This is a genomic window from Sphingomonas sp. PP-F2F-A104-K0414 (assembly GCF_004340945.1).
GTDB lineage: Bacteria > Pseudomonadota > Alphaproteobacteria > Sphingomonadales > Sphingomonadaceae > Sphingomonas.
The window spans coordinates 454,346-512,016 of the sequence record NZ_SLYD01000004.1; the positions used below are offsets into that span (position 1 = coordinate 454,346).

41 protein-coding genes, 1 tRNA gene and 1 pseudogene (1 of these 43 cut by a window edge) are annotated in these 57,671 nt (G+C 66.3%); 17 read left to right on the plus strand and 26 right to left on the minus strand.

Annotation, left to right across the window (positions count from 1 at the left end):
• From C8J46_RS12070 to C8J46_RS12100, 7 genes are all read right to left on the minus strand, one after another.
• On the minus strand, positions 1 to 706 hold the 5' portion of the coding sequence (locus tag C8J46_RS12070) for a DPP IV N-terminal domain-containing protein (protein WP_132739284.1). The gene continues 1,586 nt to the left of window position 1, outside the view; 706 of the gene's 2,292 nt are visible here — the first part of the coding sequence; it begins with the start codon at positions 704 to 706; its stop codon lies beyond the left edge, outside the window.
• Positions 703 to 3,168 carry a beta-galactosidase GalA gene (gene galA / locus C8J46_RS12075; protein WP_132739286.1) on the minus strand — a complete coding sequence of 822 codons (2,466 nt, stop codon included), beginning with the start codon at positions 3,166 to 3,168 and terminating at the stop codon, positions 703 to 705. Before galA ends, C8J46_RS12070 begins: the two co-directional genes overlap by 4 nt.
• A gap of 15 nt (positions 3,169 to 3,183) precedes the next feature.
• Positions 3,184 to 6,123 (minus strand): TonB-dependent receptor, encoded by a 2,940-nt coding sequence (locus tag C8J46_RS12080; protein WP_243643347.1) that lies wholly within the window; start codon positions 6,121 to 6,123, stop codon positions 3,184 to 3,186.
• Between the two features lie 243 nt (positions 6,124 to 6,366).
• Positions 6,367 to 7,479: an RcnB family protein gene (locus C8J46_RS12085; RefSeq protein ID WP_132739289.1), complete on the minus strand. Its 1,113-nt coding sequence runs from the start codon at positions 7,477 to 7,479 to the stop codon at positions 6,367 to 6,369.
• A gap of 111 nt (positions 7,480 to 7,590) precedes the next feature.
• The gene (locus C8J46_RS12090; RefSeq protein WP_132739292.1) at positions 7,591 to 8,076 is read right to left on the minus strand and encodes a GAF domain-containing protein; all 486 of its coding nucleotides are present in this window, start codon (positions 8,074 to 8,076) and stop codon (positions 7,591 to 7,593) included.
• Positions 8,077 to 8,272: 196 nt separating this feature from the next.
• Positions 8,273 to 8,698 (minus strand): alternative ribosome rescue aminoacyl-tRNA hydrolase ArfB, encoded by a 426-nt coding sequence (gene arfB / locus C8J46_RS12095; protein WP_093399511.1) that lies wholly within the window; start codon positions 8,696 to 8,698, stop codon positions 8,273 to 8,275.
• Positions 8,699 to 8,713: 15 nt separating this feature from the next.
• On the minus strand, positions 8,714 to 9,433 hold the full coding sequence (locus tag C8J46_RS12100) for an RNA pseudouridine synthase (RefSeq protein ID WP_132739294.1): 720 nt from the start codon (positions 9,431 to 9,433) through the stop codon (positions 8,714 to 8,716).
• A 48-nt stretch (positions 9,434 to 9,481) separates the two neighbouring features.
• Here C8J46_RS12100 and C8J46_RS12105 point away from each other — a divergent pair, with 48 nt between their 5' ends.
• A complete protein-coding gene (locus C8J46_RS12105) occupies positions 9,482 to 10,228 on the plus strand; it encodes a M15 family metallopeptidase (protein WP_165886533.1) in 747 nt (248 codons plus the stop codon).
• Between the two features lie 218 nt (positions 10,229 to 10,446).
• On the opposite strand, the gene C8J46_RS12110 is transcribed toward C8J46_RS12105, so the two are convergent.
• Positions 10,447 to 10,944 (minus strand): hemerythrin domain-containing protein, encoded by a 498-nt coding sequence (locus C8J46_RS12110; protein WP_132739299.1) that lies wholly within the window; start codon positions 10,942 to 10,944, stop codon positions 10,447 to 10,449.
• 405 nt (positions 10,945 to 11,349) lie between these two features.
• Between C8J46_RS12110 and rpoB the strand changes: the two genes are divergently transcribed.
• The 4 genes from rpoB (at position 11,350) to C8J46_RS12130 (ending at position 22,683) form a co-directional block, all read left to right on the plus strand.
• Positions 11,350 to 15,504: a DNA-directed RNA polymerase subunit beta gene (gene rpoB, locus C8J46_RS12115; protein WP_060526672.1), complete on the plus strand. Its 4,155-nt coding sequence runs from the start codon at positions 11,350 to 11,352 to the stop codon at positions 15,502 to 15,504.
• Positions 15,505 to 15,673: 169 nt separating this feature from the next.
• Positions 15,674 to 19,960, plus strand: coding sequence for a DNA-directed RNA polymerase subunit beta' (gene rpoC / locus C8J46_RS12120; RefSeq protein ID WP_056060318.1), 4,287 nt, complete (start codon positions 15,674 to 15,676; stop codon positions 19,958 to 19,960).
• Positions 19,961 to 20,518: 558 nt separating this feature from the next.
• A complete protein-coding gene (locus C8J46_RS12125) occupies positions 20,519 to 21,802 on the plus strand; it encodes a glycosyltransferase (RefSeq protein WP_132739302.1) in 1,284 nt (427 codons plus the stop codon).
• A gap of 68 nt (positions 21,803 to 21,870) precedes the next feature.
• A complete protein-coding gene (locus C8J46_RS12130) occupies positions 21,871 to 22,683 on the plus strand; it encodes a hypothetical protein (RefSeq protein WP_243643348.1) in 813 nt (270 codons plus the stop codon).
• A 47-nt stretch (positions 22,684 to 22,730) separates the two neighbouring features.
• On the opposite strand, the gene C8J46_RS12135 is transcribed toward C8J46_RS12130, so the two are convergent.
• Both C8J46_RS12135 and C8J46_RS12140 read right to left on the minus strand, forming a co-directional pair.
• Positions 22,731 to 23,525, minus strand: a complete 795-nt coding sequence (locus tag C8J46_RS12135; protein WP_243643349.1) for a metallophosphoesterase — start codon at positions 23,523 to 23,525, stop codon at positions 22,731 to 22,733.
• A complete protein-coding gene (locus C8J46_RS12140; protein ID WP_207894162.1) occupies positions 23,518 to 24,612 on the minus strand; it encodes a catalase family protein in 1,095 nt (364 codons plus the stop codon). The genes C8J46_RS12135 and C8J46_RS12140 overlap by 8 nt, the downstream gene beginning before the upstream one ends.
• Positions 24,613 to 24,738: 126 nt before the next feature.
• Between C8J46_RS12140 and C8J46_RS12145 the strand changes: the two genes are divergently transcribed.
• The 5 genes from C8J46_RS12145 to C8J46_RS12165 all read left to right on the plus strand — a co-directional run bounded on the left by C8J46_RS12145 (position 24,739) and on the right by C8J46_RS12165 (position 29,639).
• Positions 24,739 to 25,413, plus strand: a complete 675-nt coding sequence (locus C8J46_RS12145) for a fumarylacetoacetate hydrolase family protein (RefSeq protein ID WP_207894163.1) — start codon at positions 24,739 to 24,741, stop codon at positions 25,411 to 25,413.
• 42 nt (positions 25,414 to 25,455) lie between these two features.
• A complete protein-coding gene (locus tag C8J46_RS12150; protein WP_132739307.1) occupies positions 25,456 to 27,090 on the plus strand; it encodes an OFA family MFS transporter in 1,635 nt (544 codons plus the stop codon).
• Between the two features lie 59 nt (positions 27,091 to 27,149).
• Positions 27,150 to 28,043 carry an SDR family oxidoreductase gene (locus tag C8J46_RS12155; RefSeq protein ID WP_132739309.1) on the plus strand — a complete coding sequence of 298 codons (894 nt, stop codon included), beginning with the start codon at positions 27,150 to 27,152 and terminating at the stop codon, positions 28,041 to 28,043.
• Positions 28,044 to 28,284: 241 nt separating this feature from the next.
• Positions 28,285 to 29,418, plus strand: a complete 1,134-nt coding sequence (locus C8J46_RS12160; protein WP_132739312.1) for a PepSY-associated TM helix domain-containing protein — start codon at positions 28,285 to 28,287, stop codon at positions 29,416 to 29,418.
• On the plus strand, positions 29,415 to 29,639 hold the full coding sequence (locus C8J46_RS12165) for a hypothetical protein (RefSeq protein ID WP_132739315.1): 225 nt from the start codon (positions 29,415 to 29,417) through the stop codon (positions 29,637 to 29,639). The genes C8J46_RS12160 and C8J46_RS12165 overlap by 4 nt, the downstream gene beginning before the upstream one ends.
• Positions 29,640 to 29,724: 85 nt before the next feature.
• Here the strand turns inward: C8J46_RS12165 and C8J46_RS21090 are convergent, their stop codons facing one another.
• The gene (locus tag C8J46_RS21090) at positions 29,725 to 30,417 is read right to left on the minus strand and encodes a hypothetical protein (RefSeq protein WP_207894164.1); all 693 of its coding nucleotides are present in this window, start codon (positions 30,415 to 30,417) and stop codon (positions 29,725 to 29,727) included.
• Between the two features lie 111 nt (positions 30,418 to 30,528).
• On the opposite strand from C8J46_RS21090, the gene C8J46_RS12175 reads away from it, so the two are divergent.
• The 3 genes from C8J46_RS12175 (at position 30,529) to C8J46_RS12185 (ending at position 33,703) form a co-directional block, all read left to right on the plus strand.
• The gene (locus C8J46_RS12175) at positions 30,529 to 31,194 is read left to right on the plus strand and encodes a response regulator transcription factor (protein ID WP_132739318.1); all 666 of its coding nucleotides are present in this window, start codon (positions 30,529 to 30,531) and stop codon (positions 31,192 to 31,194) included.
• A gap of 157 nt (positions 31,195 to 31,351) precedes the next feature.
• On the plus strand, positions 31,352 to 32,764 hold the full coding sequence (locus C8J46_RS12180; RefSeq protein WP_132739320.1) for a HAMP domain-containing sensor histidine kinase: 1,413 nt from the start codon (positions 31,352 to 31,354) through the stop codon (positions 32,762 to 32,764).
• Between the two features lie 81 nt (positions 32,765 to 32,845).
• Positions 32,846 to 33,703, plus strand: coding sequence for an NAD(P)-dependent oxidoreductase (locus tag C8J46_RS12185; RefSeq protein ID WP_132739350.1), 858 nt, complete (start codon positions 32,846 to 32,848; stop codon positions 33,701 to 33,703).
• A 3-nt stretch (positions 33,704 to 33,706) separates the two neighbouring features.
• Here C8J46_RS12185 and C8J46_RS12190 read toward each other — a convergent pair whose 3' ends face one another.
• Genes C8J46_RS12190 through C8J46_RS12200 form a run of 3 tightly spaced genes read right to left on the minus strand, consistent with a single transcriptional unit; the run spans position 33,707 to position 35,135 of the window.
• Entirely contained in the window at positions 33,707 to 34,201 is a 495-nt protein-coding gene (locus C8J46_RS12190) for a DUF427 domain-containing protein (protein WP_132739353.1), read from the minus strand.
• Positions 34,198 to 34,563: a DUF393 domain-containing protein gene (locus C8J46_RS12195; protein ID WP_132739356.1), complete on the minus strand. Its 366-nt coding sequence runs from the start codon at positions 34,561 to 34,563 to the stop codon at positions 34,198 to 34,200. The genes C8J46_RS12190 and C8J46_RS12195 overlap by 4 nt, the downstream gene beginning before the upstream one ends.
• Positions 34,560 to 35,135 carry a TspO/MBR family protein gene (locus C8J46_RS12200; protein ID WP_132739359.1) on the minus strand — a complete coding sequence of 192 codons (576 nt, stop codon included), beginning with the start codon at positions 35,133 to 35,135 and terminating at the stop codon, positions 34,560 to 34,562. The genes C8J46_RS12195 and C8J46_RS12200 overlap by 4 nt, the downstream gene beginning before the upstream one ends.
• A gap of 137 nt (positions 35,136 to 35,272) precedes the next feature.
• Here C8J46_RS12200 and C8J46_RS12205 point away from each other — a divergent pair.
• Positions 35,273 to 35,346: transfer RNA gene (locus tag C8J46_RS12205), tRNA-Gly, on the plus strand.
• Between the two features lie 190 nt (positions 35,347 to 35,536).
• Here the strand turns inward: C8J46_RS12205 and C8J46_RS12210 are convergent.
• The gene (locus tag C8J46_RS12210) at positions 35,537 to 36,559 is read right to left on the minus strand and encodes a phytase (RefSeq protein ID WP_132739362.1); all 1,023 of its coding nucleotides are present in this window, start codon (positions 36,557 to 36,559) and stop codon (positions 35,537 to 35,539) included.
• Positions 36,559 to 39,675 (minus strand): TonB-dependent receptor, encoded by a 3,117-nt coding sequence (locus tag C8J46_RS12215; protein WP_165886534.1) that lies wholly within the window; start codon positions 39,673 to 39,675, stop codon positions 36,559 to 36,561. The genes C8J46_RS12210 and C8J46_RS12215 overlap by 1 nt, the downstream gene beginning before the upstream one ends.
• 250 nt (positions 39,676 to 39,925) lie before the next feature.
• Here C8J46_RS12215 and C8J46_RS12220 point away from each other — a divergent pair, with 250 nt between their 5' ends.
• Positions 39,926 to 42,445 carry a TonB-dependent receptor gene (locus C8J46_RS12220; RefSeq protein WP_132739367.1) on the plus strand — a complete coding sequence of 840 codons (2,520 nt, stop codon included), beginning with the start codon at positions 39,926 to 39,928 and terminating at the stop codon, positions 42,443 to 42,445.
• A 141-nt stretch (positions 42,446 to 42,586) separates the two neighbouring features.
• On the opposite strand, the gene C8J46_RS12225 is transcribed toward C8J46_RS12220, so the two are convergent.
• The 5 genes from C8J46_RS12225 to C8J46_RS12245 form a co-directional block, all read right to left on the minus strand.
• On the minus strand, positions 42,587 to 43,924 hold the full coding sequence (locus C8J46_RS12225) for an ATP-binding protein (RefSeq protein ID WP_132739370.1): 1,338 nt from the start codon (positions 43,922 to 43,924) through the stop codon (positions 42,587 to 42,589).
• Positions 43,924 to 44,604, minus strand: a complete 681-nt coding sequence (locus C8J46_RS12230; protein ID WP_207894165.1) for a response regulator transcription factor — start codon at positions 44,602 to 44,604, stop codon at positions 43,924 to 43,926. Before C8J46_RS12230 ends, C8J46_RS12225 begins: the two co-directional genes overlap by 1 nt.
• Before the next feature lie 75 nt (positions 44,605 to 44,679).
• Positions 44,680 to 46,209 (minus strand): methyl-accepting chemotaxis protein, encoded by a 1,530-nt coding sequence (locus tag C8J46_RS12235; protein ID WP_132739372.1) that lies wholly within the window; start codon positions 46,207 to 46,209, stop codon positions 44,680 to 44,682.
• Complete coding sequence (locus C8J46_RS12240) at positions 46,206 to 46,526, minus strand: hypothetical protein (protein WP_132739375.1); 321 nt, start codon at positions 46,524 to 46,526, stop codon at positions 46,206 to 46,208. Before C8J46_RS12240 ends, C8J46_RS12235 begins: the two co-directional genes overlap by 4 nt.
• 87 nt (positions 46,527 to 46,613) lie before the next feature.
• Positions 46,614 to 47,588, minus strand: a complete 975-nt coding sequence (locus C8J46_RS12245; RefSeq protein ID WP_132739377.1) for a quinone oxidoreductase — start codon at positions 47,586 to 47,588, stop codon at positions 46,614 to 46,616.
• Positions 47,589 to 47,694: 106 nt separating this feature from the next.
• On the opposite strand from C8J46_RS12245, the gene C8J46_RS12250 reads away from it, so the two are divergent.
• The gene (locus tag C8J46_RS12250) at positions 47,695 to 49,155 is read left to right on the plus strand and encodes an aldehyde dehydrogenase family protein (protein WP_132739380.1); all 1,461 of its coding nucleotides are present in this window, start codon (positions 47,695 to 47,697) and stop codon (positions 49,153 to 49,155) included.
• Between the two features lie 100 nt (positions 49,156 to 49,255).
• Here the strand turns inward: C8J46_RS12250 and C8J46_RS12255 are convergent, their stop codons facing one another.
• The 5 genes and pseudogenes from C8J46_RS12255 to C8J46_RS12275 all read right to left on the minus strand — a co-directional run bounded on the left by C8J46_RS12255 (position 49,256) and on the right by C8J46_RS12275 (position 57,003).
• Positions 49,256 to 51,031 (minus strand): SLC13 family permease, encoded by a 1,776-nt coding sequence (locus C8J46_RS12255; protein WP_132739383.1) that lies wholly within the window; start codon positions 51,029 to 51,031, stop codon positions 49,256 to 49,258.
• Between the two features lie 69 nt (positions 51,032 to 51,100).
• A pseudogene (gene metH / locus C8J46_RS12260) lies at positions 51,101 to 53,812 on the minus strand (methionine synthase); the annotation flags it as partial.
• Between the two features lie 122 nt (positions 53,813 to 53,934).
• Positions 53,935 to 54,993: a homocysteine S-methyltransferase family protein gene (locus C8J46_RS12265; RefSeq protein WP_132739389.1), complete on the minus strand. Its 1,059-nt coding sequence runs from the start codon at positions 54,991 to 54,993 to the stop codon at positions 53,935 to 53,937.
• 115 nt (positions 54,994 to 55,108) lie between these two features.
• The gene (gene metF / locus C8J46_RS12270) at positions 55,109 to 56,053 is read right to left on the minus strand and encodes a methylenetetrahydrofolate reductase (protein ID WP_132739392.1); all 945 of its coding nucleotides are present in this window, start codon (positions 56,051 to 56,053) and stop codon (positions 55,109 to 55,111) included.
• Positions 56,050 to 57,003, minus strand: a complete 954-nt coding sequence (locus C8J46_RS12275) for a metalloregulator ArsR/SmtB family transcription factor (protein ID WP_132739395.1) — start codon at positions 57,001 to 57,003, stop codon at positions 56,050 to 56,052. The genes metF and C8J46_RS12275 overlap by 4 nt, the downstream gene beginning before the upstream one ends.
• Positions 57,004 to 57,196: 193 nt before the next feature.
• Here C8J46_RS12275 and C8J46_RS12280 point away from each other — a divergent pair, with 193 nt between their 5' ends.
• Positions 57,197 to 57,568 carry a hypothetical protein gene (locus C8J46_RS12280; protein WP_132739398.1) on the plus strand — a complete coding sequence of 124 codons (372 nt, stop codon included), beginning with the start codon at positions 57,197 to 57,199 and terminating at the stop codon, positions 57,566 to 57,568.
• The last annotated feature ends 103 nt before the right edge of the window (positions 57,569 to 57,671 follow it).

Below are 57,671 nucleotides of genomic sequence, written 5' to 3' on the forward strand. Positions count from 1 at the left end.
CCCGCAATACCCGCCGCTGATAGCCCGGCTTGACCCGATAGATCATGATGTGGCGGCTGTCGGGCGACCAGCGCAGCGTCTCGGGATCGTAGAAATCGCCCGCGCTTCCATCGACGCTGAGCGGCACGATCGTGGTGGCGCCGGTCTTGCGCACGACAAGGTTGTCGCCCTGTACGAACGCGGTCCAATTCCCATCGGGCGAAACCTTCGGACTATTGTCCGCCGGCACCGACATATCGCGCACCACGCCAAATCCGCGCGGTCGGCTCCGATCGACCGCCGCCTCGCACCGATAGACGACGATGCCGCACTGCCAGCGCGTCTCGTCCAGCGAGAACGCAATCGCCTTGCCGTCCTCCGCATAATCGAACTCGGCGAACGGCAGGTGCATCGGATCAACCGCCTCGTGACGCGCATCGCCCAGCGCCGCCGCAAGCTTGGCCGTATCGAACGCGGCCGACTTGGCGAGCGTCTTCGCATCCACCGTCTCGAACGCGAACCCGCCCGCCACCGTCTTGCGATAGGAAAAGCGCCGCCCGTCCGGCGTCCAATGCGCGGGCCACGCAATGTCGCGCGTGAGATCCTGCCAAGCGCGACGCAAGCCGATCGAGCGCCGAAACGCAGCTTTGTCGGGGGCCGCTTCCGCCGCCACCGAAGCGCACAGCAATACCAGCGCAAGCGCCCGCGACGAACGACGTGCAGTCATCGGATATCCTTGGTCAGACCGATGAGCGGCAGCATCGCCGGCGCGAGGCCGTCGCCACGCGCCTCCAGCCGGATCGGCCCGCCCTTCGCACCCGCCTGCACCAGCGCCATGCACAAGCCGTTGAACGCAGAGCGCGACGTCGCATGATCGGGCTCCAGACTCCGCGGATCGCCATTGCCGACGCCGAGCAGCTTGGCATCACCTGTCAGCGCGAACGTCACGCGATCCGACGCCGTCGGCATCTCGCGGCGTTTCGCATCGAGGATCGCCACGCGCACCACCGCGACTTCGCCCGGCGCCAGTTGCCGCCGATCGCTCGACAGCCCGATCCGCGCTGCCGCCCCGGTCGTCTCGCGCACCGCGTGCATCACGCGCTTGCCGCCGCGATACCCGTGCGCCGCGATCCGCCCCGCCGCATAGGGCACCTGCCATTCGAGATGTTTGTTCTTCACCACCGCCTGCCGCCCGAGGCTCCGCCCGTTCAGGACCAGTTCGACCGCCTCGCAGTTGCTGTGCACCCACACCGATACCGGCTGGCCCTCGCGCCCCGCCCAGTTCCAGTGCGGGAACAGGTGCAGCACCGGCTCGCCGCTCCACCACGCGCGGTAGTAAAAGTAATTGTCCTTGGGGAAGCCGCACAGGTCCATCTGGCCGAAGTTCGAGACGTTCTCGGGCCAGCGTTCGAACGGGGTCGGTTCGCCACGATAGTCGAACCCGGTCCATACGAACCCACCGCTCAGGAACGGCCGCGCGTCGTAGAAACTCCACCATTTTTCCGCAGTCGTCGCCCATTTGGGAAATTCGCGGTCGTAGGCGGGCACGAAGCCCGCCTTGTCATCCCGCGCATATTCGCCGCGGGTCATCACCGTGCTGCCCGTCTCCGTACCGATCATCGGCATGTCGGGGTGCGCGGCGTGGTACGGATCGATCGCGTCGAGGTAGTAATTGCATCCCATCACGTCGAGCACGCGCGACGCCCCCTCGGCGAACTTGCCGTTGAACGCCTCCGTCACCGGCCGCGTCCCGTCGAGTTCGTACACCTTGCGCTTCATCGTCTCGGCGATCCGCGCGCCGGTTTCGGTGCCGCGGTGGATCTCCTCGTTGCCGATGCTCCACAGGACGATGCTCGGATGATTGCGCCCCTGCCGGACCATCCGTTCGAGCTGCCCCAGGCCCTCGGCATTGCTCGACATCTGCCGCGTCTCGTCGATCATCAGGATGCCCATCCGGTCGCACGCGTCGAGGATCGCGGGCGACGGCGAATGATGCGTCGAGCGATAGGCGTTGCTGCCCATCGCCTTCAGCCGTTCGAGTCGCCAGACGTGCAGGCTGTCGGGCACCCCGAAGCCGACCCCGGCATGATCCTGGTGGTTGCAGGTGCCCTTGATCTTGACCGGCTTGCCGTTGAGGAAGAACCCGTGGTTCGCGTCGAACCGGATCGTGCGGATGCCGAAGGTGGACGTGTCGCGATCGACCAGCGTGCCGTCGACAAGGATCTCGCTGATCAGCGTGTAGAGATGCGGCATTTCCAGCGACCAGAGCGCAGGCGCGACGATGCGGGTCTCCTGCGTCGCGGTCGTCGCGCCCCAAGCCGGCAGCGCGAGCGGGTCCGCGAACAGCACTAGGCTCTTCCCGTCTGGACCGATCACCGTCGATCGAACCCGCGCCTCACACGCAGGGCCATCATTCGCGATCTCGGTTGCAACCCGGACCGTGGCGCCGCCGGTCTCGACGGAACAGCGCACCGTGGCACCCCAGCGCCGGACATGCACCGGCGCGGTCTTCACCAACCGCACGTCGCGGTAGAGCCCCGCCCCCTCGTACGACCACGCCTCGCCGAGGCTCACGTCGCAGCGGATGACGAGCACATTGGCCTCGCCGGGCTTGGCGAAATCCGTGACGTCGATCTCGAACGGCGCATACCCGCTCTCGGTCGAGCCGACGACGAAGCCGTTGAGTATCACGAGACAATCGCGCGCGACCCCATCGAACTGGAGCAGCAACCGCCGCCCCGCGTCCGCCTTGGCCAACGCAATCACCCGGCGATACCAGCCGACGCTGGTCGCCGGCCACATCCGCCCGACCGGCTTGAACCCCTGGAACGATCCGGTCCGGTCCGCCTCGCTCCCCGCCGGCCCGAACTCTTCGAACGGCAGGTCGACCGCCCAGTCGTGCGGCAGCGTTACTGCCGTCCATGCGCTGTCGTCGAACTTGGGCTCGGCAACCGGCGTGCCGACATCGCCCGACTTGGCGTAGGTGTCATGCGAGCGCCCGAACCCGAAATCCTTCGCCGGATCGCTCGCGTGGCCGAGATGGAACCGCCACCCCGTCGCCAGCGACACGATCTCGCGTAGGCTGGCCGAGCCCGTCCCCGCCGCACCGATCGGCACGGCGGGGAGGATCGTCGCGAGCGCGGTCACGCCACCCGTCTTCAGAACGTCGCGGCGGACCAGGTTCGTCATAGCGTTATCCAAGCGTCAGAAGTTCACCGTCGCGCCGACGAACAGCGTGCGGCCCAGCACGTCATACACGCCGGGATAGGTGTTGCCGTTGCCGAACGACGACAGGATGCCCGAGGCGATCGCCGGCGGATCCTTGTCGAACAGGTTGTTGACGCCGGCGCGAAGCTGGAGCCCCTCGCCGACCGCGACCGTGCCCGCGAGATCGATGTAGTTGTACGCCGAGATCTTCCGATTGATCACGCTCGGCGTCCCCGCGAGGAAGGTGTTGTCCGACAGCGACGACAATTTGACCTGGTCGATATGCCGCCACGACACCGACACGCTCGCGCCCTGCGGCATCTGCCATGTGGTGCGCATCACGTGCCGCCACTTCGGGTTGGGCTGGCCACAGGTGTACCCGAACAACCCCTTGCAGTCATAGCTGCCCAGCCCCTTCAGCGGCTCGGATACCTGCGAGATCAGCCGCGTGCCGACCATGTTGAGGTTAAGCTTGCCGAGCGCGCCGATCCCCAGCGTGTAATCGGCGGTGAGATCGATCCCCGACGTCTTGAGCGACCCGGTGTTGTACGTGGTCGACACGATATAGCCGTTGCTGCCGAACAGCGCGCCCGAACGCGGGTCGCGCGTGAACAGCCCGCAATAGAACGGATCGCTCGCCGCGACGCACTGGCTGATCGCGAGCGACGGATCGACCGAGCTGATATAGTCCTTCACCTTGATGTGGTAATAATCGACCGACAGCGTGAAGTTGCGCACCATCCGCGGCGTCAGCACCATGCCGAGCGTATAGGTGTCGGCCTTTTCAGGCTTCAGCGCAGAATTGCCGCCATATTGCGCCGAGCACGTATCCGACGGGCACTCGACGATGTTGCCATATTGCGCCTGCGTCACGCCGGTCAGGCGGCAGATATCGAGCGAGGCGGTGGGCGACGTCCCCGAACACGGATCCTGTGCGGAGACGTTGCCGATCGAGCGCGAGCCGAACAGCTCGCCGATGTTCGGCGCACGGATCGCCCGGTTATAGCTGAAGCGGAAGCGCGCATCCTTGACCGGCGCCCAGCTTGCCTCGCCCTTGTAGGTCCAGACGTTGTATTGCGACTTCAACCCGGTCGACTGCTGGCTGTTGCGATACGCGGAATAGCGCAGGCCGCCGTTGAGCGTCAGTTCGTGCGCGAACGGCAGGTCCTGCAGGATCGGGATCTCGATCTCGCCATAGCCTTCATTGACGGTGATGCGGCCATCCGAATTGGTCGTGCCGCCCTGCTGCGCGATCGCGTCCGCGGTGAAGTTGAGCGTCTCGCGACGATGCTCGCCGCCCAGCGCGATGTTGACGCCGCGCTTCGCCCAGGGGCTGGAGATGCCGAACGTCCCGAGGTCGCCATTCACGTTCGCGGACATCACGTCCAGCACGTTGCGCGACGCGGTGTTGCTCTCCGAAAACAGGTACGCGCCCTGCGCATCGGTGATCGCGTTCGCCTGGAACACGTTGATCGGCACGCACGCCGGGTCGCTGCCATCGATGACCGAGCGACAGGTCGGAACCCCGCCGACGTTGACCACGTCGAGCGCACGCTGCGCCTTCACATTGTCGACGTTGTTCAGATACGTCTCGTTGTAGCGCACCAGGGAATGCAGATAGTTGACGTCGTAGCGGAAGCCGTGACCGAGATCGCCACGGACACCTGCGGAATAGCGATAGTCCTGATGGCGCAGATCGTCGCGACGCGACTGGCCCGAGCCGAGGCGATAACCGATCAGCGTGTCCTGCGTCGCGTTCGTCCCCGCCGCCGCGCCGCACAGCGACTGCTGCTGCGACGCGCTCATCAGCGGGTTGTTGCAGGGGACGGTGAAGGTGGTGCCGAGGAACAATGCGGACGGTGCGACCTGCGAGAAGGTGTGATCCTTCATATACATGAAGCTGCCATAGACTTCGGCGATCGGTGCGATCTCGAACTTGGCAAACGCGCCGCCGGTGATGCGCTCGTCGGAGCGCTGGAAGTAGTTGGTCGGCGCGTAGTTGTACGCATAGGCCGAGGTGTAGGGCACCCAGGTCGGCGTGCCGTTGGCGTTGTTGGTCAGCGTCCTGCCCGAATTGGGCCCGCCGAGCGGCACGAACGTTCCGATCGGCGTGTTGCTCGATCCGCCGCAGATGAAACCATTGCCCGCGGCATCCGACGGGTTGAGCGCGCAGGCGGAGACATCGCGGTTCGCCTGGAGCACCGGATCGGTGTGACGATAGCCGCCATAGACGGTGATGTTGCCGCGCCCGTTCGCGAAATTCTTGCCGTACGCCGCGTTCAGATCCTGCTTGCCGCCATCGGCGACGCGGCCCGGCGCGTTTGCATAGCCACGCGTGGTCAGGACGTTGCGCACCCCGCTGTTGTCGTTGGTGTGCAACCCAAGCCCGGACTGGACGTCGATCCGCAGCCCGTCGAGATGATCCTTCAGCACGAAGTTGACGACGCCCGCGACCGCGTCCGAGCCGTAGACCGCGGACGCGCCGCCGGTCACCACGTCGACCCGGTCGATCAGCGCCGACGGCACGAAGTTCAGATCGATCGCCTGCTGCGGCATCAAGCGCTGGCCGTTGAGCAGGATCAGCGTGCGGTTCGAGCCCAGGTTGCGCAGGTTAATGTTGGCGGTGCCGTCCGACCCGTTCGAGACGTTCTCGTTCGCGTCGGCGGTGAACTGCGGCAGGCGGTTCAGCACGTTCTCGACGTTGACCGCGCCCTGATACTTGATCTCCTGGTCCGTCACCGAGGTGATAGGACTGTTGCTGGCCAGATCGGGGCGGCGGATGCGCGTGCCGGTGACCACGATGGCGTCGTCTGCGCCCGTTTCGGCGGTTGGCTGCGGCACGGGCACGACCTGCGCATAGGCACTCGACGAGAGCAGCATCGCGACCATCGCGCCCAAGCTCGACCGATTACGAAGTTTTCCGACCAAAAATGTCATGAGTGCCCGCGCCCCTGTTTGGATGTTGCGCGCAATCCATCACGTCGCCGAGTTTATGTCAAATATAATATACGATATCCTATATTCATATTGCGTAGATTGGGTGGTGATGGTCTCGGGAGCGCCCGGGCTCCAACCGGAACCGAGCACGCGACTTGGTGACAGGCCAAAAAAAACGCACGCCCCTAAGGACGTGCGCTGATTTTCCGGCTGATCCGCTGGCTTAGCGGCAGCAAATCGCGGTCAACGGCAGTTGCAGGTCGGACGCGCCCGTACGCGCTTTCGCCACGCCTTTCGCGGCGTGTACGACACCGTGTCGTAATATTCGGTCGTGGTCGTCGTCACCATCGGGGCGGACTGGACCACGACCGTAGTTCCGCCGGCGGGATAGACGCTGCCGCTGGTCGTCGTCACCGTCGTCAGGCCGTCGGGCGAAACCCAGCTTCCACCGGGCGCCGAGGGGTAGCCACGCGGTTGCGCATAGCCAGCGCCATAGGAGACGGGGGGTGCGTAGACGGGCGCGTAAGTAGCCGGTGGCGGCGCATAGCCCGCACCGTAATCGGCCCGTGGCCGCGGTGCGCGCCGGCCGCGATCTTCGCCCTTGTCGATCGCGTAGCCCGCCGCTGCCCCGACGCCGGCACCGATCAGCGTGCCGCCAAGACGGTTGCCACGTCCTGCGATCACATTGCCTGCAACGCCGCCCGCGACCGCACCGATCGCCGCGCCGCCGAGACCCGTGTCGCGCCGCGGTGCGCGGTCGTCATAGGGTGCGGGATAACCGCGGTCTGCTGGGCCTGCATAGACCGAGTCGTTCTGCGCATAATCCCGTGGCGCGACCGCGGTGTAACCACCGGAATCATAGCGGTCCCAGTCGGTGTCGCTGACCGTATCGTACACCGAACCGCGCTGATCGATCAGGACGGCATCATCGTAATAGCGCGCCCAGTTATACCCCTGTGGCGGCTGCGGCAGGCCATAGCGCGACCAGTCGTTGACGTAGAAGCGCGGTGCGTTCCAATAGCCCGGCACCGCCCAGCCTCGATGCGGACGGCGGTACGCGGCCCAGCCGCCTGGCGCGTTCGCCCCGCCCCACCAGCGCCCGCCGATCTTGCTACCCCAGCGCGGCGCGCGGTGACCGGCAGGCTGTGGACCGACAGCCTGCGGGCCGCCGACCTGTGACGACGTGTGGACGACGGGCGGGCGGGCGGCGATCGGTCCTGGCCGGTGCGGCGTCTGCATCGGCGCCTGCATCGCCGTGCCGGGGACGTCGTAGTCGGCGCCGGGGCGGTGCTGCGCGTCCGCTGCGCCGCCACTCGCCAGTGCCATCCCCGCGCTTGCGATCAAAAGCCTCCGCATGTCCGTCTCCCTGGTTTCGCCACCCTATCCCGCGCAAACGCCGAATATCTTAACGCGTTGCTTACCAAAGCCGGGAGGGACTCACCAGCGAGCGTGCCGTCCCGAAACGGATCAGATCGCGAGACGTTCGGCGAGCAATGCCGCCAGCGCTTCGCACCCTGCCGCGTCGTCGGCGTCGAACCGCGCAGGTTCCGGGCTATCGAGGTCGAGCACCGCGATCAGCGTGCCGTCCTTGGTCACCGGCACGACCAGTTCTGAACGGCTTGCCGCATCGCAGGCGATATGGCCTGGGAAGGCGTGGACGTCCTCGACCAATTGCGTGGTCAGCGTCGCGGCGGCGGCCCCGCAGACGCCCTTGCCGACCGGGATGCGGATGCAGGCGACCTTGCCCTGGAACGGGCCGAGAACGAGCTCGCCTTCCACCAGCCGGTAGAAGCCTGCCCAGTTCAGGTCGGGGAGGTATTCCCACACGAGGGCGGCGGCGTTGGCCATGTTGGCGATCGGATCGGTCTCGTCTGCGGTCAGCGCGCCGAGCGCGGCGAGAAGGTCGCGGTAGAGATCGGCCTTGGTGCCGGCGGCGATATCGAACTGGTACATCTGTCTTCCTTGGTCGGCGACTTGACGGAACTGGCACGCTCCAAAATTCGTCATCCCAGCGAAAGCTGGGATCTCCATGTTGGCGCCGGCGGTCCGTTCCTCAAGGATACCCCAGCTTTCGCTGGGGTGACGGGCTTTGAGGGGCGGGTGAGCGGCAACGGGCTGTGAGGGGCGGGGGAGCGGCAAAGAGTGTCGCTCAATCGTCGCGGACCTTGCCGCGGCCCGCCTTGACCCCGCTTCGTACTTTCTTCGTATCGACCCGCCGCGCCTTTGCCGCCTTGGACGGCTTGGTCGCGCGGCGGGCTTTTGGAACGATCGTCGCTTCCTTGATCAGCGCCACCAGCCGCTCGCGAACCTCCTGGCGGTTGAGCAGTTGCGACCGCGAGCCTTCGCTGCGCAGCACCAGCACGCCGTCGCGCGTGAGGCGCGATCCGGCCAGCACCGCGATGCGGTTCTTCACCGCCAGCGGCAGGCCGGGCGAGAGGCCGACATCGAAGCGCAGGATCACCGCGCTGTCGGTGGTGTTGACGTGCTGACCGCCGGGGCCGCCCGAGCGCGTGGTGCTTTCGATCAGCTCGCTGTCGTCGATCGAGATCGATCGGGTGATCGGGATCGCGACCATCAGCCCCTCGCCCGCTCAGTCGTCGGCGGAGTCGGGCGCCGTTATCGCATCGGCAGCCGGAGCGACGTCGGCGACCGGAGCCGCCTCGTCGGCGAACCCGGCTTTCGCGAACCGCTCTGGGAGCGGCGCTTCGGCGAGCACATCGGGCTTGCCCGGACGCGGCACGATCAGGCGCTGCGCGTGGAGCATCATGCCGAGGCCGTCCGCCTTGCCGTACACGCCGTCGCCGACCACCGGCGCGCCGAGGCCGCTCGCCGCGTGGACGCGGATCTGGTGCGTACGGCCGGTCTCGGGCAGGAACTCGACCAGCGAACGCCCGTCCCTGATCTCGAGCACGCGCCACTTGGTGCGCGACTTCTTGCCGTCAGGGTCCTCGACCATCCGCCAGCCGGTCTCGGCGGTGCTGACCTTGCCCAGCGCCATCTCGATCAGGCCGGACGTGCCCTCGATGACGCCGTCGAGCAGCGCGACGTAGCGCTTCGAGACGAGGCCCTGCTCGAACGCCTGCTGCAACCGGGCATGCGCCTTGGGGTTGCGCGACAAGAGCAGGCAGCCGCTCGTGTCGCGGTCGAGCCGGTGGACCGCCTTCGGCCAGCGCTGGAAGCCGAACTTCAGGCTTTCGAGATGATTTTCGAGGCTCAGCGAGCCATCGCGGGGCGGATCGACCGGCAGCCCTGCGGGCTTGTCGATCACCAGGGCCTCGCCGTCGAGGAAGAGTACGCGTTCACCATGCATGGCGCCGCCCTTGCCATCATTAGCGCCTGCGTGCCAGAGCCCGCGTCGATGTTGCACCGCACGCTGGCCCTCGCGCTCCTGTTCGCCCCGACCGTGGCGGAGGCCCAATTGTGCGAAGGGCAGAGCGCGGCAATCGCCCCCGACGGTCGCGCGTTCGGGCATCTGCCGTACGGCGACGCGCCCGAAACCGAGCTGGTCACGCTGCCGTCCGAATATTCCGTGGGCAATCCGTGCGTGGTGCGTGCCGACATCCTTCCCGACCTGTTGCGACTGTTCGCGGCGGCGCAGGGCGATCCTTCGGTGATGGGTCAGCTCCGCGCGCTGTCGTGCCAGCGGTCGATCGCCCGCCAGCGCAGCGTCTTCTGTCGCGGCGAGACCAGCAGTCCGGCCGACCGCGCGATCTCGGTCGCACCGCCGGGGTATAGCGAGCATTCGACCGGCTATGCGCTCGATTTCGCGGTGCGTCCGGCGAACGGGTGTCCCGATGCGGAGGCGTGCATGGCCGCGACGCCCGCCGCGCGCTGGCTGCGGGCGAACGCGCCGCGGTTCGGGTTCGAGCAGAGCTTTCCCGGTGGCAACAAGCAGCATGTGAAGTGGGAGCCGTGGCATTGGCGCTGGGTCGGGGCCACCGAGGCCGCCCCGGGCGCGGCGAAGGCGCGGTTCGTGTTCGCGCGGGCGCGGCGGTTGTATCCGGCCGATCCCGGGGTGTTGCCGCTGGTGGTGAAGGTTACGGTGCAACCGCCGGTGCCGGTGGCGCCTGTGGCTGTTGTGCCGTCGAAGAAGAAGCGGCGGTAGACGAACGGCTGGTTTGATCCGGGATACGGATCCCCAAGAATCATGCCACCCCGGCGGAGGCCGGGGCCCAGTTGGGGAACGTCGCCAACGACGAGCAGCGCTTCGTTACTGCTACCTTTCCAACTGGGCCCCGGCCTCCGCCGGGGTGGTGCAGTTGGATAGTGTATCTATCTAAATGCTTCATGCGTCCCGATCGGGTGACCTGGACTCGCCGTCCCTCAGTGCAGCACCAGCCCACCCGGACGCACGACACCGTCGCGCAGCGCGTGATCGTACAGAATCTCGGTCTCGAGCATCACCTGGCTCGACAGCCGATCGAGCATCGACTCCGCCTGGACGCCGAACTTTTCCCATTCGCCGGGCGCGATGACCGGCAGCCAGCGACCGATGAACGCCTTCCAGTCGGACCGCAGGATGTCGAGATTCTCCTCCATCGTCGCGATCGTGTCGGGCGAATACTTCGCCTCCATCGCCACGACCGTGCGATCGATCACTTCGTCCTCGAGGTCGAGATGCTTGGCGACGGTGATCGCGAGTTCGATCAGCTTGCGCGACGCGATGCCGCTCTGCTCGCGCGACCCTTGCGCCAGATCGGCGAGTACGACGCACTGCTCGGCGATCCGCTTGTGATCATCGAGTAGTTGCGCCCAGTTCGCGCGATCCTCGTCGGAGGCCGCGTGGACCATCACCCTGTCGGTTGTCACCTTGTCGTTCATCCTGCCGTATCCCCCATACGTATACGATCGACGCCCTACTGCGGATGCGCCTAGCGTTGCAGGCGATCCACAATCTATAGTATTTTCGACACTCTCGGCGTTTCAAAACGACCCGCCCTCAATCTCGGCCCTCAATCTCGATAGCTAGAGCATTGCGTCACACATCGACATCCGCCCTTTGACATGACGCCGTGCTACGCCTATATCCGCATCTCACCACAGCATCCGGGAAATGACATGCCGTCGCGCAGCGTGTCGATCGTATTGGATACCGAGGTTTCATACGCTGAGAGCCGCCGCACCTGATGCGCGCGGCCTTTTTGCGTGAACGTGCGTCCCGCTTGGGGGTTCCCAAGCACGAAATTACGACTGATCCGTCAGTTTTTATAGGGCGAAACAAAACCTATGGCTTCCAAGGCGATCGAACACGGCACTGCAAAGCGCCGTATCCGCAAGGTTTTCGGCAACATCCACGAAGTCGTGCAGATGCCGAACCTGATCGAAGTCCAGCGCGAGAGCTACGAGCAGTTCCTGCGCTCCGACAAGTCGATCGGTCACGTCTCGGGTCTCGAGAAGACGCTGCGCAGCGTGTTCCCGATCCAGGATTTCGCCGGCACCGCCTATCTCGATTTCGACGACTACGTCCTTGAGCCACCGAAGTTCGACGTCGAGGAATGCCGCCAGCGCGGGATCACCTACGCCGCGCCGATGCGCGTCACGCTGCGCCTGACCGCGTTCGAGGTCGATCCCGATACCGAGGCCAAGTCGGTCATCGATATCAAGGAGCAGGACGTGTACATGGGCGACATGCCGCTCATGACCGAGAACGGCACGTTCTTCATCAACGGCACCGAGCGCGTCATCGTCAGCCAGATGCACCGTTCGCCGGGCGTCCTGTTCGATCACGATCGCGGCAAGACGCACGCATCGGGCAAGTACCTGTTCGCAGCGCGCGTGATTCCGTATCGCGGCTCGTGGCTCGATTTCGAGTTCGACGCGAAGGACATCGTCAACGTCCGCATCGATCGCAAGCGCAAGCTGCCCGTGACGGCGCTGCTCTACGCGCTCGGCATGACGTCGGAAGAGATCCTCAACTATTTCTACAACCGCGTGACGTTCGTCCGCGGCCAGGGTGGCTGGATCGTTCCGTTCCAGGTCGAGAACTGGCGTGGCCAGAAGCCGATGTTCGACATCGTCGATGCGAAGACCGGCGAAGTCGTGTTCCCGAACGGCCAGAAGATCAGCCCCCGCGCTGCGAACAAGGCGTTCAAGGACGGCCTCACCGACCTGCTGATCCCGACCGAGGAAATCTTCGGCCGCTATTCGGCCTACGATCTGATCGACGAGTCGACCGGCCGTATCTACATCGAAGCCGGTGACGAAGTTACGTCCGAGAACCTCGAACTGCTCGACCAGGCAGGCATCGAGCGTCTCGACCTGCTCGACATCGATCACGTTGCAACGGGTCCGTGGATCCGCAACACGCTCAAGGTCGACAAGGCCGAAGAGCGCGAGCAGGCGCTGTCCGACATCTACCGCGTGATGCGCCCCGGCGAGCCGCCGACGCTGGAGACGGCCGAGGCACTGTTCTCGGGTCTGTTCTTCGATCCGGATCGCTACGACCTGTCGGCCGTCGGCCGCGTGAAGCTCAACATGCGTCTCGACCTCGACGTCGAGGACACCGTGACGACGCTGCGCACCGAGGACATTCTCGAGGTCATCAAGACGCTCGTGAACCTCAAGGACGGCAAGGGCGAAATCGACGATATCGACAACCTCGGTAACCGCCGTGTCCGTTCGGTCGGCGAGCTGCTCGAGAACCAGTACCGCGTCGGCCTGCTCCGCATGGAGCGCGCCGTGAAGGAGCGCATGTCGTCGGTCGACGTCTCGACCGTCATGCCGAACGACCTGATCAACGCGAAGCCTGCGGTTGCCGCGGTCCGCGAATTCTTCGGCTCGTCGCAGCTGTCGCAGTTCATGGATCAGACCAACCCGCTGTCGGAAGTCACTCACAAGCGTCGCGTGTCGGCACTTGGACCAGGTGGTCTGACGCGTGAGCGCGCCGGCTTCGAAGTCCGCGACGTTCATCCGACGCATTACGGCCGCATCTGCCCGATCGAGACGCCGGAAGGCCCGAACATCGGTCTGATCAACAGCCTCGCGTCGTTCTCGCGCGTCAACAAGTACGGCTTTATCGAGACGCCATACCGCAAGGTCGTCGACCACAAGGTCACCGACGACGTCGTCTATCTGTCGGCGATGGAAGAGGCCAAGCACACGATCGCGCAGGCCAACGCCGAGCTCGATTCGTCGAATGGCTTCGTCGAGGAACTGGTGTCGTCGCGTCAGGCTGGCGAATTCCTGATGGCGCTGCCCGATAACATCACGTTGATGGACGTCAGCCCCAAGCAGCTCGTCTCGGTCGCCGCATCGCTCATTCCGTTCCTGGAAAACGATGACGCCAACCGTGCACTGATGGGCTCGAACATGCAGCGTCAGGCCGTGCCGCTCGTCCAGGCCGAGGCGCCGTTCGTCGGCACCGGCATGGAAGAGACGGTTGCGCGTGACTCGGGTGCAGCGATCTCGGCAAAGCGTGCGGGCATCGTCGACCAGGTCGACGCGGCACGTATCGTGATCCGGGCAACCGGCGAGATCGATGCCGGCAAGTCGGGCGTCGACATCTACACGCTGATGAAGTTCCAGCGTTCGAACCAGTCAACCTGCATCAACCAGCGTCCGCTGGTGAAGGTGGGCGATGCGGTCCGTGCCGGCGACGTGCTCGCCGACGGCCCGTCGACCGAGTTCGGCGAGCTGGCGCTGGGTCGCAACAGCCTCGTCGCGTTCATGCCGTGGAACGGCTACAACTACGAGGATTCGATCCTGATCTCCGAGCGGATCGTGAAGGACGACGTGTTCACGTCGATCCATATCGACGAGTTCGAGGTGATGGCTCGCGATACGAAGCTTGGGCCTGAGGACATCACGCGCGACATCCCGAACGTCGGCGAGGAAGCCCTTCGCAACCTCGACGAGGCGGGCATCGTCTACATCGGTGCAGAGGTCGAGCCGGGCGATATTCTCGCCGGCAAGATCACGCCGAAGGGTGAATCGCCGATGACGCCGGAGGAGAAGCTTCTCCGTGCGATCTTCGGCGAGAAGGCCAGCGACGTGCGCGATACGTCGCTTCGCCTGCCGCCGGGCGTGTCGGGTACGGTCGTCGACGTTCGCGTCTTCAACCGTCACGGCATCGACAAGGACGAGCGCGCCATGGCGATCGAGCGCGAGGAGATCGAGCGCCTGAAGAAGGATTCGGACGACGAGCGTTCGATCCTGAACCGTGCGACCTGGTCGCGTCTTCGCGAGATGCTGCTCGATCAGACCGCCACCTCGGCGCCGAAGGGCGTCAAGAAGGGCGTCGTGATCGACATGGATCTGCTCGACAGCGTCGACCGCCACGAGTGGTGGAAGTTCGCGGTCGCCGACGACAAGGTCCAGAGCGATCTGGAAGCGGTCAAGATCCAGTATGACGACGCAGCCAAGCTGATCACGGACAAGTTCCACGATCGTCGCGAGAAGCTGGAGCGTGGTGACGAGCTGTCGCCGGGCGTACTGAAGATGGTCAAGGTGTTCGTCGCGGTGAAGCGCAAGCTGCAGCCGGGCGACAAGATGGCCGGCCGTCACGGCAACAAGGGCGTCATCAGCCGCATTCTGCCGGCGGAGGACATGCCGTTCCTCGCCGACGGTACGCCGGTCGATATCGTGCTGAACCCGCTGGGCGTGCCATCGCGCATGAACGTCGGTCAGATCTTCGAGACGCATCTGGGCTGGGCCGCACGTGGCCTGGGTCAGTCGATCACCGCGGCTCTCGAGACGTGGCGTGAAGAGAATCCGGATGCCAAGCCGGGTGCGATGCCCGAGGCGGTCCGCGATCGCCTCAAGACGGTGTACGGCGAGCAGTATCACGCCGAGATCGACGCCCGCACGGGTGACGAGATCGTCGAGCTTGCCAAGAACCTGAAGGGCGGCGTGCCGATGGCGACGCCGGTGTTCGATGGTGCCCGCGAAGCCGACGTCTCGGCGATGCTGGCGCTGGCGGGCCTCGACACGTCGGGTCAGTCGGACCTGTTCGACGGCCGCACCGGCGATCAGTTCGATCGCAAGGTGACGGTGGGCTACATCTACATGCTGAAGCTCCACCATCTGGTCGACGACAAGATCCACGCGCGGTCGATCGGGCCGTACTCGCTGGTCACGCAGCAGCCGCTGGGTGGTAAGGCGCAGTTCGGTGGGCAGCGCTTCGGCGAGATGGAGGTCTGGGCACTCCAGGCCTACGGCGCGGCGTACACCTTGCAGGAAATGCTGACGGTGAAGTCGGACGACGTGGTCGGCCGCACCAAGGTCTACGAGGCGATCGTCAAGGGCGACGACACGTTCGAGGCCGGCATCCCGGAGAGTTTCAACGTGCTCGTCAAGGAAATGCGCTCGCTCGGCCTGAATGTGGACCTGAAGCAGTCGGAGCCCGGCTTCGACAGCGACGGCATCCAGATCGCGGCGGAGTAGTTCCTTTGCCCTCCCCTCCCGCTCGCGGGAGGGGACCGAGGGGTGGGCTCCCGGCCGGCAGCGAAGCGCGACGTCGATGCCGGGCGCCCACCCCCTCCCAGCCTGAAGAGGCTGGGCCCCTCCCCCTCCCGCAAGCGGTAGGGGGGAAGATTTTTCCTAAGGACAGCTCATGAACGAGATGACCCCCTTCGCCAATCCGGTCGCCAAGACCGAGACGTTCGACCAGATCCAGATTGGCATCGCGTCCCCGGACAAGATCCGTTCGTGGTCGTTCGGCGAGATCAAGAAGCCCGAGACCATCAACTATCGCACGTTCAAGCCCGAGCGTGACGGCCTGTTCTGCGCGCGCATCTTCGGTCCGATCAAGGATTACGAGTGCCTGTGCGGCAAGTACAAGCGCATGAAGTACAAGGGCATCGTCTGCGAGAAGTGCGGCGTCGAGGTTACCGTCTCGAAGGTTCGCCGCGAGCGGATGGGCCATATCGAGCTCGCCGCCCCGGTCGCGCACATCTGGTTCCTGAAGTCGCTGCCGTCGCGCATCGGCCTGCTGCTCGACATGCAGCTGAAGCAGCTCGAGCGCGTGCTGTACTTCGAGGCGTACATCGTGATCGAGCCGGGCCTGACCCCGCTCGAGAAGTACCAGCTGATGACCGAGGACGAGCTCCTCGACGCGCAGGACCAGTATGGCGAGGACGCGTTCTCGGCCGGTATCGGTGCCGAAGCGGTCCGCATCATGCTCGAATCGCTTGATCTCGTCGGTGAGCGTACCGCGCTGCTCGAAGAGCTCGCGGTCACCAAGTCCGAGCTGAAGCCCAAGAAGATCATCAAGCGCCTGAAGGTCGTCGAGAGCTTCATCGATTCGGGCAACCGCCCCGAGTGGATGATCCTCGAGGTCGTTCCGGTCATCCCGCCCGAGCTGCGCCCGCTGGTGCCGCTGGACGGTGGCCGTTTCGCGACGTCGGATCTGAACGATCTGTATCGCCGCGTGATCAACCGCAACAACCGCCTGAAGCGCCTGATGGAGCTTCGTGCGCCGGACATCATCGTCCGCAACGAGAAGCGCATGCTCCAGGAGGCCGTCGACGCATTGTTCGACAACGGTCGCCGCGGTCGCACGATCACGGGCGCCAACAAGCGTCCGCTGAAGTCGCTGTCCGACATGCTCAAGGGCAAGCAGGGCCGCTTCCGCCAGAACCTTCTCGGCAAGCGCGTCGACTATTCGGGTCGTTCGGTCATCGTGACCGGGCCTGAGCTGAAGCTGCATCAGTGCGGCCTGCCGAAGAAGATGGCGCTCGAGCTGTTCAAGCCGTTCATCTACGCGCGCCTCGATGCGAAGGGTCTGTCGATGACCCTGAAGCAGGCGAAGAAGTGGGTCGAGAAGGAGCGCAAGGAAGTCTGGGATATCCTGGACGAGGTGATCCGCGAGCATCCGGTCATGCTGAACCGTGCGCCGACGCTTCACCGTCTCGGCATCCAGGCGTTCGAGCCGGTATTGATCGAGGGCAAGGCGATCCAGCTTCACCCGCTGGTCTGCTCCGCGTTCAACGCCGATTTCGATGGCGATCAGATGGCCGTGCACGTCCCGCTGAGCCTCGAGGCGCAGCTCGAAGCGCGCGTCCTGATGATGTCGACGAACAACATCCTGTCGCCCGCCAACGGCAAGCCGATCATCGTTCCGTCGCAGGACATGGTCCTCGGCCTCTATTATCTGTCGATGATGAAGGAGAACGAGCCGGGCCAGGGGATGCTGCTCGGTGACATGGCCGAAGTGCACCAGGCGCTGAACGCCCAGGCGGTCACGCTGCACACCAAGGTCATCAGCCGCGTTCCGCAGACCGACGAGAAGGGCAAGCAGTACCTCAAGCGGTACGAGACGACCCCGGGCCGCATGTTGCTGGGCGAGTGCCTGCCGCACAGCCACAAGGTGCCGTTCGACACCGTCAACCGCCTCCTCACCAAGAAGGACGTGGGCGACGTGATCGACGAGGTCTATCGTCACACCGGCCAGAAGGAGACCGTGCTGTTCGCCGACGCGATCATGTCGCTCGGCTTCCGCCACGCGTTCCGTGCCGGCATCTCGTTCGGCAAGGACGACATGATCATTCCGGATGCCAAGGTTGGTCTGGTCGACGACACCAAGGCGCTCGTGAAGGACTTCGAGCAGCAGTATCAGGACGGTCTGATCACGCAGCAGGAGAAGTACAACAAGGTGATCGACGCCTGGAGCCGTTGCGGTGACCAGGTCGCGAACGCCATGATGGACGAGATCCGTGCGGTGAAGGTCGACGAGGAGACCGGTCGTGAAAAGCCGATCAACTCGATCTACATGATGGCTCACTCCGGTGCCCGCGGTTCGCAGGCACAGATCAAGCAGCTTGCCGGTATGCGTGGCCTGATGGCCAAGCCGTCGGGCGAGATCATCGAAACGCCGATCATCTCGAACTTCAAGGAGGGCCTGACCGTCCTGGAGTACTTCAACTCGACCCACGGCGCTCGCAAGGGCCTCGCGGATACGGCGTTGAAGACGGCGAACTCGGGCTACCTGACGCGTCGTCTGGTCGACGTGTCGCAGGATTGCGTCATCATCGAACCGGATTGCGGCACGACCCGCGCTCTGGAGATGAAGGCCATTCTCCAGGGTGGTTCGACGATCGCAAGCCTCGGCGAGCGCATCCTCGGTCGTACGACCGCGGAAGACATCGTCGATCCGAAGACCGGCAAGGTCGTCATCCCGTCGGGCACGCTGCTCGACGAGCCGATGATCACGACGATCGAAGGCCTCGGTACGCAGTCGTGCAAGATCCGCAGCCCGCTGGTCTGCGAGTCGAAGATCGGCGTCTGCGGCAAGTGCTACGGGCGCGATCTGGCCCGCGGTACGCCGGTCAACATCGGTGAAGCTGTCGGCGTCATCGCCGCGCAGTCGATCGGTGAGCCGGGCACGCAGCTGACGATGCGTACGTTCCACATCGGTGGTGCAGCGCAGCTCAACGAAACGTCGAACCTCGAAGCTCACGCTGACGGTACGGTGCAGTTCCGCGATCTGCGTATCATCGTCGACCAGCGTGGCCGTCGCGTGGTGCTCAGCCGCTCGGGTGAAATCGCGATCGTCGACATGGACGGCCGCGAGCTCTCGGTCGATCGCATCCCCTACGGTGCGTACGTGCTGTTCGACGATGGTCACATCGTGTCGCGCGGCGATCGGATGGCCGAGTGGGATCCGTTCACCATGCCGGTGATCACGGAGAACCCGGGCACGATCAAGTATGTCGACCTGATCGAGGGCAAGACGCTCACCGAGCAGACCGACGAAGCCACGGGCATCGCCCAGCGCGTCGTGATCGAATATCGTGCGGCGACCAAGTCGAAGGAGGATCTGCGTCCGCGCATGACCCTGCTCGACGAGACGTCGGGCGAGACCGGTCGTTACATGCTGGCGATCGGCGCGACGTTGTCGGTCGAGGATGGCGCACAGGTGTTCGGCGGCGACGTCGTGGCCCGCGTCAGCCGCGAAAGCGCCAAGACGCGCGACATCACCGGTGGTCTGCCGCGTGTTGCCGAGCTGTTCGAGGCGCGTATCCCCAAGGACTCGGCGATCATCGCCAAGATCTCGGGTCGCGTCGTGTTCGGCAAGGACTACAAGGCGAAGCGCAAGATCGGCATCCAGCCCGAGGATGGCGGCGACGTCGTCGAGTATCTGGTGCCGAAGTCGAAGGTGATCGACGTCCAGGAAGGCGATTACGTCAAGCGCGGCGATAACCTGATCGGCGGTTCGCCCGATCCGCACGACATCCTCGAGACGATGGGCATCGAACCCCTCGCCGAGTATCTCGTGTCGGAAATCCAGGAGGTCTATCGTCTCCAGGGCGTGAAGATCAACGACAAGCACATCGAGACGATCGTTCGTCAGATGCTGCAGAAGGTCGAGATCACCGACGGCGGCGACACCACGCTGCTGAAGGGCGAGCAGGTCGATCGCGAGGAAATGGACGCGACCAACGAGAAGCTCGAGAAGAAGCAGACGCGCGCACAGGGCAAGCCCATCCTACTCGGCATCACCAAGGCATCGCTGCAGACCCGCAGCTTCATCTCGGCGGCATCGTTCCAGGAGACCACCCGCGTCCTCACCGAGGCCGCGGTCCAGGGTAAGCAGGACATGCTGATGGGCCTGAAGGAGAACGTGATCGTCGGCCGGCTCATCCCGGCAGGCACCGGTGCAGGCCTCAACCGCCTGCGTGTCGTGGCCAACAGCCGCGACGCCGCGATGCGCGTCCAGCAGCGCAAGATGGCGGAGGTGTCGATCGTGGCACCGATGTCGGCTGCCGACGAGCATGCTGCCGAACTGGCACGTTCGCCGCGTGATGCAGGCGGCACGGGTGAGGATCCGCTCGCGGCAGTCGTCACCTCGGGCACCGGCACCGACGCGGATGCCGGCGAGTATCTGAACGAGACCGAGTAATCGGTTTCGTCAGACGCCTTCCGCGCTGACTAAAAGAAAGGCCGCCGTCCGGGATACCGGGCGGCGGCCTTTTTCGTTTTGGCGCGCAGATGCAGAGAAGGACTGATCGACCTTCAGAGCATTGAAAGGGCTTCAGTCCCGAATTTCCCGGTCGGTTTGATGGGTTCGGAGGGTACAGCTGTAAGGTAAGCTGTTTCCCCGCGAAGGCGGGGATCCAGACTGGGCTCCCGCCTTCGCGGGAGAACAAGAAGGTGCCGCCGTCGAACTGCGGGTCGGCTCTTACTCGAGAGGGATACCGACGCGGTCCGGCGTTCCCCGTTCTGCAAGACACGTCTTTCGATTTGCGCGACCGTGAATCCCGGAACTTGTCCGGCATGACGCGGAAAATGCGGATCTGGCGGTCCGAGCTGACAGTAGATCGGCCCCCTTAGCGCGCGTGGCTTCATGCTGTGCACCACGGCATCGACGATTTCTCCGCAACAAAGGAGTCGCATTCCCGCTGTACGGCTGCGGCGGGTGCTGTCGAAATTAGCGGCCGGGAAGGACAACACAGAGCCGATGCGAAAGATCGTCCTCGCCACGATCGGCTCGCTCGGCGACCTGCATCCCTTCATCGCGATCGGCCTTGCGCTGAAGGCCAGAGGGTTCGCGGTCGTGCTGGCGGTACCTGCCGATCACGTCGCCAAGGTCGAAGCCGCGGGGCTGACCGGCATCGCCATCGTCGGCGGGTTCGACGCGTTGACGGAGACTTTGGGCATGCCGCCCGACCAGGTCGCAAAGCGCATCATGTCGGATCAGACCTATCTGATGAACCGAATCCTGATGCCGTGGCTAGCCGACAGCACCACGGCGCTCGACGACGCGATGGAGGGCGCGGTCGTACTGGTCGCCTCGCTGTTCGTGTTCGCCGCGCCGATAGTCGCGGAGACGCGCAACGTGCCGCTGGTCAACGTTCTGCTCCAGCCAATGGCGACCTTCTCCGCCTATGCGCCACCCCGCACGCCCGACTTCGCAATGATGGCCCACGCACCGACCGGGCCGATCGGCCGCGCCTGGAACCGGTCGGTGTACCGGGTCATGCGTGGAGTCCTGCGACATCGGTATGGACGGCACGTCGATACGGTTCGCAAGACACGCGGCCTGCCGCCGTCACGCCAGGCGTTGCTGCTCGAGACGCCCGTGAGCGCCGACCTGACCTTGTGCTGCTATTCGCCGGCCATCGCGCCGCGCCAGCCTGACCTGCCGGACATTGCGCGCGTCACCGGCTTTGCGATTTTCGACAGCGATACCGGGGCGCCCGAAAGGCGCGATCCCGCGCTCGAGGCGTTCCTCGCCGCCGGTCCACCGCCGCTGGTCTTCACGCTGGGATCCTTTGCGACGTTTGCGCCGGGCGACTTCTACACCACCGCAGCGGCGACCGCGCGAGCACTTGGCCGACGCGCGGTACTGCTGACAGGCAGCGACGATCAGGCAACGGCCAGCGAACATATCCATGTCTGCCGCTATGCGCCGCACTCGCTGCTGTTCCCCCAGGCCAGCGCGATCGTCCACCACGGCGGCGCGGGCTCGACCGGCCAGGCGTTGCGGGCCGGCAAGCCGCAACTCGTCGTCCCGCACATGGGTGATCAGTACGACAACGCGCACCGCATCCAATCGATCGGCGTCGGCAAGACGCTGTCGTCGAAGCACTTCACGATCATGCGCGCCGGCGCTGCCATCACCGCCATCCTGACCGACCGAATGCGCGAGACGGCCGCGCAGGTCGGCGCGCAGGTTGCGCGGGAGAACGGCGCAGAAGCTGCTGCGGACGCGATCGCCGCGCTCGTCGTTGTGCGCGGCTGACTTGGTCGACAGTTTTCAGTGACCATGGTGACAAAAAGATCATCGACGCCAGGCGTTGCCGTCGCGCCTTGGCGCAGCTAGGCGAACAGCCGATGCGGTCGGCGTACCATCCTTCGTCGATCGAGACGCGCGGCTCGGCGCGCCGGCGCAGTGGCGCGTTCGTGCTGACCGTCATCGCGCATATCCTGATCCTGTTGCTGTTGTTGCGCTTGACGCCTTCGGCCGTCGTGAAGCCCGAGGAGCGCCGCGATCCGGTCACATTCCAGATCGCGCCGGACCAGACCGCGCCCACACCGCAAAAGCGCACACCGTCGCCGACCAAGCAGAAGCGGGCAAGCGGTGGGTCGCCACCGCGCGCCGCACCGCGTGCAGACTCCGCACAGGCACCGCCCGCGCCGCCAAAGTCGCCCCCGCCCCTGCCGATCAAGATGCTCGGCGGGATGGAGATGTTCGACGCCGCTGATATCTCGAAGATGCCATCGCATCCCGACGACCAGCTTGCCGGCGGAGACGGCGGCAGCGGCTCGGGAAAGGGCAAGGACAGTGGCGCAGCCTATGGTCCCGGCGAAGGCCCTGGTGGCGAGCGCCTGTACAAGGTCGAATGGTATCGGCGCCCGACCGACGCGGAGCTCAACGGTTACCTCAAGAGCCCGCCGCCGCCCAACAGCTGGGCGAAGATCGCGTGCCGGATGATCGCCAACTATCAGGTCGAGAATTGCCGTGCGCTGAGCGAGTCGCCGGTCGGGTCGGGGCTGGCCCGCGCGATGCGGCAAGCGGCGTGGCAATTCCGCGTCCGCCCGCCACGCGTAGGTGGCAAGCAGATCCTCGGCGGCTGGGTCGAGATCGATATCGAGTTCAACTCCGGGAAGGCGCCGGACTAAGGTCAGTGCTCGATCCTCCCGCGCCAGGGGGAGGATCGTAGATTTCTTCAGACGTCACTCGTGATCGAGTGCTTCTTCTCGTCCGACAGCGTCCGCGCCAACGTCTCGAAACGCCCACCCTCGACGCGGATCTCGTTGAACGCCGGCGGACTCCCCCGCGTGCGCTTCGACAGCGTGCCGGCACCGATCATCCGAATGATGCGCCCTTCGCGCTCGACCGGCACGTCGAACGGATCGTGGACATGCCCCGACAACACCGCATGCGCGCCAGCCTCGGCGAGCGCGGTCAGCGCCTCGTCGCCGTTGCGCGTCTTCGCCGTCCCGGTCGTCCCGCCCTCGATCAACGGATGATGGGCGCCGATGAAGATCAAATTGCCCTTTGGCACGTCCGCGATCATCGCCAGCGCGCGCTTGAGCGAACCGGGGCTCACGCGGCCCTTCGACCAGTTCCACCGCCACTGCGCGCGCGCGGTGGTCTTGAGCGGGACGACGGTCACGCCGGGCAACTCCAGCGGCCGCTCGATCATCTGCTCGACTGCGGCATAGCGCTGATAGGGTGCGAACAGCCGCCGAAACGGATCCCAATAATAGGGGATGTCGTGGTTCCCGACCTCCAAGGTTACCGGCACGCCAAGCGAGCGCAGCCAGTCGCCGCCACGCTGGAACTCGTCCTTGGTCGCGCGCATCGTCAGGTCGCCGGTCATGATGACCGCGTCGGGTTTCTCGACCGCGACCCGCTCGGAAAACCACGCGATCGCCGCCGGGTCTTCCGCACCGAAATGTACGTCGCTGACATGGAACAGCTTCAACGACGTGCCCCCCTTGGCCGATGCGTCAGGCAAGGTCGGACAACGTCGATGGCTGATGCACGGGGCACCCGTTGAACTTGCCGCGGAATTCTGCCGACATCTCGTAAGTTTCCTCGCGCACGCGATTGATCCCGCCAAGCGGCTGGTGCGCCGTGATCCCGTTCCACACGCTATAGACCAGCGCGTCGTCGGTCCGCTCGCTGCTGCCCTGATCCCATGACACCTGCACCGGGATTTCGAGCTTGGCGATCGTCACATAGGGACTGACCGCTTCGTCCCAGACGACCGACGCGTCCTCGATCGGCATCGCATCGAGATCGGTATTGATCTGCACGCGCAACTCCCACGTCCCGCCATGCTCGGCGAAGGCGTCGCGGACGACCTCGCGCAGGGCGTCCGGTCGCGCGGTGATATCGACGAGGCTGCCGGTCAGTTTCGTCAGTTCGGGGGATACCGGGAACAGCGCGAATTTGACGATCGCGTCGCCGTACCGGAACGCGGTCTGCGAATAATAGGTCTCGCCCAGGGGATGCACGGGCTTGGCGCCACCGAGCGTCGTCAGCGTCGCGGACTGCGCGCCGACCGCCTCCAGCGCGGACTCGACGACGCGGAACGTGGCCGACATCGCCTTCTTCACCCCCTCGAACCGATCCGTCGTCTTGGTCAGCAGCTTGAGGTTCTTGCCGAATGCCTTGGGATCCTTGGCGGAAAAGGCGGGCGCGTTGACCATGATGAAGTCCTGCGTCGTGTCGCCTTCGGACCCCGGCAGGCGATCCCCCGCGACATCGAGAATTTTCAGCGCGAGCCCCCGCGGCAGGCTGACGCTGTCGTCGAGAATATCGCCCGCATTGGTCGAGATGCGGATCACCGCCTCGTGCCGGCCAGGCGTCGCGAAGATGCCCTGCGCCAGGATCGGCGGCAGGCCGTCGGCGATCGTGATCGACCCGCGCGCGATGCCGTGCGCCTTGGCATGGACCGCGCGCACCGCATGGCCGTAATCCTGCGACGTCGTCTCCAGGATTTCCCGGAACGAATCCTTCATGCCCTGCAACGTCTCCGCTTCATCGGGAGCGATCGTCTCGACCGACGGGTCGAAACGCACGGGTTGGGTGCTGGGCATCGGTATCTCCACTGCGAATGCAGGTTTTCCTGGGGTATGCAGGCCCAACCCATCGTGCCCGAGGACGTTCCGCCTGCGTTGCAAACCGCGGCCGGGCACGTGATGAAGGCCGCCAAAGGAGCCATCATGCATATTCCCGAAGTCACTGCCCCGACGATCGCCATTGCCGGTACGACCGACCGCTTTCCCGTCCGCCGAATCTTCTGTGTCGGCCAGAACTATGCCGATCACGCGCGCGAGATGGGGTCGGACCCCGACCGGCAGGAGCCGTTCTTCTTTTCGAAGCCCGCCGACGCGGTGGTGACGAACGGCAGCACCCTGCCCTTCCCGCCGCAGACCGAAGACCTTCATCACGAGGTCGAACTGGTCGTCGCGCTTTCCACAGGCGGCAAGGACGTCGCCGTGGAGGATGCCACAGCGATGATCTTCGGCGCGGGCGTCGGCATCGACCTGACGCGCCGCGATCTCCAGGCGGCGGCAAAGAAGATCGGGCGGCCGTGGGACATGGCGAAGGGTTTCGACCGCTCCGCCCCCATTGCGGCGCTGACGCCGGGCGTCCCCGCCACATCGGGCAGCATCGCGCTGACGGTCGACGGCGAGACGCGGCAGTCGGGCGACCTGTCGATGATGATCTGGAGCGTCCCCGAAATCATCGCGACGCTGTCGACCTTCGTCGAACTCGCGCCCGGCGATCTGATCTTCACCGGCACCCCCGCCGGCGTCGGCCCGATCCAGCGCGGACAGACCGTGCGCGCGACGATCGAAGGGTTCGAACCGCTTGAGGTGACATTAACCGCCTGATCGGCCATCGTCCCCGAATATAAGCAGATAATCGGGGGGCACATGGCTGACACAGGCGAATTTGGCGGACGAGATTCGGGCGCGGACGGCTTTCTGAGCCGGGCGCGCACGGTTGCAGGCCCCGGCTTCAACCGCTGGCTGGTGCCCCCCTGCGCGCTCGCGATCCACCTGTGCATCGGCATGGCCTACGGGTTCAGCGTATTCTGGCTGCCGCTGTCGCGTGCGATCGGGATCACCGATCCGGTGGTCTGCAAGGACCTCTCGCTGCTCGGCGCGCTGACCACGACGACCTGCGACTGGCGGGTGAGCGACCTCGTCTGGACGTACACGCTGTTCTTCGTCGTGCTCGGCGCGTCGGCCGCGATCTGGGGCGGGTGGCTCGAGCGCGCCGGCCCGCGCAAAGCCGGCGTCGTCGCCGCGTTCTGCTGGTGTGGCGGCATGGGGATCGCCGCGATCGGCGTGTCGATGCACCAGCTCTGGCTAATCTGGATCGGGTCGGGCGTGATCGGCGGCATCGGGCTTGGGCTCGGCTATATTTCGCCCGTCTCGACGCTGATCAAATGGTTTCCGGACCGTCGCGGCATGGCCACGGGCATGGCAATCATGGGCTTTGGCGGCGGCGCGATGATCGGCGGACCGCTCGCCGATCTGTTGATGAAGCATTTTGCGAGCCCTGCAGGCGTCGGCGTGTGGCAGACGTTCCTGGTCCTCGCGAGCGTCTATTTCGTGTTCATGATGGCCGGCGCGATCGGCTACCGCGTGCCTGCCGAGGGCTGGGCGCCGGCCGGCTGGACCTCGCCGACGAGCGCCAAGGCATCGATCAGCCGGTTCAACGTCGCCTTGTCCGACGCTCACCGCACGCCGCAGTTCTGGCTCGTGTGGCTGGTGCTGTTCTTCAACGTCTCCGCGTCGATCGGGATCATCGGCATCGCCTCGCCGATGTTGCAGGAGCTGTTCGGCGGACGGTTGATCGATGCGCCGGGCGTGCTGTTTACCGCGTTCGACGACGACCAGAAGAAGGCGGCGGCGGCGGTCGGCGCAGGCTTTGTCGGCGCGATCAGCCTGTTCAACATCGGCGGGCGGTTCTTCTGGGCGTGGCTGTCCGATCGGATCGGGCGGAAACCGCTGTTCGCGACGATCCTCGTCGCGGGCGCGGTGCTTTACGGATTCGCCGCACCGGCGCTCGCCGGCACGACGCTCGGCCTGTTCATCCTCGTCTTCTGCATCCTCGCCTCCATGTACGGCGGCGGGTTCGCGACTGCGCCTGCGTATCTCGCCGATCTGTTCGGGACGAAATATGTCGGTGCGATCCACGGGCGGCTGCTGACCGCGTGGTCGACCGCGGGTGTGGTCGGGCCGTTGCTCGTCGCGAACATGCGGGACCGCGCTATCGCGGCGGGCGTGCCGCGGAGCGATATCTACCCGCCGATCTTCTGGGTGCTGGCGGCGATGCTCGTCGCCGGGTTCGTCGCGAACCTGTTCGTCCGGCCGGTCGCCGCCAAATTCCACATGCCCGCGGACGACAGGCCGGTCGCGGTCGAGACGGTGGCCGGCGGGACGGTCGCGACGGCTACCGGCACCTCGCCGGTGGTCGTGTTCGCCTGGCTCGCGGTCGGGCTGCCGATCCTCTGGGGGATCTACATGACGCTGTCGAAGGCGTTGATCCTGCTCAAGTAAAGCGCAACCCGATCGGTCGGCCATCGGTTGCCCCTGTTCCCCCCAGACAGGAGCTTCCCATGGCCGACCGGCTCACGATGCAGGATCCGCGCACGCAATATCCGCAGCCCCCCTTCCCGCAGCAGCCGCAGGAAGCCCCGGGTATCGCGTCGAAGATGGACCCGAAGCCCGATCACGGCGAGACGAGCTACAAGGGCTCGGGCAAGATGACCGGCCGCAAGGCGCTCATCACCGGCGGCGACAGCGGCATCGGTCGCGCCGCCGCGATCGCCTATGCGCGCGAGGGCGCCGATGTCGCGATCGTCTATCTCCCCGCCGAAGAAGCCGACGCGCAGGAAGTCGTCGCACTGATCGAGGCCGAGGGTCGCAAGGCGCTTGCGCTGCCCGGTGACGTGAAGGACGAATCGTTCTGTCGCGCCGCGGTCCAGCAGACGATCGATGCGTTCGGCGGTCTCGACGTGCTGGTCGTCAACGCCGGTCGCCAGCAGACGCGGCCGACTGTGGCCGATATCTCGACCGACGATTTCGACCAGACGATGAAGACCAACGTCTATGCGCTGCACTGGTTCGTCCAGGCCGCCGTCCCGCATCTGCCCGTCGGCGCAGCAGTGGTCACGACGGCATCGGTGCAGGGCTATGATCCGTCGGACAATCTGCTCGACTATGCGACCACCAAGGCGGCAATCGTCGCGTACACCAAGGGTCTCGCCAAGCAGCTGATCGAAAAGGGCATCCGCGCCAACGTCGTTGCGCCTGGGCCGTTCTGGACGGTGCTTCAGCCGAGCGGCGGCCAACCGCGGGAGATGGTCAAGACCTTCGGGTCGAAGAGCCATTTCGGCCGCCCGGGTCAGCCCGTGGAGATCGCCCCGGTGTACGTGCTGCTCGCCTCGCAGGAGGGGAGCTATATTACCGGTGAGGTCTACGGCGTGACGGGCGGCGCGGGCGTGGCCTGACCGAGAATCCTCCCCCGCAAGGGGGAGGTGGCTGGCACTTGCCAGACGGTGGGGGAGGTAGGGATCACCGCAGTTGCGTGTTCCTCCCCCCTCCGCCACCTTCGGTGCCACCTCCCCCTTGCGGGGGAGGATCAGTTCGTAAGGCCCCTAACGTCGCTATTGCACATCGTTATCAATTCTGTACTTGTATCCCGGTGACCGCCCGGAAGATCATATCCCTCGTCAGAACCGCTGCCCGCACATGACCCGCGGCACGATCAAGACCTGGTATCTCGTCCATAAATGGACGAGCCTGATCTGCACCGCGTTCCTGCTGATGCTGTGCGTGACCGGCCTGCCGCTGATCTTCGAGGAGGAGATCGATGGCTGGCTCAACCCGCCCGCGCCGATGGCGACGCTACCCGCGAATACGCCATCGCTCTCGCTCGACACCATTCTGGCCCGCGCGGCGAAGGCGGCCCCCGGCGAGCTCCCGCTCTACATCAGCTTCGACGAAGAGCGCCCGATCGTCTACGTCACGACCGGCCCCACCGCAGATGCGGCGCCCGCAGCAATGCATTTCCTCGCCTTCGACGCGCGCACCGGGGCTAAGATGCCGCCCTACGTCCCCGGCGTGATGGCATTCATCCTGAAGCTCCACACCGACATGTTCCTCGGCTTCTGGGCGGAGATCTTCCTGGGCGTGATGGGCCTGCTCTTCTTCGCCGCGATCGTGTCCGGCGTCGTGCTCTACGCCCCGTTCATGGCGAAGCTCGACTTCGGCACGCTGCGCCGCGGACGCAGCAAGCGGCTCGGCTGGCTCGATCGCCACAATCTGCTCAGCATCGTCACTCTGGTGTGGGCGAGCGTCGTCGGCGTGACGGGGACGATCAACACCTTCGTCGTGCCGATCACCGCCATCTGGAAATCGAACGGCCTTGCCGAGATCATCGCCAGCGAGACGCGCACCCCGCTCGGGCCCCAGCGCGCATCGGTGCAGGCGGCGCTCGACGCGGTGCAGCGCAAGGCGCCCGAGATGAAGCCGCAGTTCATCGCCTTCCCCGGCGTCGTCTTCAGCAGCCAGCATCACTACGCCGTGTTCCTGAAGGGCGCGACGCCGCTGACGTCGAAGCTGCTGCTGCCGGGCTTCGTCGATGCCGCGACCGGACGGCTCGACGCGGTCGTGCCAATGCCTTGGTACATGCAGGCGATGCTGCTCGCCCAGCCGCTGCATTTCGGGAATTACGGCGGCCTCGCGATGAAGATCGTCTGGGCCATTTTCGACATACTGACGATCATCGTGCTCGGCAGCGGGCTGTATCTGTGGCTGCGTCGTCGCGGCGGTCCGAGCGACCAGCGCGTCCGCGAAGTCGTGATGGCGGGAGAAATCGCATGACCCACAAGACCAACCGCCAGATCTTCGCACTGCCGATCTTGCTGGGCGTGTCGACCTGTGCCGGACTCGGCGCAGGCCTGATCGGCGATGGCGTCTGGGATGCCGGCGCAGGCCTGCTGCTCGCGCTGCCGCTGGTCGTGACCGGCCGCTACTGGGTCCGCACACCGTTCACGCAATCACGCCCCGCCGAAGCGCCAAGGGTCGCGTCGATCGCTCACTAAAGAATGATCCTCCCCCGCGGGGGGGAGGATTGTAGAGTTCGCGCCGATTGAAAAATGGAGCCGGTGTTACCCGGCTCCACAGACTTCAGGTCGCTGGCGTCGCCTGCGGGGCAGGTACCGATGCCGGTGCGGGGAGCGCACCGGCTGGTGCGCGGGCTGCACCCGGCGCCATCGGCGGCGGCGGCGGTGCCATGCCGGCTGGCGGGGGCGGTGCGACCCCTGCCGGCGGTGGCGGGGGAGCACCCGGACCGCCAGGGCCGCCCGGACCACCCGGGCCACCGGGGCCACCAGGGCCACCAGGGCCACCAGGACCATCGCGACCCGGACCATCAGGACCAGGGCCATGCGGACCGCGCGGCGGGCCACCGACCGGGCCGAGTGCGGTCACCTTGCCACCGGGCGCGACCAGGAACGAGGCGTGGACGAAACCATCCTCGAACCGACCCTGGATCGTCACCGGCTGCCCAGTCGCGACCAGGTTGCTACCCTCGCCGCCGCGACCGAGATCGACCAGCGCGCGGCCGGTGCGGTCGGCCATCACGAACTTGTTGCCGTATTGCTCGGCGACGGTGCCGCGGATCGTGACGATGCCGTCCGACTGGAGCGAGCGGATCGCGACTGGGGTTGCGGGCGCCATCGTCACGCTCGGACGGGTGGCGGCGACGGTGACGGCGCCGGCGGCACCGCCGACCACGAGCAAGCCGGCGGCGGCGAGTGCCAGGCGGTTGCGGCGGAGATTGAACCGCTTGCCGGGCGCGGTGTGGGAATGTTCGGTCATTGCGTCGTTCCTCTCATTGGTTGACGAATCACCTTCTAGGCGCACGCTGCCGACGCCCGCTGAACCAAGCCGTTCAGTTTCCGTTGTGATCTTGGACATAGGGACAGGCGCATGCGGGTATTATTGGTCGAGGACGATGCGGCGATCGCCGACGGGTTGGCGCGAGCGTTGCGCGCGGAGCATTTCGCGGTCGACGTCGCGAGCAACGGCGAGGACGGCGGCCATCTCGGCGCGACCGAATTGTACGACGCGGCGGTGCTCGATCTTGGCCTGCCGAAGCGCGACGGGTTGTCCGTCCTCCGCGACTGGCGCGCAGCGGGCCGCGACCTGCCAGTGCTGATCCTGACCGCCCGCGACGGCTGGTCGGAGAAGGTCGAGGGGTTCAAGGCGGGCGCCGACGATTATGTGGTGAAACCGTTCCGCGTCGAGGAGGTGGTGATGCGCCTGCGTGCGCTGGTCCGCCGCGCCGCCGGTCATGCTGCGGCGCGCGTGACATGCGGGCCGCTGACGTTCGACGCGCAACTCGGCACGTTCGAGCGCGATGGCCTGCCGCTGAAGCTCACCGCGTTCGAATGGCGCGTGCTGTCGGCACTGATGCTCCGCCGCGAGGTGGTGATCGAACGCGCCGACTTGATCGAGCGGGTCTACGAGGGCGACGCGGACGTGGATTCGAATTCGATCGAGGTGATCATCGGCCGGTTGCGGCGGAAGATCGGTGCGCAGATGATCGAAACGGTACGCGGCCGCGGGTATCGGCTGACGGCGGACGGGGCGTGATGGCGATATGCACCACCCCGGCGAAGGCCGGGGTCCAGTTGGGGGACGGTGCTAACGGAACGTTGTCCGCCATTATAAAAGCCTTTCCACCTGGGCCCCGGCCTTCGCCGGGGTGGGGTTCAAGGCACGGATCATCCCACTTTAACGGGCGCACGTGATGACCCGCCTCCGCCTCATTCCTCGATCGCTCTTCGGGCGAATGCTCGTCATCGCAGGGCTGTCGACCGGGCTCGCGCTGCTGTTCGCGGGGGTGACGATCAGTCATGTCCTCGAACGCTTTGTCACACGCGGACTCGACGAGCGGCTCGATGCGCAGGTCGCGGTGCTGGCGCGTGCGGTCCGTCCCGACGCGACGCTCGACCGGACGCGCGCGGTCGACCTGCCCGAATTCGGCGAACCCGGCTCCGACTGGTCGTGGCAGGTCGAGGGCCCCGCCGGTCGCTTCGATAGCGGCACGACCCGCCCCCTGCCCCCGATCACACCCCCCGCCCCCAAGCCGGCGCCACCGATCGACGCAGTACCTCCAGCCCCGCAGCCTGATCCCGGACGCCCTCATCCTCCCGGTCCCGGTGGCCCCGAAGATCACGCCCTCCACGCCGGTGACACGCGCGATCGCAACGGTGATCGCCTCCACTCGCGCACGATGGACGTCGCCACGCCGCGCGGCCCCGTGACGATCACCGCGATCGGTCCCCGCCGGATCGTCGAGGAACCACTGCGCGAGGCGATGATCCCGCTGCTCGGCTCGCTCGCCTTGCTCGGCATCGGGCTGGCGCTGGCGACGTTCGTGCAACTTCGGTTCGGCCTGCGTCCGCTGCGCGATCTCCGCACGGCGCTCGCCGCGGTCCGCGCTGGCACCGAACGCCACGTCCCCGACGACCAGCCCGGCGAGCTGCAACCGCTCGTCACCGAACTCAACGCGCTAATCGACCAGAACGCCGCCGGGCTCGCGCACGCACGCCAGCATGTCGCCAATCTCGCGCACGGCCTCAAGACCCCGCTGGCGGCGCTGTCGCTCAAGCTGGCGGAGACCGGCGCGGATGACGATGTCCGCGACATGGTCGAGCAAATCGACCGCCGCGTCCGCCATCATCTCGGTCGCGCACGCGCCGATGCGACCGGCGGCGCCCGCGTTCGAACCCAGATCGCCCCCGCGGTCGACGACCTGCTCGCGGTGCTGCGGCGGATCCATGCCGATCGGCCGATCGCGGTCGAACGCGCCATCCCCACCGATCTCGCGGTCGCGATCGACCCGCAGGATCTCGACGAGATGATCGGCAACCTGCTCGACAACGCCTGGCGCCATGCGCGCTCGACGCTGACGATCGATGCGCGCGCCGCCGACGGCATGGTGATGCTGGGTATCGCCGACGATGGCGACGGCCTCGACGACAGCGCGATCGCGGAAGCGATGCTGCCCGGCCGCCGCCTCGACGAACGCAGCGATGGCCACGGCTTCGGCCTGTCGATCACGCGCGAACTCGCCGAACTCAACGGCGGCAGTCTCGCCTTGGGCCGATCGCCGACCGGCGGACTGGTCGCGCGTCTCCGCCTCCCGCAGCGCGCCTGACGCAGCGATCCGCTACGCGCCTAACGCAGCGATCCGCTGCGGTGTGCGTTGGCCCGCTACGGACAGTCGGAAGGATAGAGCATGAAAGTCGGATTCATCGGTCTCGGCCAGATGGGCAGCGCAATGGCCGCCAATCTCGTCAAGGCGGGGCATGCGGTGACGGTGTGGAACCGCTCGCCCGACAAGGCGGCGGACCTGGTTGCAGCCGGCGCGACGCTGGCCGCAACGCCCGCAGCCGCCGCGCAGGGCGACGTGGTGATGACGATGCTCGCGGACGACACCGCGCTCGAAGCCGTGGTGTACGGCGCCGATGGCATCCTGAACGCGCCTGCGCTGCACGTGTCGCACAGCACGATCGGCGTCGCGCTCGCCGACCGCCTCGCAGCGGACTCGGATCGCTATATTTCGGCACCCGTTTTCGGTCGCCCGCCCGCTGCCGAGGCCGGCAAGCTGTTCGTCGTCGCAGCCGGCGCGGACGATCTGATCGATCGCTGCGAACCGCTGTTCGAGGCGATCGGCCAGCGCGTCTTTCGCGTCGGCACCACGCCGTCGGCCGCCAATCTGGTCAAGCTCAGCGGCAATTTCATGATCATGGCCGCGGTCGAGGCGATGGCGGAAGCAATGACGCTGGCGGAAAAGGGCGGCGTTGACCGCGCGACCCTGCTCGAAGTGCTGACCGGCACGTTGTTCTCGGCACCCGTCTACAAGACCTATGGCGACATGCTGGTGGCCGACGCGTTCAAGCCGGCCGGTTTCGCCGCCCCCTTGGGCCTGAAAGACATGAACCTCGTCGATGCCGCCGCGAGCACCTCGCGCACGCCGATGCCGCTGCTCGGAATCGTCCGCGATCATCTGCGCACCGCGATCGCGCTGGAGGGCGACGACGTCGACTGGGCCGGCGCAGGACTCGCGGTGCGCCGGGCCGCCGGACTCAAATAAGGCTTACCAATAGCGGCTGCCGGGTACGCCCTTGAACGGCCCGGCAAGATCCGCGGTGATCCAGCCGCCGTAGAAGCCGCCGGGCTGCGGCACGACCATCTCGCCATCGACGGTGCACACATCGAACGGTGCAGCGTAGAAAGCGAGATGGTCGCGCAAGGCCGCAAACGCGCGGGTCGGTGCGGGATAGCTCCAGGCGATGTCGCGGTGCGTCTCGCCATCGAGCACGAGATCGTAATAGACCGCATCGCCCTTCCATTCGCAGAACGACCGATGCGTAGAGCGCCGCAGCAGCGCCATCGTCACGTCGTCAGGCGGGATATAATAGCTCGGCGGGTGGCTGGTTTCGAGCGTCCGCACGCTCGCGCGCGTATCCGCGATGACCTGCCCACGATGCTCGATGCGGATGTGGCGCGCACATCGCTCGGCGATCGCAGGACGGGGGAAGTCCCAGACGCTGGTCTGTCCGGGCAACACCGGATCACGTGTGACGGTCATGGCTTCACCGCCTCGCGCCGTCGCAGCGCGCGCTGCAACTTAGGTCGGACGCGCAGGAAGCCGATATAGACGCGCTCGAGCAGGCTCAGCACGATCGGCTGGCGCGCAGCGAGCCCCAGCGGACGCAGAACCGGGATCGCCCGCCACATCGCCGCGAACGCCGCCGCGCCCGAGAGCAACTGCCCGTCCTCACGCGCGTGAAACCGTGCGAGCAGGTCGCGCCGGTCGATCGGGCAGGAGGCGTCGCCATCGGTCGCATCGATGAACTCGATCGCACCGCGCCGGTCGAGCCGCCGCATCAGCGCGATCTCGCGCCGGCATAGCGGGCAGTCGCCATCATGCCATACGGTCAGCCGGCTCATCGTCGGGTGTCGTTGCGCTGACTGATCCGGGTCGCGAGCACCGTCGCGAAGCCGAGCCAGGCGACGAACGGCACGCCCAGCCCCGCCGCCGGCCGATCGACCTTGGCGGCGGTGGCGACATAGGCGGCGCCGGTGACGACCATCCCGCCTGCCGCGATCGCGCTCGTCTCCAGCGCGCGCTTGCGGAAGAACAACTCGGTCCACCCGCCGACCATCGCGGTATTGAGCAGCCACAGCCCAACCGCGGCGTTGCGACGCGGATCGGCCGGCGCGCGCATCAGTCGATAGCCGCCAACCGCAAGCCCGGTTTCGAGCACCGGCCAGACCGCGCCGAACACCGCGTCGGGCGGCGTGAAGCCCGGCTTGTCGAGCCGTTTGTACCAGCGCCGCGTCTTGGGGTGCGAGGGATCGGGCGCGTTACGCCGTCCCAACACTGCGCTCGCGCCCAGCACGCCGGCCACGATCAACGCCGCAACCGGCTTGGACAAGCCCGTCCGCGACGCGCCGGTCCGCGACGGATCGGTCAGCGCAACGTCCGACGGGTCGGTGTGAATCGGTGTGGAGGTCGACATGCCCTGGTCCTTTCGGGCACGACGCCCGTGGTGCTACAGCGTCGGACGCCCGCGGACGTTCCGCGTGCGCTTGATACTTGAACTTCACGATCGTGCCGGGTACGGACACCGCACCACGCCTCGAACGACGCGTGTCGGCGGGTGTAGCTCAATGGTAGAGCTTTTGCTTCCCAAGCAAGTGACGAGGGTTCGATTCCCTTCACCCGCTCCAAATTTTCATCGATGTGATGTGATCGTAGCCCGGCTCTCGTAAGGCGCGCGCACGACGGATCGACCCTCGCCCGTTGGCCGACAAAGCGCCGTACCGCGCCAAGCGCCGGTCGGGGCCACGTGGTGGTCGCGGACCAGCTCCCTACGCTGTCGATCGCGGCGGCGTAGCGCGCGCGCCGGCGTGGCGGCGGTCAGCGCAGTTTCAGCGCCCGCCGGACCGCATCCCAACCGACATATTTGAAGTTCTGCGTGGCGGGCGCGTTGTCGCCGTCCTGCGCCACCAGCAACCCACCCGGATAGGCGGGGCCGAAATCGCCGAGCATCAGGTCGATGCCGTCGGTGTCGCTGGTCCCGTCGATGCCGCCGCCCCCGATCCGGAACCGGCCCGCATAGGTGACGCCGGGCAGACGGTAGAGCGTGTAGGCGTTGTCGCCCTGGCTCGACACGACCAGATAACCGCCGGTCCTGCCCGAGGGTGCGAGCGCCAGACCCTCGGCATCGGCGACCAGCGTCCTGCCGTCGACCTTGGCGATCGGGGTCCCGGTGACGGGTGCGGATGGATCGGCGTCGAAGCGCCAGAGGCCGACATCTTCTTCCGCGACATAGAGCTGCCCGGTACGATCGTCGACGACGCAGCCTTCGGACTGGGTGCCGAGCTTCATCGAGCGGACTGTCGTGACCTTGGGCGACGCACCCGACAGGTCGATCGCGACCTGGTCGATGCGGCCGTCCTTGAGCACGACGAAGCCGAACAGCGCGTGGTCGCGCGCGCGGGTCCAGAGGCACATGCCGTAGGCCTCGCCCGGCCCGACCGGGAAGCGGCCGAGCGGCACGAGCTTTGCCGCCGCCGTGTCGAGGGTGAACAGCGAGACGTGTGCGGTATTTACGTCGGCGCGATCGCTCGCGGCGGCGATCACACGTCCCCCGAGATCGCGCAGGTCGACATTGTTGAGGCGGGCGGCAGGCGTGAAGCTAAGTCGCTTGCCCGTCAGGCTGTAGACGTGGATGCCCGCCTTCTTGTCGGTGCCGATGACGAGGCTCTTGGCCGGATCGCTCGCGTTGCGCCAGATCGCCGGATCGTCCGCGGCATCGGCAGCGGTATCGACCGGGTCGGTCTCCGCGGTCGCTGCGACCATCGGTGCCTCGATCGCCACCGGGACCGAGGTCGTCGCACATCCCGCGAGGAGCAGCGCCGCAAACGGAAGCGCGCGCATCAGAACGTCACCCGCACGCCGCCGGTGTAGCGGCGCCCGAACGTCTCGTGCTCGATCGTGTACGCCGAGGACCCGACATAGCGACGGCCCGGACCGTTCAGCAGATTGGCGAAGTCGCCGTAGATTTCGACATTGCCGTTGATCGCGTAGCGGACCGATGCGTCGAGCTCATTGTCCTTGGCCCAGTAGAAGTCGCCGCCATCGACGCCGCGGACGGTGTCGCCGACCTTCGCGACCGAGCCGATCGCGTCGAGCCATGCCGAGCGGTTCTGGTACGAGACGCGCGCGGAGAAGCCATATTTCTCGTAATAGGCGATCAAATTGTAGATCGCGTCCGACGCGCCGGGCAGCCGTACTTTCCGCGACGGGATATCAGCCGTGCCTGGCGTGTCCGCGCGGCTCTTGTTGATCGTCGCGTTGAGCTGGATGCCGAAGCCGCCCATCCAGTCCGGCAGGCCAAGATCGGCGGTGAACGGATCGAGCTGCTGCTGGATCGCGCCCTCGATGCCCATGATATAGCCCTTGCCGCCGTTCAGGACGGTCGAGAACTGATATTGCGAGCGATCGGTATTGCCGCTGTTGAGGATCGTGCTGCCGAAGGTCTGCACCGAGTCGAACAGGACGTTGGTGACGTCCTTGTAATAGGCACCGATCGACAGGAAGCCGCGGGGCATCGTGTAATATTCGACATAGGCGTCGACGCCCTTGGCCTTTTCGGGCTTCGCGTCGGGGTTGCCGCCGGACACGGTCAGGTTGGCGTCGTTATAGGTCAGGTTCGGGCGGAGCTGATCGTAATCGGGCCGTGCGGCGCCGGTGTTGAACGACAGCCGCGCCTTCATCCGATCGTTGACGTCCCAGTTCAGGTGGAGGCTCGGATACACCAGCGTCTGGCTCGATTTCGCCTCGACCGGCGTCGCCACACTCGTTGCGGCATTGATCGAGAACGCCCGCGCGTCGTTGCGGATATGCTCGACGCGGGCACCACCGATGATGCTGCCCCAGTTGGTGGTCACCGTGGCCATCGCGTACGCCGAATAGACCTTCTCGCCGACCTTATAATAGTTCGCGTCAACCGGCAGATAGCTGGCGACGGTCTTCGCCTGGTCGACCAACCCGAGCACCTTGTCGCGGTCGAAATATTGGAAGGTGTAGCCGAGCGGGATCTCGCCCTGGAACCCGCCGGACTTGGCGATCGCGGAATAGTTGGTGGAGATTCCCGCGGCGGCGAATTGCGCTGCGCCGTTGATGTCGAGCAGGCTCTCGTTCGCGGTCTTGGTGCGATCGTCATAGCGGACGCCCGCCGTGAACACCGTCTGCGCGCCGAATAGCGACGCCTCGCGGCTGACGTCGAGCTTGGCGGTGTACGCCTCGGTCACGTCCTGCGCCTTCAGCGAGCGGAGACGGGTCAGCGACGTCGGGAAATCCTCGATCGCGGTCACCTGCGCACCGCGCGAGAACGTTCCGTCGGCGTTGCGGATCGTGCGGAACAGCTGGACCTTGGCAAGCTGCGGGTCGGTCAGGTCATAGCCCACGGTCAGCCGGTTGGTGGCGTTCGTGAAGCTGGGGCTTTCGTAGTTCAGCTGCGCCGGCTGAGTCCGGTCGTCGATCGAGCGCGTGAAATTGCCGCGCCATGCGACCTTCCACTCGCCGAGTTCATGATCGCCGCCGACCGTGTTGGTGAACACCGACTGCTTGTATTTGCGTACCGTAAAGTTCGCGTTGAGATCGACGCCGTAGACGGTGCCGAGCAAAGGCGTGTTGCCGGTGCAGATGTCGGCATAGCCGGTGGTGCCCGATGCGGGCCGCGCGTTGACGGTGCAGCCGGCGCTCCCGGTCGGCGCACGCGACTGCTGGTCGTCGAGATCGAAGATGTAGTTATTGCGCTGCTCGTCGTCCTGGAACGCCGAGTAGATCGTCTCCGCGAACAGCTTGTGGCCGGGCGCCGGGCGCCAGTCGAGCCGGGTCGAGAGCGAGTAGTTCTTCCGCGTCAGGCGATACAGCTTGTTCTCGGTCTCGCGTGCCCAGTTGCGCGTTTGATAGCCGGGCCGCTTGTCCTCCTTGACCGCCTCGAAATCGGTCTCGAAATTGTCGGTGACCATGCCGCGGCGATACAGGCTGGCGGACGAGACGATGCCGAACTCGCCGATCCCGGTGTCGATCCGGTCGGAGATGACGAGCGAGCCCTCATATTCGGTCTTCTTGCCGAGTTCGACATGGCCGAGGCCGCCCTTGGCCTGCACCTTCATGCCCGGGTAATCGAACGCCGAGCGCGTGATGATGTCGACATTGCCGGCGATCGTCTCGCCGGTCATGTCGGGGGTGACGGCTTTCCGCACGATGATCTGCGAGGCGATTGCCGACGGGATCGAGTCGAACCGGGCGTCGCGGCCTTCGGGGCTGACGACGTTGATGCCGTCGATCGACAGCGTGGTCCAGTTGATCGGCGCGCCGCGCAGCGTGATGTAGCGCGCCTGGCCCTGGTCGCGCTGGACGCCGACGCCGGGCAAGCGGCTGACCGCCTGCGCGACGTTCTGATCGGGGAGGCGACCGATCGAGTCCGAGGCGATGACCGAGACGAGTGAGGGGCTGGTGCGCTGGATCTGGAGCGCTGCGGCTTCGGATTCCGCGATCGGACGCGAGCCGGAAACGACGATCTCCGCCCCCTCGCCTGCGCCCGCATCCGTGCCAACGGCCGCGGTCATCGCCACGTCGAGCGTTACCGGGGCATCGGCGACCGTGACGGTCCGGCGCGCATCGGGGAAGCCGACATAGCGGATCACGAGTTCGTGCGTGCCGGCGGGGACGCCGTTCAGCGAGAACCGCCCGGTGCGATCGACGACCGTCGACAGGTCGAGCGCGGGGATCGAGACCGATGCGCCATCGAGATAGTCGCCGCTACCAGCCTGCGACACCGTGCCGGTAACCGATCCGGGCGCGCGCGGCGCCCCGACTGGCGTTACGGCGACCGGGGTTGCCGCGACCGGCGTTGCGGCGATCGGGGCGGCGATCGGGCCGGCGTGCGCGGTGGCGATGCTCAACGGCATCAGCGCGCAGCCGGCGAGCAAGCCATGCGCGAAAACAGGGCCGCGAAAGCGGCGCGACAGGTTGGATGTCATGATGGGTCCCCGGATGTCCCGGCTTTGTCCAGCCGGCTTGGGAGGCGCGGTAGCCGCTGCGGATGGCAGCCGCGTTACGCGTGCATGACAGAAACATGACAGCCTCGTCATCTCGCGCGACATCGGCGGCGCGCATTAAGCCAACATTAAAAACGTCGGACACGCGATTCTTATAATCGTAACGGACGTGCCACGACCGCCGCCTATCGCGCCCTTCAAGGCAAACACTGCCGAAAAAGGGAACTCCTCGATGTTGAATTCAGCAAGCCTGCGCTTGCGGCTGCTGGCCGGCGCCGCCCTGACGGTCGCGATCGCGTCGCCAGTGCTCGCGGTCCCCGCGCCGACCGCCGCCAAGGATACGGCGCCCGCTACCGCTGCCGCAGACCCCGTGATCGATCCGGCCCCCGCAGCTGTGGAACCGGCCGACCAGACCGGTCTTGGCGAGATCGTCGTCACCGCGACCAAGCGCGAGACGAACCTTCAGAAGACGCCGATCGCGATCAATGTCCTGAGCAGCCAGGCGCTGACGGATCGTCACGTCCAGAGCCTGTACGATCTCGCCGACGGCGCCGTGCCGTCGTTGCGTGTCGCGACCTTCGAAGCGCGCCAGTCCGCGCTGACGATCGGCATCCGCGGCATCGTGCCGCTCGACGCCAACCAGCCCGCCCGCGAGCAGGGCGTCGGCGTCTATATCGACGGCGTCTATCTCGGTCGCCAGCACGGCCTGAACGCAGCGCTGTTCGACGTCGACCGGATCGAAGTGCTCAAGGGCCCGCAGGGCACGCTGTTCGGTCGCAACACCGAAGGCGGCGCGCTCAGCATCGTCACCAAGGGCCCGAGCGGCAAATGGGGCGGCAGCGCGACCGGCGGGATCGCGAACTACGGCAGCTATAACGGCTCGCTGCATCTCGACCTGCCCGAAACCTATGGCGTGGCGCTGAAGCTCGACGGCGTCATCCAGCATCAGGATGCAACCACCAAGAACCCGCTCGAGGGCCAGACCGGCTTCAACTATTATCACCGCCGCGGCTTCAAGGCGACCGCGCGGGTCCACCCGATCTCGGGCATGACCGCCGATTTCAGCTACGACAACGGCTATGACTCGAACAGCCCGTTCTACAGCCAGCTGCTCAACGTGAACCCGAACGGCTGCAAGGCGGGTGCACAATCGGCATCGTCTGCCTGCACCCTGCCCGGCACCAACTACACCACGCTTACCGGCACCGTGAAGCCGCTCCCGAGCCAGGTCGTGGTCAACGGCACCAGCCGCGCGAAGGTCGCCGATATCGGCGTTCCGCAGCAGCCGAGCGTCGACAAGACGCACGGCTTCACCTCGAACATCCGCTGGGACGTCGCACCCGAGATCGAACTCCGCTCGATCACTGCATGGCGCGGCGTGAACGCGACCCAGTATGACAATAGCGGCGGCTATCACCGCGTCCCCGTCGTCGCCGCAGGGTGCACCGGCACCGCGTGCAACTTCAGCCGCTACAGCCTCGCCGACCTTCACCAGAACCAGTTCAGCCAGGAATTCCAGGCGGTCGGCACGGTCGGCCAGTTCGATTACGTCGCCGGGCTCTATTACTTCAACGAACATATCAGCGACGACGCCGCGACGCCGAACTCGCTCGCCTTCAATTCGGCGCTGACGACGATCTCGGTGCTCGATCCCTGCACCGGGTCGGGCGGGTTCGGCTCGCTCGTGGGCTGTCGCTCGATCGATCGTGCTTCGGAAGTGCATTCGAAGAGCTATGCCGGCTACGGCCAGGTCACCTGGAACGCGACCGACCGCGTCCACCTGACCGCCGGTGGCCGCTACACGCGCGACGAAAAGCAGGGCGTGCTGCATTATTCGCGCAACCTGAACTACGACACGGCAACCGCAGCGCAGCTGACCGCGGCCGGCTACAAGCCGCTCGACGCCACCTGGAACCGGTTCAATCCGATGGCGACGCTCGCTTACGACGCCAGCGACTCGGTCCATGTGTACGCCAAATACGCGACCGGATACCGCGCCGGCGGTGCCAGCTCGCGCACCTCGAACTACCAGACGTTCAACCCGGAGGACGTGAAGTCGTACGAGATCGGCGCGAAGACCGATTTCTGGAACCACCGCGCGCGCCTGAACCTCGCCGGCTACATCATGGATCGCAAGAACAGCCAGGTCGACATCAGCTCGATCCAGACGACCGCGTCGGGCAGCTTTAACAACCTCGTGACGATCAATGCGCCGGGGATCACCAAGATCCGCGGGATCGAGGCCGATCTGACGGTGCAGCCGGTCGACGGGCTGACGCTGACCGCAGGCTATGCGTACACCTACACGAAGATCCCGCCGGTGCTGATCGCGTCGACCGGTGTGTACCAGAACTTCTACATCGTGTTCACGCCGCGCAACGCCGCCAACGGGTCGATCGACTACACGATGCCGATCAGCGACATGGACCTGAAGTTCCACCTCGACGGCAACTACTCGCAGGCCACGCAGACCTTCGACCAGTTCGCGACCAAGAACGATCCGGCGTTCATCGCCAACGCGCGTCTGGCACTGGCGAACATCCATGTCGGCGGCAGCAACGCGGTGACGGTCTCGGCCTGGGTCCGCAACCTGTTCGACAAGCAGTATGTGTTCCGCCGCGATCCGTCGAACAGCCTGCCGGGCGCCCCGACGACCAACCTCACATCGGGCAGCGTCAACAACGTGCTGGGCGACTACGGCAACTTCAACGCGCCGCGCACCTACGGCATGGAAGCCTCGGTCAAGTTCTGACCTCACGATCCTCCCCCGCAAGGGGGAGGTGGCGCCGAAGGCGACGGAGGGGGAGGATACCAAACACAGGGTGTCGCCCCCGCCCCCTCCGTCAGGCTCCGCCTGCCACCTCCCCCTGGCGGGGGAGGTTTACTTGTTGGTTCAGCCGCGTGGCAAGCTCAGCACCACGCGTAACCCAGGTCCCGCGTCCTCGAGCGACAACGTGCCGCGGTGCAGGCGAACGATCGCATCGATCAGCGCGAGGCCCAGGCCATGCCCGACATCGTGACGGCTGATGTCCAGACGCCCGAACCGGCGAAGCGCCAGTTTGCGCTGGTCGGCCGGGATGCCTGGGCCATCGTCGGTCACCGTCAGCATCGTCGCAGCCTTGGTCGAGACGACGCCGATCTCGATCCGCGTGCCCGTGGGCGTATGGCGGATCGCGTTCTCGATCAGGTTGACCATCGCCTGGCCCAGCAACTGCCGGTCACCGACGATCTGAACCGATTCCTTCACGACGATGTCGAGGTGCCGACCGCTATCCACCACGACCGGCTGCATCATGTCGCCGACCTCCCGAACCAAGTCGGCGAGATCGAACGACGCGAACGCGGCGCGACGATCCCCCCCCTCGACCTCGGCGATCCGCAGCATTGCCGCGAACATCGCGAGCAGCTCGTCGCTCATCGCGATTGCGGCTTCGAGATCCTCGCGCTGCGCCGCCGTCTCGGCCCGGCGTACAGTCAGCGCAAGCTGGCTGCGCAGCCGCGCGAGCGGCGTGCGCAGATCGTGCGCGATGTCGTTCGAGACGTTGCTGATGCTCGCCATCAAGTCCGAGATTCGGTCGAGCATCCGGTTGAACGCCATCGCCTGGTGCGCGAACTCGCCGCCCGACGGGTGGATCGGCACGCGTCGCGTCATGTCGCCGTCGATGATCGCCTCGACCGTGCGCCGCGTCTCGCCGATCCGCCGGCCGATCGTGACGACCAAGAAGACCATGCCGCCAATCACGATCAGCACGATCGAGCCGAACCCGATCAGGTAGATCCGCGTGCGCGCGGCGTTGTAGTCGTCGAACGGCTCGGTCTCGGCGACCGTGGTCAACGTCATCCCGCCATCAAGGGTGCGGACCAGCGCGCGCCCGGCAGACAAACCGGCGATCCGGTCGTCGCGCGCGATCGTCGAGAAGCCCAGCGGCAGGCGGCGCGACAAGGTGATGTTGCCGCCGAGCCGACGGCCGTTCGCATCGACCAGCAACAAACCGATATCGCCAGTGTCGCGCTCGCGCATCGCCGCATCGATCCGGCGAAAGACGTCGGGCGGCCGCCGGTCGCCCGGCACGCCGGCAATCGCGTCGCTGACGACCAGGATGCGGCGATCGACCAACCGCTCGATCGTCTGCAGCGTGATACTGTGGATCGCGACCCCGGTCCCGATCGTCGCGACCAGGAACGCCAGCAGGAAGGCCCCGGTCAGCGTGCGAAGCGACCGGAACCGCATCAGCCGCGCAGCATGTAACCGACGCCGCGCACCGTCACAATCGGGTCCTCGCCGCCCGCCGCGGTCAGCTTGACGCGGAGGTGGCGGACATAGACGTCGACGATGTTGGTGGTCGGCGCGAAGTCGTAGCCCCAGACGCGCTCGACCAGCATCGCCCGCGTCAGCACCGCGTCGGCATTGGCGACGAACTCGGCGAGCAGCTTGAACTCGAGCTTGCCTAGGTCGAGCGCGATGCCGTCGCGCCATGCGCGGAACTTGGTCGGGCTGACGACGATGTCGCCTGCGCGGATCGTGTCGGCGCTACCGCCGGTCCAGCCGCGTCCGCGGACGATCGCGGCCAGCCTCGCGCTGAGTTCGGCGGCGGCGACCGGCTTGACCACGTAATCGTCCGCACCCGCCTCAAGGCCTTCGACCTTCTCGACCGACCGGCCGAGCGCGGTGAGCATGATCACCGGCACCGTCATGTTGCCGCCGCGCAGCCTCGCGAGCACCGACATCCCGTCGACCTTGGGCAGCATCCGGTCGAGCACCACCGCATCGAACGGCGCGCTGTCGACCGCGGCCAGCGCCTCGCGGCCATCGACCGCGACCGTGACGCGGTGATCGAGCCCGCGCAGTTCCTCCGCCATCGCCTGCGCGAACACCGCATCGTCCTCGACCAGCAACAGGTTCAGGCTCATCGTCGTCTCGCCGAAATGGGGCCCCCGCCCTACCGCGCTTTCGCCCTCCCACGCAAACCATGCGCAAACCAGGCGCTACGCGGCCTTGAGCTGGATCACGAAGCGATCGGTCGCCGCGCGGAGCTGGCGCGCGGTATCCAGCAGCCCGGTTGCGGCGCGCGCGACCATGTCGGACAGCCCCGCGGTCTCGCCTGCGACCCGCGCGATCCCAAGCAACTCGTCCGCCATGCTGTCGATCCCCGCCGCGGTGCTGTCAGCGGTGCGCTCGATCGACGCCGCGGTCTGGTGGTGATGCCGCACCTCCGCCTGGATCGTGTCCGCGGCGGTCGCGAGGTGGCCGATCATCGTCGCGATCCGGCCGAGCGCATCGTTGGCGACCCCCGCCCCCTGCTCCGCGGAGCCAGCCAGCGCACGGATCTCACTCGACGCGCCGGTCGCCTGCCCGGCAAGCTGCTTGACCTCGCTCGCGACCACCTTGAACCCGTTGCCGGCATCGCCCGCGCGCGCCGCCTCGATCGTCGCGTTCAGCGCGAGCAGGTTGGTCTTGGCGGCGATCTGTTGAATGGAGTTAGCGAAGCTGCCGATCGTCTGCGTCCGTTCGACGAGCGCGATCATCGCCGTGTGGCTGAGCGTCGATGCGGTACGCGCCTCGGTCCCGAGCTGGACCTGCTGTTCGGCCACGCTTGCGATCGACGTCACCGACTGGGTCAGCGCATGGATCTGTGCCGACAATCGCCCCGCGCTCTCCGACGACTGCGTAGCCGCGGCGGCGCTCGCTTCGGTCTGGCGGGTGGCGACCTGCGCGAGCTCGTTCAGCGCACGCGCCGACCCATCGAGCCGGGTCGACGCCGACCCGACCGAGTCGACGATATCGGCCACCGACGCCTGGAACGCCTCCGCCAACGCCAGCATCTCGGCGGCACGCTGCGCGGCGAGTTCGCGCTCGATCTCCAGCCGACGCTGGCGTTCGCGCGCCTCGCGTGCCTCGGCCGCGCGCATCCCGGTGATCGCCTCCTCCATCCGGTTGCGGCTGTCGATCGCCTCGTTCGCGAGCGTCTCGCTCTCGCAGCGCGCGGTCTCCTGGCGGATCATCAGGCTACGCAACCGGACTGTGACATAGCTCAGCACCGCAAGCTGCAACCCGACCGCAGCGGCATGAATGATCACGCGGCCGATATTGCCCGAACCGGTGAACACCCAGCCCGGCGCCGCCGTCTCCAGCACGAGATGATGGACCGCGATCAGCCCGGCGGCGAGCGCGATCGGCCGCCAGTCGCACAGCACCACGAGGGCGGCGAGCGCGACGAAGAAATACATGTGCGCATCCATCTGCCAGGCATGCCCCTGCAGCAGATACACGCCGAGCGCCGGATACACCGCGGCGGGCGTGCCGGATACCAGCCGCGCAACCGGGTCATGACGCCGCCGCACCGCCATCAGCGTCGGCGCGAGATTGACCAGCACCGCGACGACCAGCACCGGCACGAGCCCGTCGGCATCGAGCCACAGCCCCATCACGCCAAGCCATAGCGTACAGACCCAGCCCGCGATCGCGACGATGGCGATGCCGCGCGCGCGGAAGATCTGGAGGTCGGTGGGGTTCATGCCGCGACCGCCGTCTCGCCGCAGGCTGCGCCCGACGCGCCGAGCAGCACCACGCCATGCGCCATCATCAGCCCTGCCAATTGCGCACGATCGCCCCTGACGATGTAGCTGTTCGGCAACGGCCCCGCACCGATCAGCAGGGCATGGCCCGCGACCGCGGTCGGCAACAGGCTCGCGGCCGCGTTCGTGCCGACCGGTACGAGGAGATATTCGCCATGCCGCGGCGGCCAGGCCATCAGTACCGCGAAGCCGATGACGACTGCGATCCCCTGTGCGGCGATGCAGATCGCCACCGCGGAATTGTAAGAACGAACCATATGTTCGACCTACGTACAATGCGTTAGGCGGCAGTTAACGTATCGGTCACCGTCTCGCTATCACTCAATCAGCCAGTCGATCACAGCTTACGGCAGCAGCAGCGTGCTCCCCCAGGTACGCCCGCTCTCGACCGCGCGATGCGCATCCGCGGCGTCTTCGAGCGCGAAGGTCTGGCCGATTTCGGGGGTGATCGCGCCGCTGTCGAGCATCGCGAACAGGCGGGCGATGCCGGCGTGCCTTTCCTCGGGCGTGACATAATAATCGAACAGAGTCGGCCGGGTCACGAACAACGACCCTTTCCGCGCAAGAACCCCGATATTGACACCTTCGACCACGCCTCCCGCATTGCCGTAGCTGACGATCAGCCCGCGCTTGGCTGCGCTGTCGAGCGACGCGTTCCACGTCGCGCCGCCGACGCCGTCGAGAACGACGGGAACGCCCTTGCCGTCGGTGATCTCGCGCACCCGCGCGGCGATGTCCTCGGACTTGTGGAGGATGACATGATCGGCGCCCGCTTTCCGCGTCCGCGCGGCCTTGTCCTCGCTGCCGACGCTGGCGATGACGGTCGCGCCGATCGCCTTCAGCCAGCCGACCAGGATATGGCCGACGCCGCCCGCGGCCGCGTGGACGAGGACGGTCTGGCCTGCCTGCACCTTGGCGCAACGCTCGACCAGGAATTCGGCGGTAGTACCTTTGAGCAGGATCGCCGCGGCGGTGCGGTCGTCGAGCGTGTCGGGCAGTTTGAACAGTTGGTTCGCCGGCACGTTGCGCTCGGTCGCATACGCGCCGCGCGACGGGCCGAAGGTGCCGACACGGTCGCCGGGCGCGAAGTCGGTGACGCCCTCGCCGACCGCCATCACCACGCCCGCAGCCTCGCTGCCGAGCCCCGAGGGCAAGTCGACCGGGTACACGCCGCTGCGGTGATAGGTGTCGATATAGTTCAGCCCGACCGCGGTGTTGCGCATCCAGACCTCGCCCTTGCCCGGTGGCGGCAGTTCGACGTCGCGCCACTGGATGACCTCGGGACCGCCGATCTTGTCGATGAATGCCACTCTCGCCATGCCGGCCTCCTGATGAATTTCCCGGTCAACCTAAGGCATGCGTTTCGGGTTGCAACCGATCTCCGGCGAGCCCATTCCTTGGCGAGACAAGATGCGGAGAGGCACGATGAAAAGCTATTTGAAGCAGTATATCGATGGCGCGTGGGTCGAGAGCGAGGGCGGCACCGTCTATCAGGTGATCGACCCGTCGACGGAACAGCCCTGCACCGAGATCACGCTGGGTACCGCCGCCGACGTCGACAAGGCGGTCGCCGCGGCCCGCGACGCGTTCGAAAGCTGGAGCCAGACGAGCGTGCAGGAACGGCTCGATGTGCTTGGCCGGATCATGACCGAATACAAGGCGCGGATGCCCGATCTGGCGAAGGCGATGTCGCAGGAGATGGGCGCACCGATGGCGCTCGCGTCGATGGCGCAGGCGCCCACCGGCCTCGCGCATTTCTCGGCGACCGCGAAGGCGCTGGCGGCGTTCGAATTCTCTGAGGTCATCGGCAAGGCGACCGTCGTGCACGAGCCGCTCGGCGTCGTCGCGATGATCACGCCGTGGAACTGGCCGCTCAACCAGATCTGCGCGAAGGTCGCGCCTGCGCTGGCGGCGGGCGACACGATGATCCTGAAGCCGTCCGAGGAGGCGCCGTCGTGCGCGGTGATCCTGGCGGAAATCATGGATGCGGCGGGCGTGCCGGCGGGGGTGTTCAACCTCGTCAACGGCGACGGGCCGGGTGTTGGCGCGGCGCTGTGCGCGCACCGCGAGGTCGACATGGTGAGTTTTACGGGCTCGACGCGGGCCGGGATCGCGGTCGCGCTGGCGGCGGCGCCGACGGTCAAGCGCGTCCATCAGGAGCTTGGCGGCAAAGCGGCGAACCTTGTGCTGGAGGGCTCCGATCTCGCCGCGGTACTACCGCCGACGGTGGCCGGCGTGCTCGCCAATTCGGGGCAGAGCTGCATCGCGCCGACGCGCCTGCTGGTGCATGCGAGCCAGGTCGCGGAGGCCACTGCGATCGTGAAGTCGATGATGGAGCAGACCAAGGTCGGCGATCCCGCCGAGATGGGCCAGCATATCGGCCCGGTCGTCAACAAGGCGCAGTTCGATAAGATCCAGGGGCTGATCCAGTCGGCGATCGACGAAGGCGCGACGCTGGTGACCGGCGGCGTAGGTCGGCCGGACGGGCGAAACGCCGGCTTCTACATCCAGCCGACGCTGTTCACCGACGTGCGCCCCGACATGCGGATCGCGCAGGAGGAGACGTTCGGGCCGGTCGCTACGATTACGTCGTACAGCAACCAGGACGAAGGCATCCGCATCGCCAACGCGACGGAATACGGGCTGTCGGCGACGATCTCGGGCGATCCGGCGGCGGCAGCGAAGGTCGCGCCGAGGTTGCGCGCGGGGCTGGTGACCATCAACTCGTGGAGCCCGGACATCGGCGCGCCGTTCGGGGGGTACAAGCAGTCAGGCAACGGTCGTGAGAACGGGCGGTATGGGCTAACGGACTTCATGGAGGTGAAGACGATCACCGGCTTGCCGGGTGACGTACGCGAGGGGAAGCCGGCCGAAGCCGGGGCCTGACCCTGCAACCCTCCGTCATCCTGACGAAAGTCAGGATCCAGAGCCGATGGGACGGCGCGCGTAACTCTGGATCCTGACGTTCGTCAGGATGACGGGTGACTCAGTGCGTCGGCCAGACCGCGACGATCAGCGGGGTGCCTACCAGCAGCACGAGCAGCGACAGCGGTGCGCCGAGCCGCGCGTAGTCGCTGAACCTGTACCCGCCCGGCCCCATCACCAGCGTGTTGCACTGGTGGCCGATCGGCGTCAGGAAATCGCACCCCGCCCCGACCGCCGTCGCCATCAGGAACGCCTCGGGCCGGAACCCGAGATCGCCCGCGAACGTCGCGGCGATCGGCGCCATCACCAGCACCGTCGCGGCATTGTTGAGGAACGGCGTCACCGCCATCGCCGCCGCCAGGATCAGCGCGACCGCGCCCCAGGGCGGCAGCGTCGCCGCGGTCGACGACAGCCAGGTCGCGATCACCTCCGACGCGCCGGTGGTGCGCAGCGAATCGCTGACCGGGATCAGCGCGCCGAGCATGATCAGGATCGGCCATTCGACATGATCGTACGCCTCGCGCACCGGCAGCACGCCGGTCGCCATGATCAGCCCCGCCGCGGCAAAGAACGCGACTGCGACGGGTACGAACCCCATCGCCGTCGCGCTCATCGCCACGGCTAGGATGCCGATCGGCAACCAGCTCCGTTTCGACACGCCAAGCCGCATCTCGCGCTGCGCCAACGGCAGACAGCCGAGGTCGCGCAGTTTGCTAGGCAACTGCTCAAGCGGCCCCTGCAACACCAGCACGTCGCCAGCGCGCAACTCGGTATTGGCGAGGCGGCGCGAGAGGTGTTCGCCCTGCCGCGAGATCGCGATCAGGTTGACGCCGTAGCGCGCCTGCAACGCGAGCCGCGCCGCGGTCTTGCCGACCAGCGCCGAGCCGAGGCCGATCACCGCCTCGATCACGCCGACCTCGTCGTCGTCGTCCTCGTCCGCCTTCTCCCGGTCCTCGCCTTCCAGCTTCAACCGGTCGCGCGCGATCACGCGTTCGAGCGCGTCGGGATCGCCGCCGAGGATCAGCGTGTCGCCGGCGCGTAGATGCGTGTGCTCGTGCGGCGCGCTGCGCATGCCGGCGCGGAGGATGCGGGTGATCGTCACCTCGCGGTCATGACGGTCGAGGAACGCGTCGACCGTCTCGTCGACCGCGGGCGAGGCCTCGGGGATCATCGCCTCGGTCACATAGCCTTTGATGTCGAGCGCCTCGCCCATCGTCGGCGCGGCACGGCGATCGCGGGGCAGCAGCCGGTAGGCGAACCGCAGATAGATCAGCCCCATCAGCGTCAGGCCGAGCCCGACGGGGGCATAGTCGAACATCCCGAACGGGTGTCCGGTCATCTGTTCGCGAACGCGGCTGACGATGATGTTGGGCGACGTGCCGACCAGCGTGATCAGCCCGCCGAGCAAAGATGCGGACGCCATCGGCATCAGGAACACCGAGGGCGAGGTGTCGTTCTTCTTCGCCATCTGGAATGCTGCGGGCATCAGCATCGCCAGCGCGCCGATGTTCTTGACCAGTGCCGACGCGAACCCGACCGACGCGGTCAGCAGCAGTAATTGCGACCGGACGCGGGTCACCCGCTTGGCGAACTTGGCGAGAGCAAGCTCAATAATCCCAGAGCGCTGCACTGCCGCCGAGATCACCAGCGCAGAGCCGACGATGATGACGATGTCGTCGGAAAAGCCCTTGAACGCGTCCTTCGGGCTGACGATGCCGAGCGCGATGCTGGCGAGCAGTGCGAGGATCGCGGTGACGTCGTAGCGGAACCTGCCCCAAATGAAGAGCGCCATCATCCCGAACAGCGTGGCGATCGAGAGATACTGGGGAACGGTCATCGGGTCTCCGCATGTCGACCCATAATAAGCGCGGGCTCGCGGCGGTTGTTCCGCGCGCGAGCCCGGACCTTAGTCGAGGTTAGGACGAAGCCAGCGTTCGGCGGTCTTGAGGTCCGCGCCACGGCGTGCGGCATAGTCTTCGAGCTGGTCGCGGCCGACGCGGGCGACGCCGAAATACTCGGCCTGCGGGTGGCCGAAATAGAAGCCGGAGACGGCGGCGGTCGGGAACATCGCGAAGCTCTCGGTCAGTTCGAGGCCGGTCGCGGTCGGCGCGTCGAGCAGGTCGAACAGGATCGGCTTGAGGCTGTGGTCCGGGCAGGCGGGGTAACCCGGCGCCGGACGGATGCCGCGATACTGTTCCTTAATCATCGCTTCGTTGGTGAGCTGTTCGTCGGGCGCATAGCCCCAGAGATCGGTGCGGACGTGCTTGTGGAGGCGTTCGGCAAAGGCTTCGGCGAAGCGGTCGGCGAGCGCCTTCAGCAGAATGTCGTTGTAATCGTCGTTGTCCGCCTTGAAGCGGGCGATGTGATCGTCGATCCCGTGGATGCCGACTGCGAAACCGCCGAACCAGTCGTCCTGGGTGTCGACGAAATCGGCGAGACACATGTTGGCGCGGCCTTCGCGCTTGGCGATCTGCTGGCGCAGCATGGGGAGACGTACTTCGTCTTCTGCCCCCTTCCCGATTGCGGGAAGGGTCGGGGAAGGGCCTTCTTGTGCGGCACGCCCCTCCCCTGACCCCTCCCGCAAGCGGGAGGGGGAAAGAACCACATCATCACCCTCACGCCGCGCAGGCCACAGCCCCGCTACCCCGCGCGGGGTCAGCCACTTCTCCGCGACGATCGTATCGAGCATCGCCTGCGCATCCGCGTACAGCGAACTCGCGCTCTCGCCGACGACCTCGTCGGTCAGGATCGCCGGGAAATTCCCCGCGAGCTCCCACGCGCGAAAGAACGGCGTCCAGTCGATATAGTCGCGCAGATCCGACAGATCCCAATCCGCGAACACATGCACGCCAGGCTTCACCGGCGCAGGCGGTTTCAGCGCGAAATCCGCAACGAACGCGCGCTCGCGCGCGGTCGCCAGGGGCAGCAACTCGCTCTGCCCCTTGTTCGCGCGCGAGATCCGCACCGCCTCATACTCGTCCGCGGTCTTGGTCACGAACTCGTCGCGGATCGTGTCCGACACCAGGGTCGACGCGACGCCGACCGCGCGGCTCGCATCGAGCACATGCACCACCGGACCATCATACGCCGGCGCGATCCGCAGCGCGGTATGCACCTTCGACGTCGTCGCGCCGCCGATCAGCAGCGGCATCGTCATGCCGGCGCGCTTCATCTCTTCGGCGACCGTCACCATCTCGTCCAGCGACGGCGTGATCAGCCCCGACAACCCGATCATGTCCGCATCGTTCTCGTTGGCGGCTTCGAGGATCTTCGACCACGGCACCATCACGCCGAGATCGACCACGTCGAAGCCGTTGCACTGGAGCACCACGCCGACGATGTTCTTGCCGATATCATGCACGTCGCCCTTGACGGTCGCCATGATGATCTTGCCCTTGCCGCGTGCGCCGGGCTCCTTGGCCGCCTCGATATACGGGAGCAAATGCGCGACCGCCTTCTTCATCACGCGCGCCGACTTCACGACCTGCGGCAGGAACATCTTGCCCGACCCGAACAGGTCGCCGACCACGTTCATGCCGTCCATCAGCGGGCCTTCGATCACTTCGATCGGCCGGCCGCCGGCATCGGCGATGATCTGGCGCGCTTCCTCAGTATCCTCGACGACGTGGAGGTCGATGCCCTTGACCAGCGCATATTCGAGGCGCTTGTTGACACCCAGCGACCGCCATTCCGCCGCCGCCTTCTCCGCGACCACGTCGGTGCCGCGATAGCGTTCGGCGAGCGCGACCAGCCGGTCACCCGCCTCGGGATCGGTGTTGAGCACGACGTCCTCGACCGCCTGGCGCAGCTCGGGATCGATGTCGTCGTAGATGTCGAGCTGGCCGGCGTTGACGATCGCCATGTCCATGCCCGCGGGGATCGCGTAGTACAGGAACACGCTGTGCATCGCCCGGCGCACGGGTTCGTTGCCGCGGAACGAGAAGCTGAAGTTCGACAGCCCGCCCGAGATATGGACGTGGGGGCAGCGCGCCTTGATCTCCTTGCACGCCTCGATGAAGTCGACGCCGTAGTTGTTATGTTCCTCGATCCCCGTCGCGACAGCGAAGACGTTGGGATCGAAGATGATGTCCTCGGGCGGGAAGCCGATCCCGACGAGCAGCTTGTACGCGCGCTCGCATATCTCGACTTTCCGGTCCTTGGTGTCCGCCTGCCCGACCTCGTCGAACGCCATCACGACGACCGCCGCGCCATAGGCCATGCACTTGCGCGCTTGGGCGAGGAACTGCTCCTCGCCCTCCTTCATGCTGATCGAATTGACGATCGGCTTGCCGCTGACGCACTTCAGCCCGGCCTCGATCACGCTCCATTTCGAGCTGTCGACCATGAACGGGATGCGCGCGATATCGGGTTCGGCGGCGATCAGCTTCAGGAACGTCGTCATCGCGTGGTGCGCGTCGAGCAGCCCCTCGTCCATGTTGACGTCGAGCACCTGCGCGCCGCTCTCGACCTGCTGACGCGCGACCTCGACCGCGGCGGGATAGTCGCCCGCCATGATCAGCTTCTTGAAGCGCGCCGAGCCGGTGACGTTGGTGCGCTCGCCGATGTTGACGAAGGAGGTGGAGGAGGTGGTGGTCATCGGTTTTCCAATTCCTCCCCGGTACGGGGAGGGGAACCGCTCGCAGAGCGGTGGAGGGGGCTCTCCACGAACGTTACGCTTGGTGGAGAGCCCCCTCCACCACGCCTTTCAGGCGCGGTCCCCCTCCCCGTGCCGGGGAGGATTTACGCCGCCATCGTGAATGGTTCGAGGCCGGCGAGCTTGGTCCGCACTTCAGGCCGCGCCACAGCCCGCGGCTCGAGCCCACGCACACCATCGGCCATCGCCTTGATATGCGCCGGGGTCGACCCGCAGCAGCCGCCGAGCACGTTGACCTGCTTGGCCACCGCCCACTCGCCGACCAGCCCGGCCGTCGTCTCCGGCTGCTCGTCATACTCGCCGAGTTCGTTCGGGAGCCCCGCGTTCGGGTAGACCATGATCAGCGTATCGGCGATCGCCGACAGCGTCTTCACGTGCGGCCGCAGCTGCTCCGCGCCGAACGAACAGTTGAGCCCGATCGTGATCGGCTTGGCATGCCGCACCGCATGCCAGAACGCCTCGACCGTATGCCCCGACAGGTTGCGCCCCGAGAGATCGGTCAACGTCATCGACATCATGATCGGCACGTCGCGCCCGAGAGCGTCGCCCGCCTCGATCGCCGCCATGATCCCGGCCTTGGCGTTGAGCGTATCGAACACCGTCTCGATCAGGATGAAGTCGACACCGACCCCCTCGCCGCCTTCGAGCAGCGCGTCGATCTGTTCGCGGTACACGCCCTTCAGATAATCGAAGTCGATCTCGCGAAAGCCGGGATCGTTGACGTCGGGCGACAGCGACAGCGTCTTGTTGGTCGGCCCGATCGCGCCGGCGACGAAGCGCGGACGGCCGTCCTTGGCCTCGTATTCGTTGGCGAGCGCGCGAGCGATCCTGGCGGACTCGACGTTGATCTCGCGCACCAGATGCTCTGCGCCGTAGTCGGCCTGCGAGATGACGTTTGCGCTGAACGTGTTGGTCGAGACGATGTCCGAGCCGGCCTCCAGATATTCGCGCGTGATCGTTTCGGGGACGTCCGGCTTGGTGATCGCCAGGATGTCATTGTTGCCCTTCTGGTCGTGCGACAAGCCGAGCGACCCTGCGTAAGCCGCCTCGTCGAGCTTCCAGTTCTGGATCTCGGTGCCGAACGCGCCGTCGGTGATCAGGATGCGCTTGGCGGCTTCCGCGTTGAAACGTTCACGTGGTGTCATCGTCGATCTCCTCCCCTCCCGCTGGCGGGAGGGGTCGGGGGAGGGAAGTGCCGCAAACGAGACGGTCGGGTTGGGCCAGCCCCTCCCCTGACCCCTCCCGCAAGCGGGAGGGGAGTTACGCCGCGGCAACCTTTTCGCTCGGTTTCGCGCGAACACCGAGCATGTGGCAGATCGCGTAGGCCAGCTCGGCGCGGTTGAGCGTGTAGAAGTGGAAGTCCTTCACCCCGCCCGCATAGAGCCGCCGGCACATCTCGGCCGCGATCGTCGCCGCCACGAGCTGCCGCGCCGAAGGATGATCGTCGAGGCCTTCGAACAACCGGTCCATCCACGCCGGAATCTCCGCACCGCAGAGCCCAGCGAACTTCCGCGTCTGCGCGACGTTCGACACCGGCAGGATACCCGGCAGGATCTGCGCGGTGATCCCGGCGGCTGCAACCCGGTCGCGAAACCGGAAATACGCCTCGGGCGAGAAGAAGAACTGCGTGATCGCGCGGGTCGCACCGGCATCGATCTTGCGCTTCAGATTATCAATATCCGCGTCATGCCCGCCCGATTCCGGATGGCATTCGGGATACGCCGCGACTGAAATCTCGAACGGATGCAGCTTCCGCAACCCCGCGACCAAAGCCGCGGCGTTCTCATACCCGCCCGGATGCGCCTGATAGGGCTGACCCAGCGTCGGCATGTCGCCACGAAGCGCGACGATGTGGCGCACGCCCGCTGCCCAATATTCCTCGGCCACCTGGTCGATCTCGGCCTTGGTCGCCTCGACGCAGGTCAGATGCGCGGCGGCGTTCATCGATGTCTCGCGCTGGATCCGCGCCACCGTCGCATGCGTCCGCTCGCGCGTGGAGCCGCCCGCGCCGTACGTCACCGACACGAAATCCGGGCCGAGCGGCTCCAGCGTGCGGATCGCCTCCCAGAGCTGCGTCTCCATTTTCTCGCTCTTCGGAGGGAAGAACTCGAAGCTTAAGCCGACATCACCCGCGAGGTCCGCGAACAGCGGTTCTTCGAGCGCGCGGCGCGCTTCTGCCAGTTGGGGGATCGAAATGTTCGTCATGCCGCCTTCACCTCACGCAAGCTCGCGCCGATCTTTCGACCGAGCCATAATTTCACCGTCAACTCACCGCCCTCGAGCGTCTCCACGCGCGCCGTCTGCAAGCCAGCCGCGTCGAACCACGCCGCCATCTGCTCGTCCGCAAAGCCGAGACGCGTATGCGCATCGCGCACCCGCAGCTCCTCGCGGTCGTGGCTCGCGAAATCGGCGATCAGCAACCGACCGCCCGGTACGAGCACGCGCGCCGCCTCGCTGACCGCGGCGCCCGGCTGCTGTGCGAAATGCAGCACGTGATGCAGGATCGCGACGTCGGCCGCAGCATCCGCCATCGGCAACGCGTACAGATCCGCTTGCCGCAGCTCCGCATGCGTCATGTCGTGCAGCTTCGCGCGCGCTAGCCGCAGCATCTCCGAACTGCGATCGATCCCGAGCGCGACCGTAGCCTGCCCGCCGAACAGTTCGAGCATCCGCCCGGTGCCCGTACCGATATCGATCAGCGTCCCCACCGGCGCGTCGCCGAGCACTGCCGCCATCGCCGCCTCGACCTCGCTATCGGCGACATGCAAGGACCGAATCGCGTCCCACTCGTCGGCATGCCCCTCGAACCACGCCGCCGCCGATGCCGCCCGATCCGCGCGCACCGCCGCAAGCCGCGCCGCGTCCGCCACTGCCCAATGATCCGGCTCGGTCTTCGCCCAGGTATCGAGCGCGCCTGCAACCGGCTCGACCACATCCGGTGCGCCGAGCGCGACGAACACCCAACTGCCCTCCTTGCGACGTTCGGCCAGCCCGGCATCGCACAGAATTTTCACGTGCCGCGAGACACGCGGCTGGCTCTGCCCGAGCACCTGCGCGAGTTCGCCGACCGACAGCTCCATCCGCCGCAACAGCGCAAGGATCCGCAACCGGGTCGCGTCCGCCAGTGCACGGAAGATGTCGAGCGCCATCGTCATGAAAGTTCATATAAAGATTTCTTTATATGAGGTCAACGCAGGCGTGCGCATCTTCCATTTCCGCCATAGGTTTCTGCGACTTATCGCATCGCGCGCGATCGTGACGGATCGGAAACGCTTTCTCCGCGTTCGATTGCGCTATGGGCTGGGGATTCCCCGGTCCACAAGACGACATCCACGGGAGTAGATACCTATGAAGAAGTTCCTGATCCCCGCCCTGGCGCTCACCGCCGGCCTCGCCGCTTGCAGCAACAACGCGCAGGACCAGACCGCACAGGCCGCCAACGCGATCGCCGCCGACGCCAGCGCGACCACCGCCAACGCCGTCGACGACGTCAGCGCAGCCAGCGATCGCGCGCTGGGTTCGGCAGAGCGCTCGCTCGACAACGCCGGTGCGAAGCTCGACAACGCCACCGACAATCTCGATGTGAAGGCCGATCGCGCCGGTGACCGCATCGAAGCCGGTGCAGACCGCGCAGGCGCCTCGATCAGCAACGGTGCCGACCGCGCCGCCGACGCCACCGGCAACGCGCTGACCCGCGCCGGCAACGCGATCAAGGACTAAGCCTTGCTAGGGCGCCCCCACCTCCCCGTCATCCCAGCGAACGCTGGGATCTTCCAGTTCGGGTCACGACGACCGGCACAGAGAGATACCAGCTTTCGCTGGC

What these genes read in the sequence shown, in the direction of transcription:
- C8J46_RS12230 (WP_207894165.1), bottom strand. Translation starts at nt 44,604, where the DNA reads ATGAGCCTGAACCTGTTGCTGGTCGAGGACGATGCGGTGTTCGCGCAG.
- C8J46_RS12245 (WP_132739377.1), bottom strand. Translation starts at nt 47,588, where the DNA reads ATGGCGAGAGTGGCATTCATCGACAAGATCGGCGGTCCCGAGGTCATC.
- C8J46_RS12195 (WP_132739356.1), bottom strand. Translation starts at nt 34,563, where the DNA reads ATGAGCCGGCTGACCGTATGGCATGATGGCGACTGCCCGCTATGCCGG.
- C8J46_RS12145 (WP_207894163.1), top strand. Translation starts at nt 24,739, where the DNA reads ATGCATATTCCCGAAGTCACTGCCCCGACGATCGCCATTGCCGGTACG.
- galA (WP_132739286.1), bottom strand. Translation starts at nt 3,168, where the DNA reads ATGACGAACCTGGTCCGCCGCGACGTTCTGAAGACGGGTGGCGTGACC.
- C8J46_RS12240 (WP_132739375.1), bottom strand. Translation starts at nt 46,526, where the DNA reads ATGGTTCGTTCTTACAATTCCGCGGTGGCGATCTGCATCGCCGCACAG.
- C8J46_RS12155 (WP_132739309.1), top strand. Translation starts at nt 27,150, where the DNA reads ATGGCCGACCGGCTCACGATGCAGGATCCGCGCACGCAATATCCGCAG.
- C8J46_RS12190 (WP_132739353.1), bottom strand. Translation starts at nt 34,201, where the DNA reads ATGACCGTCACACGTGATCCGGTGTTGCCCGGACAGACCAGCGTCTGG.
- C8J46_RS12215 (WP_165886534.1), bottom strand. Translation starts at nt 39,675, where the DNA reads ATGACATCCAACCTGTCGCGCCGCTTTCGCGGCCCTGTTTTCGCGCAT.
- C8J46_RS12140 (WP_207894162.1), bottom strand. Translation starts at nt 24,612, where the DNA reads ATGCCCAGCACCCAACCCGTGCGTTTCGACCCGTCGGTCGAGACGATC.
- C8J46_RS12125 (WP_132739302.1), top strand. Translation starts at nt 20,519, where the DNA reads ATGCGAAAGATCGTCCTCGCCACGATCGGCTCGCTCGGCGACCTGCAT.
- rpoC (WP_056060318.1), top strand. Translation starts at nt 15,674, where the DNA reads ATGAACGAGATGACCCCCTTCGCCAATCCGGTCGCCAAGACCGAGACG.
- C8J46_RS12180 (WP_132739320.1), top strand. Translation starts at nt 31,352, where the DNA reads ATGACCCGCCTCCGCCTCATTCCTCGATCGCTCTTCGGGCGAATGCTC.
- C8J46_RS12080 (WP_243643347.1), bottom strand. Translation starts at nt 6,123, where the DNA reads ATGACATTTTTGGTCGGAAAACTTCGTAATCGGTCGAGCTTGGGCGCG.
- C8J46_RS12165 (WP_132739315.1), top strand. Translation starts at nt 29,415, where the DNA reads ATGACCCACAAGACCAACCGCCAGATCTTCGCACTGCCGATCTTGCTG.
- C8J46_RS12090 (WP_132739292.1), bottom strand. Translation starts at nt 8,076, where the DNA reads ATGTACCAGTTCGATATCGCCGCCGGCACCAAGGCCGATCTCTACCGC.
- C8J46_RS12110 (WP_132739299.1), bottom strand. Translation starts at nt 10,944, where the DNA reads ATGAACGACAAGGTGACAACCGACAGGGTGATGGTCCACGCGGCCTCC.
- C8J46_RS12265 (WP_132739389.1), bottom strand. Translation starts at nt 54,993, where the DNA reads ATGACACCACGTGAACGTTTCAACGCGGAAGCCGCCAAGCGCATCCTG.
- C8J46_RS12225 (WP_132739370.1), bottom strand. Translation starts at nt 43,924, where the DNA reads ATGCGGTTCCGGTCGCTTCGCACGCTGACCGGGGCCTTCCTGCTGGCG.
- C8J46_RS12220 (WP_132739367.1), top strand. Translation starts at nt 39,926, where the DNA reads ATGTTGAATTCAGCAAGCCTGCGCTTGCGGCTGCTGGCCGGCGCCGCC.
- C8J46_RS12275 (WP_132739395.1), bottom strand. Translation starts at nt 57,003, where the DNA reads ATGACGATGGCGCTCGACATCTTCCGTGCACTGGCGGACGCGACCCGG.
- metF (WP_132739392.1), bottom strand. Translation starts at nt 56,053, where the DNA reads ATGACGAACATTTCGATCCCCCAACTGGCAGAAGCGCGCCGCGCGCTC.
- C8J46_RS12210 (WP_132739362.1), bottom strand. Translation starts at nt 36,559, where the DNA reads ATGCGCGCGCTTCCGTTTGCGGCGCTGCTCCTCGCGGGATGTGCGACG.
- C8J46_RS12255 (WP_132739383.1), bottom strand. Translation starts at nt 51,031, where the DNA reads ATGACCGTTCCCCAGTATCTCTCGATCGCCACGCTGTTCGGGATGATG.
- C8J46_RS12280 (WP_132739398.1), top strand. Translation starts at nt 57,197, where the DNA reads ATGAAGAAGTTCCTGATCCCCGCCCTGGCGCTCACCGCCGGCCTCGCC.
- C8J46_RS12200 (WP_132739359.1), bottom strand. Translation starts at nt 35,135, where the DNA reads ATGTCGACCTCCACACCGATTCACACCGACCCGTCGGACGTTGCGCTG.
- C8J46_RS12150 (WP_132739307.1), top strand. Translation starts at nt 25,456, where the DNA reads ATGGCTGACACAGGCGAATTTGGCGGACGAGATTCGGGCGCGGACGGC.
- C8J46_RS12100 (WP_132739294.1), bottom strand. Translation starts at nt 9,433, where the DNA reads ATGCATGGTGAACGCGTACTCTTCCTCGACGGCGAGGCCCTGGTGATC.
- rpoB (WP_060526672.1), top strand. Translation starts at nt 11,350, where the DNA reads ATGGCTTCCAAGGCGATCGAACACGGCACTGCAAAGCGCCGTATCCGC.
- C8J46_RS12085 (WP_132739289.1), bottom strand. Translation starts at nt 7,479, where the DNA reads ATGCGGAGGCTTTTGATCGCAAGCGCGGGGATGGCACTGGCGAGTGGC.
- C8J46_RS12160 (WP_132739312.1), top strand. Translation starts at nt 28,285, where the DNA reads ATGACCCGCGGCACGATCAAGACCTGGTATCTCGTCCATAAATGGACG.
- C8J46_RS12235 (WP_132739372.1), bottom strand. Translation starts at nt 46,209, where the DNA reads ATGAACCCCACCGACCTCCAGATCTTCCGCGCGCGCGGCATCGCCATC.
- arfB (WP_093399511.1), bottom strand. Translation starts at nt 8,698, where the DNA reads ATGGTCGCGATCCCGATCACCCGATCGATCTCGATCGACGACAGCGAG.
- C8J46_RS12175 (WP_132739318.1), top strand. Translation starts at nt 30,529, where the DNA reads ATGCGGGTATTATTGGTCGAGGACGATGCGGCGATCGCCGACGGGTTG.
- C8J46_RS12250 (WP_132739380.1), top strand. Translation starts at nt 47,695, where the DNA reads ATGAAAAGCTATTTGAAGCAGTATATCGATGGCGCGTGGGTCGAGAGC.
- C8J46_RS21090 (WP_207894164.1), bottom strand. Translation starts at nt 30,417, where the DNA reads ATGACCGAACATTCCCACACCGCGCCCGGCAAGCGGTTCAATCTCCGC.
- C8J46_RS12185 (WP_132739350.1), top strand. Translation starts at nt 32,846, where the DNA reads ATGAAAGTCGGATTCATCGGTCTCGGCCAGATGGGCAGCGCAATGGCC.
- C8J46_RS12105 (WP_165886533.1), top strand. Translation starts at nt 9,482, where the DNA reads ATGTTGCACCGCACGCTGGCCCTCGCGCTCCTGTTCGCCCCGACCGTG.